Source organism: Algibacter ulvanivorans (assembly GCF_048381495.1).
In the GTDB taxonomy this organism is placed as follows: domain Bacteria; phylum Bacteroidota; class Bacteroidia; order Flavobacteriales; family Flavobacteriaceae; genus Algibacter_B; species Algibacter_B ulvanivorans.
On record NZ_JBLWGD010000007.1, the window covers coordinates 57,672 to 115,342 of the forward strand.

Here is a 57,671-nt window from a genome sequence, read left to right on the forward strand (position 1 = left end):
ATTATTTGCGGTGTTATGGTTAACATAAATGTATTTATTGTGCTATTTTTACTTGCTTGAGCTATTGCTAAGTGAAATAACAAATCTTCTTGTACTGCATCCTCGCCAGACAAAACTTTTCTTTCGTAAGCATCTAAGGCCTCTTTAATACGTATTAAATCGTCTTCTGTTCTTCTTAATGATGCTAACCGAACTGTTTTTAACTCTAATAATATTCTTGTTTCTACTAAAGATTTAAAGTCTGGATCTTCTAATCTTAAAATGTCGTCAATCATACCATTTAAAGCTATAACTCCAATGTTAGCAACAAAAGTTCCGCTTTGGGGTATTGAATTTAGCAATCCATAAAACTCTAGTTTTTGAATGGCTTCTCTAACATTACCTCTACTTACCCCAAACTTTTCGGACAACATTCTTTCTGATGGTAACCTATCTCCGGGTTCAAGGTTTTTATAATTAATTAAATCTCTAATTTTGCTAATAATAGCTGTTTGCCCTTTTTGATTATCGTTTATGGAAAGTGTCTCTAATTTCATTATATTTTAATTTAAATGATTAGTATTTATGTTCTTCTTAAATTTAATAAAAACAAAAATAACATCTAATTAATTAATATTGTATTTCACTAATAATTAATGACTAACCTCTAGTTCGTAATACATTATTTTAGAATAAGAACCTTCGTCTCTAGACTGAAAATAATTACCAGCTTTAAAATAGTTTTCAAAAACACCCCATCTTTTCATGTGTATATTTTCGTAAACCTTATATTCGTTCCCATTTAAAATTATTACCATTTTACCTTCTGAAACTTTTACCTCTAAAGTAAATTTTCTGAATCCTACTTCTTGTTTGAAATTAAACCCCTCATCATCATCCCAAGCATGTTCATGTAATAATTCCTTATCTGAAGCGTTTAAGTTTTTTAAAACTTTTGTTTTAACTCTAACCTTACCATTATCCCAATAAATTTTTAATATTGGAGGTGCATTATTATCATCTTCTCCTATTAAATCGCGCTGTTGGTTAGTTAACCTGCCATGAATTTGCATGATTATAGTTCTGTGATATTTACCATTTGCATCCTTGGTTGTTTCTCCCATTTGCAGCTTTCCTTTCATATATGCGCCGTCTGTAAAAGTCCAGTTTTTGTTATTATTACCTGGCTCCATTTGTTCTCTTAATTCAGACCTGGTATACTTAGTGTTTCTGGTTTTTGAGTTTGTTGGCATGGCATGAAAAACAATAGCACCTTTAGTAGAGTCGATATACATATAAGGTTTTGCGACTTCATTTTTAGCAAAATCGAATATTTCTGGCGGACTTATCTCTATTGGTTTTCCTTTACTATTTGCTACTGGCAACGTTACTTTCCAATGGCTTAAATCTATATTTGGTAGTTTTACTTTTTTACGTTTTTTTCTCTTCTTACTTTTCTTTTCAATTTTAACACCCGATTCTGAAACACTACTTTTTTGAGCATTGCTAACAGCGTTTACAAATAGAAATGTTAATAACAAGATGCCTAATATTTCTTTTCGGTAGTGTTTCATTTATTTAATTTATTATTCTAATCTTAATTTTATTATTAAAACCCTGGAGTAATAATATCTATATTATCTATGAATACCTCATTGCTACTATCTACAGCATTTAAAGCTCTAACATAAATTACTGCTATATTTGTTGTTGCTTTAAACGTAAATGAGCTTGTTGTAAATGTATCATTTGTGCTTGATGATTTAGAGCTATTAAAATCGTCTTCAATATTGTAGTAAGCATCAGCATTATCTAGTATTCCTTCTTCTGTTGTTATTTCTTTATTTAATATATAAACTTCAGAATTTACGCCTTCAGATTCTGAACGTGTATCAATAGTAAAGGTATATTCTACTCCTGGCTCTACAGCAACGACTTGATATAATCTACGACAACTATTGCTTAATTTTACTCCTCTGCCTCCGCCTGCTTTTGGGCCAAATTTGTTTCCGTCGCTTGTCGATCCTGGTTGTTCATTTGTACAATAAGTAGCGTCGATATAACTATTTAAATCTGAATTATACCAAATAGCTCTGTACGGGCTATCTATTGTGCCTAAATCGTCATCATCAACCGTACTATTTGGTGTCATATCCCAAGCATCGGCATTATCGCCTGTTGTTGATGTATGAGCATTACAATCGCTATTTTGCACAATAACTTTAAATGTAGCTTCTACACCACCAACTGGTACTGGTTTTGTTACACTTCTAGACACACCTGCATCATTTGTTGTTGTTAAGGTTACATTATAAGTGCCATTTGCGGCATAGGTATGAGATGGGTTTATTTCTGTTGATGTATTACCATCGCCAAAATCCCAACTATGCGAAACTGCTAAGATTGATGCATCTGTAAAATTTGCTGTTAAAGATGATGTTGTAAATGTAAAATCTGGAACTGTAGATAATACTAAACCTTCTATGCTTTTGGTAACAGAAACACTTGCTCCTAAAAAATTTGTTGCTGTAAGAGTTACTTTAAAAGTATCGGCTGTTTTATAGGTATGTATTGGGTTAAAGTCTGGATCTTCTTCGGTATCTTCAGTTTTCCAATCTAGGGTTTCATCATCGCCAAAATCCCAAACTAGTGCTTTAGCTCCAGATGTATGGTTATTAAAAGTTACCTCAGAATCTAATGTCGTAAAATCAAAATCTACAAAAATGGGAGCTACTTCTGATGATGCTTCTGCAATTAAACCATCTGAGCTTGTTGTTGTTAATGTTACTGTATATAAACCACCCGTAGAATACGTATAATTGGGGTTTGCTTCTGTAGATGTATTTCCATCTCCAAAATCCCATAAATAAGAAGTAGCATCGGTTGAGTAACTTCTAAACACAATTGCTAAATTATTACTAGCATTTACACTTGTTGTAAATAATGTATTAGGTTGTATATTGTTTACATTTCCTGTTGGTGGAATAAACTCGTCGTAACCATTATCATAACATGATATAAGACCTAAAAATATAAATAGTATTGCAAAAACACTTCTATTTAATTTTTTAATTATTTGATAATTCATAATAATAAATTTTTAAAATGTTTTTATTGTTTAACCACTATATCGAAAGCATCTAACCTACTCTCGACTCCAGAATTTGTAAGTAATATGATTACTTTTTCGTTATCGCCAGCCTCAAATGTAATAGCGTGCTTTTTAAAAACATTGTCTATTCTACCCACATTATTATCTGTTCTTGTAGCAATTATATTTGCTTCTAATCTTGCTTCTTCAAGCGTTGTGGCATTTGTACTTACTATAGATACTGTTAAATCTCCAAAAGTATTTTCTTCAAAAGCACTAAAGTAAGTTAACACATAGGTTGCACCTGGAGTTACCTCTATTTCTTGATAACCTACTCTTGTTCCATCTGCAGGGAATTTAGCTGCTTGCCTACCATCTGGCAAATTAGGAGCATCAACAGGGTTTGAGTCTGTATTAATTTGAAATACGCTTCCCCACTTACTACTACTTGGCGACCTCCAAGAGTCTCTTCCGTCTCCTGTACCATCAAATAAGCTATTATCTTCAAAACTTGGTTCTCCTATTTCTGGTTGTGGTATAGTTGGTACAGCTTGATTTATTGTAATTATTTTTTCTGTATAATTAGATTTCCCTAAATTATCGGTTACTGTTAAGCCAACAGTATAATTTCCTGGGCCTGGGAAAGAAAAAATGAGCTCCTTATCTTGAAATGTAGCAGCTTGTAAATTTGTTATTTGATTTTCTAAATCTAAAACGTTTTGCTTTGTTTGGTCGCTAAGATTTTCGTTTGCAATAACTAACAACGCTTCAAAATTTGAAACTTGTGTTTCAAGGACTTCTTTTTTTGCGGCATTTGTTTCGCATGGTATTTTAAATTCGCGCTTTGCAATTTCTTTTTCTATTGCTACTATCTCTGCTAATTGGGCATTTATAGATTGTTCTAAAATTGGTAAGTCTTTATTAATTAAAGTTACTCCTTCTGAAGGTGTAACAGACCACTCATACATAGTACCATTAACAGCCAAATTAGATCCTGCTTGAAAGTTAAATTCATAATTTGCCCATAACTCATTTTCATTACAATCAAACTCTGAAGTTGTAATATCTGTTAGGTTATAAAAAGGTGTTGGTCCTGTAATATCTTCTAAATCTCCTACATTAGCCAAATCGTCACTAACACAAGCTGTTAAAACAGCACATGCTACTAAGGCTATATATTTTAAATTAAACAAATGTTTTTTCATAATTACAAGGTATTAGTATCCGTTATTTTGTTTGTAAAAATTAGGTAGATTGTCTATTTCTCTTTGTGGAAATGGAAGGTATTTTTTTTCGTTTGTATAAAACAAACTGTTTTGGACCGAAAAGTTTGTTAAAACATTATCTGCTTGGCCAAATCTTATTAAATCATATAATCGTTGGTTTTCGTAAACAAACTCTACACGTCGTTCTGCTAATAATTCTTCTTTAGATAAATTTGCTACTTCTTCAAGGCCAGCTCTTAGTCGCACTTTATTAAATGCATCAATAGCCCTAGAATCAGTTGTACTATCGTCGGTTCCTAAAATAGCTTCTGCATATAACAATAATACATCTGCATATCTTAAAACTATCCAATCGTTATCTCCTATTTCTCCATCTGTTGGAAATTTAGCATTAAATGTATCGTTTGTTTCTTCTGATGGATTGTATGATAATGCTTTTATAGTAGCTGGAAATCTTACTGGTTGCAACTCTGGTTTCATAACCTCTAAAAAATCAAGCGAAGCTATGTTTACACCGTTTGATGGCCCTTGTAATGTCATGGCAAAACTATGCGATTCTGAGTCGGTTTCAACCTGATCACCTAGACCACTATCGCTAGTAGTATAATTATCACTACTAACTAAATCGTAAGCTATTGAAAAGATAATTTCATCATTAATCTCGAAACCTGAGTTGTTAGACCAATCTCCATCTAATACTATTTCGTTTTCAGAATAATCACCAGAAAACTGGTTACCAAATACATACCCGTAATCTATAGCTAAATTGGCATAATATTCACTATCTGTTAATAAATCGACTGATGGATCTAATGGATCTGCATTAAATACAAATTGCTCGGCATTATTTCTTTCTGTAAAGATTAAATCGTAATTGTAAGCTCCATTATTTTCTACAACCGATGCTAGTAAAAGTTCAGCTTCATCGTAATTAGGGTTTGGTTGGCTTAAATAGGCTTTAGCAGCTAAACAAATTGCTGCGCCTTTTGATGGCCTATATCTATTTTGTGCTACACCATCTAGATAAGCTATTGATGTTTTAAAATCGTCAATAATTTTTGCATACACTTCGGCTTCTGGTAATTGAGGGTAATTTAAAGCTTCTCCTTTTGTAATGTCTAAAACCTTGTCTATAAATGGAATATTTTGGTAGGCCCTTACTAAATTAAAATGACACAAAGCTCTCATAAAGTAAGCTTCACCCACGGTATATTGCTGATTTTCTGGCGCCAAAAAACGGTTATCTATAATTGTGTTAGCATGTTTAATGGTAGACATGTTATTTGAATAATATGTTGCTACGTCTCCATTATTTGGATCTACATTATAGGCATTTATAGCAGGAAAGTTTCCGTTTTCTGAGTTAGCTCTTACATTATCTGATCTTAATTCTATTAATAAGAACTCGTTTGCAGGCACTTTCTGGTAAGCATCTAAAACCCCATTTGCCAATAATTGAAATCCATTATCTGTTTGTAATAACTCTTCTATTGAGAGTGCTGTAGGGTTACTAAGATCTAATTCTTTCTCGCAGCTTAAAAATAAAGTTACTAGAGAAAAACAAACGATTATATTTTTATATAAATTTTTCATAATTAATTAAAATTGAAAGTTAATCCCTGCTGAAATAGTTCTAACTACAGGTCCGTCTCCTCTTTGATATCCTGAGGTTAAAGGGGTATTTGCATTATTGGATGTTTGGCCGGCAGCGTCTGGGTTAAACCCTTCGTAACCTTTAGCTGTAAAGAACAATAAATTTTCGCCTGTTATATAAAACCTTAACCTATCTATACCGTTTTTTGAAGTAAATGATTCTGGTAATGTATAGCCTAATGTTATGTTTCTTAAAGTTACAAAAGAGGCGTCTTGTATGTGATCGTCTGTAAATCTTCTATGAACTGTTAAATCTCTATCGGGGAAACTAGCAAGTTCGTTTACAGCAGATTCACTAGCATAATACAACTGATCTAAATCGGCCACCCTTACTTCGGCACCATGCGAGCCTTGCCATTGGAATGAAAAATCGAAATCTTTATATATAAAGTCTGAATTAAACCCCCAAGTAAAATCTGGATACGGGCTTCCTAACTCGGTTCTATCTTCATCGTCTATAATTCCATCGTTATTTAAATCTTTTACGTACACATCGGCAAAATCATTATTAAATCTATTAAATGGGTTGTCTACCCACTCTAATGGAATTTCTTTTTCGTATACCCAACCATAAAAAGAGGTTATTGGCTGCCCTACTCTTGCAATAAACTGTGTGGCTCTAGTATCTTGAGAAATTTCTGAAATAATTTGTTCGCTTTGTCCTAAACTTTCAACTTTATTTCTGTTTAACGAAAACTGTCCAGATGCTGCCCAACTAAAGTTTTCGGTAGTTATAAGCCTAGAGTTTAATTCTATTTCTACACCTTCATTTTTAACTTCTCCTATATTTTGCAACCAATTATCTGCGCCATAAGTACTAGGAACAGGTGCAAAAAGAATTAAATCTTCGCTTGTTCTTGTATAATAATCTAATGTTAAGTTTAAAAGGCTTCTTCCAAATGTTACATCTATACCTGGGTTAAATTCTATTAATTTTTCCCATCCTAAATCTTGATTGGCTAAAGTGAGTCCTTTTACACCTGTTTCTCCATTGTAGCCAACCGTACCAAATGTTTCTTCAAATCTATAAAGCGACTCAAAGATATTATTTGATATTTCGTTAGAACCAGAAATACCATAACTTGCTCTTAACTTTAAAAAGGTAACAAAATCGCTTGATACTAAGAAGTTTTCGTTAGACATAACCCAACCTACAGATGCGGCAGGAAAAAAACCAAATCTGGTGTTGGGTCCAAATCTTGTACTTCCATCTGTACGTGCAGATATTTGCAATAAATATTTTTCGTTATAATTGTAATCTAGTCTTCCAAAATAAGATACCAACTTATCTGTTCCGTTATCAGTATAGGTTGTTCCACCATCGGCAAGTGCAATATTGTTATTAAAATCGTTAGTGTAACCAACAGCTTCAGATTCTTGTCTATAAAAATCTCTTTGCGTATACTCGAAACCAAATACCGAATTAAAATCATGTTTCCCGAAGCTTTTCTTATACTTTAAAAGAGATTCAAAAGCAAACTGATTTAACTCATCTCTTCGCTCTAATCTAAACGATTCTTGATCTCTATTTTCCTGTCCGTATAAATAATCGAAATCATTATTCTTACTGTGTCTAAAAACACCCGATACTGTTTGTCTGAAATTTAAACCTTTAGCTAATTGAAAATCAATATAAGACGACGCATTTAAACTTAATTTTTTCTTCGTTCTAGAGCGTTCTAGAAAATGTACTAATGGATGAACATTTTTGGTTGTTGATAAAGTTAAACCGCCAGATGTTAAATCGCTAGCTACAGGAAGTCCCGTAGTTGGGTCTCTAAGTATTTGTCTAGGATTATCTGGGTCTTGTGTAAAAACGTGATCGAAAGCTCTTGAAAACCCGTAACTACCAACACCAAGGTTTTCAAATAGTTTTCCAGCATCTGTAGAAACACCTACATCTGTAGAAAAATTTGTAACATACTTTAAATGCTCTTCATTTAAATAAAGTGGTACATGCCCTAGTTGCCTTAACGGATCGGTAAATCTAGCTGGTAATTTATTTTGATCGTTATAATTAACATTTAAACTTGCACCAAACTTAATTTTTTTGTTTTTTGATTTACTATCTACTTTTATTCTTGCATTGTACTTTTTAAAATTATCTGTTAGTGCAATGCCCTCATCTTCAAGATATCCTAAAGAACCGGTGTAGCTTGTTAACTCTGTACCTCCTCTTACAGCTAATGAATGACTAGTTATTATGCCTCCATTAAAAACCTCGTCTTGCCAGTTTTTTTCACCGTCGCCTAAAGAGGCTATAAAATCCATAGCTTCAAGCTCTGCATAGGCAGAGTTATAATCGCCAATTATTCTATCGTAATTTGGGCTATCAACAGAAATTCCATCTACAACACTTTGCAAACCATCTAGCCTTAATCTTTCGTCTGCTATTGAAGTATTAAAGTTTTCATTTTTATTAGCGTACTTATAACCAATAAACGTATTGTAAGAAAATTTTGTTTTTCCTGAAACTCTTTTTTTAAGTGTTACCAATATTACACCATTTGCTCCACGAGAACCATAAATAGCTACAGATGAAGCATCTTTTAAAACACTTATAGAATCGATATCATTATTATCTATAGATGCTAAAATATCTGCATCTGTACCCAAAACTATTCCATCAACAACAATTAATGGTGCAGACGACCCTGTTATTGAACCTGGCCCTCTGAGTGTGATTTTAGGATCTCCACCAGCCTCTGATGCTACGGTTTGAATTCTTAAACCTGCTACTTTTCCTTGTAATGCATCTTCTACACGCGCAACAGATATATTTTCAAGATCCTTACCATCAACTTTTGTAAGCGCACTTGTAATGGTTTTCTCTTTTTGATCGCCATAACCTATAACTACCACTTCGTTTAGTTGAGCAATATCCTCAACTAAAGCTACATTTATTGTTTTTTGATTTGAAAAAATTACATTTTGAGTCACGTAGCCTACATAAGAAAACTGCAACACATCACCATCTTTTACTTCTATTTGATATACACCATCAAAATCGGTAGAAGCTCCTTTTGTTGTATTTAACACTATAACATTAACACCCGGAATTGGAATATTATCTGTTGCAGAGACTACAGCACCTTTAACAACAGTAGCTGTCTGTGCAAATACGGTTATATTAAAAATTAATAATACCGTAAAAAATAGCTTAGTTTTTAAATTCATAGTGAATTAGTTTGAGTTAAATTTAGCTTAGAGTTAAAATATTTTCTTTGTATTAGAAATGACTTTTAAGAAAAACTAATAACAAATGCGTATAGTTACTTTTTCATATTAGTCTCCAATCAATCAATTGGTTAACCAATTTGGTTTTCCAAATATATGTTTTTTTTTAGTCTTAACAAAAAAATAACATATATTAAATGCTTTTACTCCATAAAATCTTCTCTAATTGGACTAAACACATCAATTAAAATACCTGATTTGGTACATTTTGCTCCATGCAGTACGTGTGGTGGGATATATACAGAGTCTCCATCTTTTACAGTTTTAGTTACGCCTCCAATTGTAAATTCCCATTCGCCATCTATACAATAGGTTACTTGCGAATGATGGTGTTTATGCTCATAACCTATACCTCCAGCTTCAAAATGAACTTTTACTAGCATAATTTTATCATCGTAGCCCATTATTTTTCTTTTAACACCTTCGCCAACAACTTCCCAATCTTGAGCTTTATCTAATAAAAACTCTTTACTTGCTCCAAAACTTTTCATATTTACTATTTTTTAATTTATGTTTATATAAGAATATGGTCCTTCCCATTTATATGCTTTATCGCTTATTTTTAAACTATGCTTCTGTGTTTTACTTCCTTTTTTATTTGATACAATAAAAAGCGATGTTTTATTACTAATTGTTTGAATTTTAACAGCTGTATACTCATTAGAATTAAAAACTACCGATACATCTTTTATGTTACTATATGCATTTACAGCTAATTCTGAAACTGGACTATAAGTGCCGTGCGATTCTATTGTCGATACAAAAAGCGCATCGCTTGTATTTTTTTTGCGTAATATTAATCCAGGGTCTGTACGCAAATTATATTCTGGATCGTTAGCTCCTATTCTTGCAAAAATAATTTCATCGTTATTTGTAGTAACTGCTGTATAACTATAAAATTTATTATTAAGCAACCAGTTTAGTTTTATATTACCTCCTTTTGATATGGCATTTGCCTCTTTATATAAGTGCTGATATCCATGAGACTTTCCTAAAACTTGAGGTATTTTTAACTTACTATATTTAAAATTTGTTTGCATAATATGACCTAAATAATAAAATGGTAGATCATACTGATTTGATTTTTCTGAATTAACCCTCATAATATCTAACACATAGGGTTTTACAAAATTAGAATCGTTAATAACCGCCATTGTACGGTGTAACTTTGTGCCTGGATAAGCGTTATCTGTTTTTGCACTTGCCACTTGAATACTATCGTTATCTACACTAAAAATGTATTTATCTGCATGGTATTGGCTTCCAATATCATACTTACCTTTAAACTGAGATTGTTGGTTTTGCGTAATGGTATTATGTGCTATAGTTTGCTTTGCCCAAGTTTTATTTTCTTTCAAATAATTCCCTCCGCCTTTTTGTTCTATATTTACAAAGCGCCCCATACCGTAATCCTGTACAACTTCTTCGCCATTTTCAAATAAAGCATAAGAGAGTTTATCGTAATGCCCATGACTTAAACCATGAGCTGTATATTTGTAAACCAACTCTAATTCTTTACTACGCAAAATCCCAACCGCTCCTTCATCGCCTTTTGCTCCGTCTGATAATTCAATTGATTTTTTTACAAAAGGTTTTTCTTTACCTGCTTTTATCCCTAAAGCGACTGCTAATCCTGCATCATCTAATGTTACTCTATCTTGTTTTTTTGCAATACTTAGTAATTCTGGATTATTCCCTCCAAAATGATACCCAATATTTACGGTTGCTATTAACGATGAATTATAATACGACATGCCTTTTTGCGCATCGTTTAACAAAAAGAAATCGCCATTAATATTAGATAGGTTTAACAAAGCATTTACGCTTTTTATAAGCACTCCATTTTTAAATTGAAATACTTTATAATCGGGCTTCTTGTTTTCGAGAGCTTGTGCAAATATTAAAAACGGATAAGACGCGTAGCGCTGATAATAGGGACCTTCTGTAAAATATCCATCGGGAGAGAATGGCTCGTCTACATTGGCAAAAAAACCAATTTCTTGTCCTTTTTTTCTAATATAACCACCATCATTATCTTTTTCATTAGGATTAAAATTATCAACTTCAACACCATTTAAAGCCCTTTTAAGTAACTCGTCATCATCCATAGCTAATGCTATCATTCCTACTGCTGCATTTCCCCAAGTAGCATGATTATGAACTCTATTAAAAAATTGCGGGTTTTCTTTAGAAATATAATCTGCAAAAGGTCTAAATAAATTTGTTTCTAACGTGTATCGTTCTTTTTCTGTTAAAAAATTATAAATACAATCGTAAGCTTGACTTGTATAAACCAACCAATTAGAATCGTTTAAGCATTGCCAAAACACTTTCCCTCTAGCATATGATCGGGTTTTAGGATGTACAGGCCATGTTGGATATTTCTTAGCATATTCAAACAACATAGCTTTAACAAATTTGGCATACTTATCGTTATTTAAAATTTGATATAATGCACCAGCTTTTTGCATTAATATGTAATTCTTTTTATGAGTTTCGTGTGTGTAGCCTCCCGAATAATCTTTTGGGGTTGGAACATCAAACCCTTTCTCAATTTCAACATCTAACTCTTTTTGTATTATTGCTAGGGTTTTATCAAATATAGGTATGGTGCCTAAGTTTGCTCTTATAGCTTTAACACCTTGCGCTGTTAACACAAGACTTGGGTGTCCTTTTTTGGTAGATGCTACTGCAGTATTAACATCTACTAATTTTTCTTTACATGATAATACAGCTACAAATAACAGACTGAAAAGCACTCTACTTATCCTTATTTTTTTCGAACCCATAATTTATTTTAATAATGTTTTACAAGTCTTAATTTTTAATTAACGAATTAAAAGCAGCATTAAACCCACTATTCTGTCCCGCTTTAATATGAATAGTTTTTATAATGTTTAACGCCACTAATGATTCTTATTAATAACTTAAATTTATATCTGTACAGCTTGTTAAAAACCTTGTGTCTATTTATTTAGAGACAGAAATAAAGGCTACCTGATTTTGCGTGACTAACTCTAATTAAAAAATACACAATGCCTTTAAAATTTCTGTCTCTATTTTTTAATAGACTATCTATCTTGTTTATTTTTTGGTTTACCAAATTGGTTTACCAAATATATTGATATTTTTAACCTTATCAAAGAAAATTACAATAAATATTAGTTTTAGCACAAAAAAGGGTTCAAAATCAATTTAAAATTCACTTTTTTGAAAGCGTTAAAGGTTTATTTATTATGCATAAAATTAATACATTAACTTCATTTCTAAGTCTTCTTCAACGTTAATTTTTCCTGAATTAATAATTGTATTATTTGATTGTTTATTATTTTTTGATCCCCATAATACTGATACAAATTTTACAGGGTTATTTTTAAAAGTATTTTCTGCTATATCTACATTAACTATACCTCTGTGATTTAGCAAAATACTATTTTGCTCATTAGCTCCACAATTAATGAAAGTTGAATTATTAACGAATAAGTTTCCTCCTATTGTAGACTCATCGTAACCACCTCTGTAATAATCTATAACATTAGCCTTTACGTTATTAAAAACACATTTAGATATAGTTAAGTATTCTGTATTATAATCGCCTTTATCGTTTACCTCTTCAGACAACTCAATACCATTAAAACAGTTTAAAATAGTTGACTTTATAAAAGAAATACGCTCTGCAAAAGATTCTTTATACACTTTTAAAACATAATTAAAATCGCTAATTTGAGTGTTTATAACTGTTAAACCAAAATGATTACTCATATTATCTTTTAAACTTGCAAAAGCATTGTTTTCATTATTGCCTTTTAAAACTAAATTATTAACTGTTAGCTTACCTTTAGGGTGTAATGAAAATAAAGATTCGCCTATTTTAGCTTCAAAAATAAGCTGAGCTTTTTGTATACTATCTTGAGATTGAATAGTTATTGTTTTTGTTATATTTAATGGTTTATTAAGTTTGTATACACCTGCTTTTAATACTATTACATCTCCATTATTTACTGTATTAATTTTTGTTTGCAGCTCTTTAGCATTTGCTATTACATGCACTATAGTTTTTTTAGCTTCAGTTTCGGTTGAATACCAATCTGCTCCGTATTTAGATTTATCTAGAATATTAGGATTCTTAACATTTACGCCCAAAATAGCTCCTATAGAGTTATTGTTTGCTCTAGGTGTACCGAATAAATCTTTTTTAATGGTATTAAATCCAAAACTATTATAAGGTTTAATATTAGTTGGAATACCAACAGGAATAGCAATATACTCTGAAACTTTTTTTAAGTTTAGTGTTGCTTCTGTAATACCGTTATTAAAACTTTTAAAAGCTACTCTTTTATTGTCTACAATATTGTTCTTAAAAGTTACACCATCTGCCTTATCGTTTTCTACAACAATAGCTTTAATTCCTTTTTCGTTATATATTACGTTATTTGCAACAGTAGTTCTGATGGCTCTTGCCGAACGTATTTCAGATTTTGGTAAAACATTGGATTGCGCCATATTTGTACCCACTCCAAATTGCCATGGCGAGCTACAATTTACATAAGTATTATAAGCAATAACAACATCGGTTACTTGATTATATCTGTTTTGAGGCGATTTCGGGATACCATTCATTACAGCCAAAGGGCTTCTAAAACTTTCGCCTTTTAGGTTAATAAAATAATTATTTGTTACCCAATGCCCCGTGTTTATAATTCGAATACCCCCATAGTTTTTATTAACACCATCTCCAATAAAATAATTACCATCAATAGTACAATAGTTACCGTGCCTGGTTACTAATGAGCCTTCACTTTTATAAAACACATTGTTTCTAAATTCGTTAAAATTAGTTTTACTAGATATAACTTCTACTTCGCCATTACAGGCTTCAAATAAATTATTAGCTACCATAGTATAGCTAGGCGCCATGGATGTAAAACTATTACCTAATTGAATGGTTTCTCCGCTAGGACCCCCTTTTATAGGTCTGGGACCAAAATGATTATTAACTATTTTATGATAATTATTTATACTCTCAATACCTTCTAAATTTACTCTAACAGTTGGACCGCGGTTTGTTTTTCCTGCTATATAACAGTTACTTAGTTCGTTATGCCTGCCCCAAAGGTTTACCCATAAATCTGAATTATCTCGTTTTAACTTATTAAAATCCTGAATAACACAATGAGTTAATTTACAATTATTAGCTATCTCGTTATCGTTTATTTTAAAATCGATTACTGCCGCTGATGGCGAATATCCATTTTTAAAATATAAGTCTTTAACAATTAAAAAATTGCCTCCAAATTTTAAACAAGATTTACCTTCAATTAAAACTTTACCTGCTGTTTCTGCTTTTAAAACAATTGGGTTTTCTTGAGTACCTTGCCCTCTAAACTTAATTTCAATATCTTTCCATATTCCATTTTTTAAAATAATATTATCTCCCGGCTTTGCATTTTTTATTGCCAAATTAAGCTCTTGTTTGTTAGACACATATACAGCATTTACAACATACTCTTTACTACAACCAAAGCATAAAAATAAAACGCATAGACACACTATAATACTATTTTTAGATATAAAATTAATGGTATAACTCATTTTGGCCGTTGCTTATTTATTATTTAGGATTAATATTTTATTATATGATTCTGTTTACGATATATCTATTTAAAGATACTAAATATGGTTTGATAGTAATTTATCGCTTTAAAAAAAGCCTTTTATTAAAAAAAATAGAAGGCTTTTTAAAACAATTAAACACTAATTACTCAACTATAATTTTTTTAGTTAAACTTGTATTACCCGCATTTACTTTTAGTAGGTATATTCCTTTAGATAGATTTGAAATATTTAATTTATTGTTAATTAATTTATCTTCTGAAATTACTTTTTTACCTATAAGACTATACATTTCTACTGAAGAGATTTGAATATTGTTAACATCAATTTGTATAAAGTTACTTGCGGGGTTTGGATAAATATTTATATCACTAGCTAAAATATTTTTTGTCGCTGTTGTTACATCTTCTTTTAATGATATATTATCAAAAAACACTTCTGTATCTCTATCGATAGCATTTAACGATCTAACATAAATTATAACCTCTGTAGTTGTTGCCGTAAAACTTAAAGTATTTGTTACCCATGCGCCCTCATCATTAGTGATATCCATACCGGTAATTACAGAAGAATCACTATATCCATTGGCATTAATACCCAACTCATCTGAGATTTGAGTATTTAATATATATACTTCTGAAAGTGTTCCTGCTGCTTCCGAACGAGAATCTATTGAAAAATTATAATCGTGACCAATTGTAAGCCCCACAACTCTTTGATATAAACGACGTGTAGATTGGCTAACTGCAGGATCTCCGTCGGCATCATCATACAATTTAACACCTCTAGTACTTCCATTACCGCTACTTGTAGACCCAGGTTGTTCATCTACTTTATTTCCATTAACAAGATCATAAGTTACTTCAAGATATGTTTCTAAATCATCATTTCTCCATCCATCTGGATTATCATCTGCATGATATCTATAAGGACTGGGAGATTCTACCCCTCCATCTGCATCATATTTCACAGTACTATTAGGTGTCATGTCCCAAGCATCTGCATTATCGCCTGTTTCTACTTGAAAATCATCACAAGTTCCATTTTTAACAAGTTCTGTTTGGCTCCAACTATAGCTCACACACAAACAAAATAGTAAAAGCACATAAAGCTTGCTAGACTCTAATCTAGTAAATAGTAATTTTAATTTCATAATCTTAGTTTTAAAAATTAATAGTTTAGTTTAACCTAAAGTAAGATTAACAATGCAGATTTGGTTTTCCAAATTGGTAAACCAATTTGAATTTATCAAATATATAACTATTTTATTTAAAAACAATAATTTTAACACAATATACTCTCTAATATTACTTTATTTTTATTTCAAGCTAAAAAGCATAGTAGATATCGTTAAAAGCAAAAAAGCTTTCCAGAAAACTGAAAAGCTTTTTTTTAAAATTAGAATGGCGGGCTCTAACCCTTATTTTGTTTGCCATTAATTAAAACAGTAATATTAATAGTGCCATCTTACAAAGGCCTCCATAGCTGCATAGTGAGACAAACCTAACTGATCGTATAAACCAGCTGTTTCTTGGTTTCTATCTTCAGCTCGTTGCCAAAACTCTCTACTATCTGTGCCTTGAAATACAACACCGTCTTTTTGTGATTGATGTTTAAAAATACCATGACGCTTCTCTAAAACTTGATCTGGCCCCATTGGCACAGCCATTTCAATTTCATCTATACCCCATTCTTGCCATGCACCTCTATATAGCCAAACCCAGCAATCTTTCATAAACTTTTTAGGTTTTAACTCTTTTACAGCAGCAAAAATAGCATCTAAACATACTTTATGTGTACCATGCGGATCGGCTAAATCGCCTGCGGCATAAATTTGGTGTGGTTTTATTTTTTCTATCAAATCCGAAGTTATTTTTACATCGGCTACTCCAATTGGATTCTTTTTAATAGCGCCAGTTTCGTAAAACGGTAATTCCATATAATGTATTTGTTCGTCTGGAACACCTACAAAATGGCATGTTGCTCTGGCTTCGCCTTTTCTTATTAACCCTTTTATATATCTAACCTCTGGAGTATCAATTTCGCTAGATTTTTTGTTTTTCAAAAAGCTTACTGCTCGTTTATAAATAGCGTTGGCTTCTGTACTTTCTATTCCAAACTTTTCATTATAATCGCAAACAAAACTTGCAAAACGCAATGCTTCATCATCTGCTACAGCTATATTTCCTGAGGTTTGGTATCCTATATGAACCTCGTGCCCTTGCTCTACCAATCTTTTAAAAGTACCTCCCATACTAATAATATCATCATCAGGATGTGGACTAAAAATAAGCACTCGTTTTTTTGTTGGTTCGGCTCTTTCTGGTCGTTTAGTATCGTCTGCATTAGGTTTTCCTCCTGGCCAACCTGTAATGGTATTTTGTAATTCGTTAAATATTTTAATGTTAATATCGTAAGCTGGGCCTGCATCTGCTAATAAATCGCTCATACCGTTTTCTATGTAATCGGCATCGGTTAACATTAAAACAGGTTTCTTTAAATGAAGTGCTAAACTTAGTACCGCCTTTTTTATTAATTTATCGGTCCAAACTACTTTTTCTACAAGCCATGGTGTATTAATTCTTGTTAATTTTGATGATGCGGCTTGATCTAATATAAAAGTAGCATTATTATGTTCTTGCAAATATGATGCTGGCACACGGCTTGTTACTTCGCCTTCTACCGAGGCTTTTATAATATTTGATTTACCTTCGCCCCAAGCCAATAGAATAACCCTTTTAGCTTCCATTATTTTTTTAACCCCTAAGGTTATAGCGGTTCTTGGTGTATTATTTAGCCCTGAAAAATCACCACTTGCTGCTACTCTTGTAATATGATCGAGTGCTACTAAGCGGGTTTTTGAGTTTTGAAGCGATCCCGATTCGTTAAATCCTATGTGGCCATTACCTCCTATACCTAAAATTTGTAAATCTATACCACCTAAGGCTTCTATTTTAGCTTCGTAAGCATTACAATAATCTGAAATCTCTGCTTTAGCTAATAAACCATCTGGAATATGATAGTTTTCTGGTAAAATGTCTACATGATCAAACAATTGTTCTTTCATAAATCTTACATAACTATTTACAGAGTCGGGCTCCATAGGATAGTATTCATCTAAATTAAAAGATATTACATTTTTAAAGCTAAGTGCTTCTTCTTTATGTAAACGCACTAACTCTGCATATAAGCCTTTTGGCGATGAACCTGTTGCTAACCCTAATATACAAGGTTGTTTTTGAGCTTGCTTAACACGAATTAGGTCTGCTATTTCTTTTGCTACAGCTTTTGATGCTTCGGTTGAGTTTTCATAAACTAAGGTTCCTATATTTTCAAACCGTTTTTCAAACCCTGTTGCTTTATCAATATTGCTTTTTAACATGACTATATAGTTTTGTTTTTATTTTTTTAATTGATTTTTGTCCAGCCTTTTAATTTATGCCCCCAAATGGCAAAAAATAGAATAATGCCATAACATGGTATTAAAATCCAATAACTACTTGTAGATGCTGTAGACATGGCTTCTACTTGTTGCATTCCACCAGATATTAATTCTTCTTTATTAGCATCAACCAATCTTCCGTATAAAGGTGGAATTATAGCCCCGCCAGATATTGCCATAATTAATAATGCTGATGCCGTTTTGGTAAATTTACCTAAGCCCTCTAAGGTTAATGGCCATATTGCTGGCCATACTAAAGCGTTTGCTATACCTAATGCAGCTACAAAAAGAACTGAAGTAAAGCCTGTTGTTAACAAAATGCAAACACTAAAAATAACGCCCAGTATTGCACTCGCTATTAATGCTGTTTTTTGTTTTACATATTTGGGAATTAAAAATACACCTAACGCATAAGTAGCAACCATAGCCATTAAGGTATATGTAGTGAAAAATTTGGCCTCTTCACCTGTAAATCCTAATGATATTCCGTAAGCAATTATGGTATCGCCAGCTATAACCTCGGCGCCTACATAAACAAATAAAGCCAAAACACCTAACCATAAGTGAGGGAATTGAAAAATGCTAGTTTTGGCACTTTTACCTTCGGCTTGATTCTCGTTTACTTCGGCTTCTACATGTGGCAATGGTGCTTTTCTTATTAAAATACCTAACAAAAATAAAACGATAGCCATTACTATGTAAGGCATAAAAACACTATCTGCCATAGTGTTTAAAAGCTCTTCTTTTTCTTCTAAACTTACTGTTGATAGTTTTTCTTTAACCTCATCTATTCCAGACAACAATAAAGCTCCAAATATTAAAGACCCTAAAGCGCCCGCTGTTTTATTAGCTATTCCCATTATTGCAATTCGTTTTGCACCGCTTTCTATTGGCCCTAAAATGGTAATATATGGGTTGGATGCGGTTTGTAACAAGGTCATTCCTACTCCTTGTATAAATATCCCTGTTAAAAACACCCAATATGTTCTTGCCTCGGCTGCTGGTATAAAAACCAAAGCTCCTATAGCCATAATTATTAAACCTAAAGACATGCCTTTTCTATACCCTATTTTATTTAATATGTATGATGCGGGCAAGGCCATAACTACAAAAGATATATATGAAGCCGATGCAACTAAATAGGATTGCGCATCGGTTAGCTCGTTAATGGTTTTCATAAACGGAATTAAGGCACCGTTTATCCACGTTACAAATCCGAATATAAAAAATAGCCCTGCTATTATTGCAATGGGTACTAAATTAGAGTTTTTTGATGTTTGCATATTTTATAAATGATGTTATTAATGATTTTTAGCGAATATTAAAATTCTCTAATTTTCTAGTTTTAATAGTTGTTCGTTTAAACTCTGTAAAAGTTTAAATTGATTTTTTGCTCTATCTAAATTATGCTCTGGATACTTTGTTTTATAGTATATGTCGCCATTTAAATAGTCGGTTAAAAACCTTAATGCCATAATAAATATCATGGTTTTGGCTCCTAATGGGAGGTATTTTTCTTCTAATGGAGTTATAGCGTTTTTCATGTGCTTTAAAAAACCCTTTTTATAAGCTTTATAATACTCTACATTAAATGTTACCAAATCTAAATTGGTTTCATCTTCGGCTGCGGTATTACATATGGTTCGAATAGCATCACCAAAATCGTAATGTATAATTCCAGGCATTACAGTATCTGTATCTATAACACAAATTCCTTTATTTTTCCTATTAAAAAGAACATTTGATATTTTTGTATCGTTATGAGTAACTCGTGTTTTTATTGCCCCAGAATCCTTTAATGCTAAAAGAATATGCATTTCTTCTCTTGCATTGTTTATTATTTCAATATAATCTTTTGAGTCTTCTAGTCGCGCTTTTGTAGCTACTTTAATCGCATCTTCAAATTGAGAGTAACGAAAAGACATGTCATGAAAATTTGGGATAACTTCTATAAGATTTTTAGCGTCAAAATCGTTAGTTAGTGTTAAAAACTTACCCATAAGTTTTCCGCCTTCATAAGCTATTTCGCTGCTATTTACAGTATCGTGAGTTACACTTTTATCTATAAAATACATTAAATTCCAGTAGTTTCCATCTTCATCTTTATAGTAAGCTAAATCGTCTTTAGTTTTTACAAAAGAAAGCACACCGCGCTCTTGTTTTTTTACTGATTTATTTTCTAATTTTTTTTGAATATGACGACTTACGGCTACTTTATTTTCAATTAAACCTGGTACATCTTTAAAAACGCCATGGTTAATACGTTGCAAAACAAAATAGGGTTTTTGCGTAGTTTCTATTAAATACGTATCGTTAATATGCCCCGAAGCCAGTTCTTTATATAATGCATATTCTCCGTTGTGTTTAAACTGATTAAACACGTGCTTTAATTGTTCGTTTAACATATTACCAAAGATTTTTAGGATATTCGCCCTTTGCTTTTAGTTGCTCGATTGCTGTTTGCACAATGGCTTTATCTTCTTTATAAGTAACTCCAAACCATTGAGCTTCAGATTTTAAAACCTCAACACTTGCGTTACTTGATTTTAATATTTCATTAACTATAGATGGCAGATAAAACTCTGCTTTTAAATTGTTTTTATTAGCTTCTAAAAAGGTTTCGAATAGTTGTCCGCCAAACTCAAAACATTTTGGTGTAAAGCCCCAAAAATTCATGGACACAATTGTATTTTCATCAATAGCAATAAATTTACCTTCATCATCTTTACGCATAAGGTTTCCGTTAATCTTTTCGATATGGGTTCGTTCTGTAACGTCTACCAAATACCCTTCGTTGTTAACTTGACATTCGCCTCTAGACACATACCCATAATCTGAAACCGTATTTTTAAGTAAATATGCCATGGTATTAAAACCATACGAGTTTTTATCCTTTTGAGATAAAGATTTTGCCATAACTACAAAGGCTTCTTTTCCGTAAAAATCATCGCCATTTATTATCGCAAAATTTTCTTTTACAACATCTTTAGCCATTAACAGGGCATGACCTGTACCCCATGGTTTTGTACGCTCTGGGTTTATATATTTTTCTGGCACATTTTCTAACTCTTGGTATACATAAGCTACTTCTGCTTTTCCTTCTAGCTTTTTATTAAAAATGGCTTTAAACTCTTTTTCAAAACTTTTTCTTATAATAAAAACAAACTTTCCAAAGCCTGCTTGAAGTGCATCATACAAAGAAAAATCTATAATAGTATCTCCTTCTGGAGTAAAAGTATCTATTTGCTTTAGTCCACCATATCTACTACCCATTCCTGCAGCTAATATGACTAATGTTGGTTTATTCATTACAATATATTTAACTTAAAATGTTTATAAAAAACTTAATAAACACAATTAATTTTTTCAAAAATAGGAATTATTATTCAATTATGTGCTCGAACACACCATTTTTTTGTGTTCGAGCACATAATTACAGGTAAATCTTTTATTTATATATTTGCCTAGATGACAAAAAAATACACAATTCGTGATATTGCTAAAATGGCAGGAGTTTCAAAAGGAACTGTTGACAGAGTTATACATAAACGCGGTAAAGTTTCAGAAAAAGCGCTACAAAAAGTTACAGAAGTACTAGAAAAAATTGACTACCAACCTAATGTAATTGCCAAAAATTTAAAAAACAATAAGATTTATAATATTTATGTGCTTTTACCAGACCCTGTTAAAGACCCATACTGGATTCCTTGTACTAAAGGTATTAACAATGTAATATTAGAATTAGGCCATTTTGGAGTTAACATTACCACTACTTTTTTTGATCCCATAAACCCGAAATCTTTTTTAAAAGCTAACATAACGATACAAAATGAAATGCCAGATGCCGTTTTATTAGCACCTCTATTTTTTAAAGAAGCTAATATTGTATTAGCAGAATATGAAAGGCTAGGCATTATTGTTTCAACCTTTAATAATGATATTGAATCTATAGGCGTAAAAAGTTTTATAGGGCAAGACTTATTTCAAAGTGGGCGTGTTGCTGCAAAGTTGTTACATAGCATAGGTAGTAATGGCGATCTTGCCGTTATTAATATTGAAGAACAATATGAAAATGCTATTTTTATGCAAGAAAAAGAAAAAGGATTTAAAAGCTATTTTAGTACAAAACAAAATTTTAACTCGAATATATTACTATGTAATATAAAATATTCTGATTTTGAAAATGTACTAACTAACTTTATTAAAGAAAACCCTAAATTATCTGGAATTTTTGTAACAACCTCGAAAGCATATCTTGTTGCAGAAATTATTAAAAATATAAATCATAAAAAAATTAATTTAGTAGGCTACGATTTAATAAATGAAAACATTAAATATTTAAAAGAAGAAGTTATTGATTTTTTAATACACCAAAACCCTATGCAACAAGCATACTTTGGTCTTAAATTTTTAGTTGAACACTTTATTTTTGAAAAAGAAATACCAAACCAACTACTATTACCTTTAGATATAATAAATTCTGAGAATTTTAAACTTTACAAAACCAATTAAAGCAATTCTAACACACCAAAAGATGATGGGGTATGAAAGTTTGGTGTATCTGTTTTAGGATTTACCCAAGTTATCCATGTGGGTTTAAAAGTTTCATTCTTTTGTTTGTTATACTTAGCACGATAAATTCCTGTTTCTATCCTGTTACTCCTTAACACTCCTAGTTTAGTAAGCGAACTTTTATTAATTGCAATTTCTACTGTAAAAAAACGAGATTGTACTGATGATTTAACAACAATATCATTAATGGGCCATTTCCAATTAAAATTAAATTGTTTATTCGGTTTAGCTAAAAAATCCATAATTCTGGAAGTAGAATCTATCTCTAAACAGTAATAAGGATTTAATGAAGCATTGGTTCTAAAAAATAGTTCTACCCTATCCGAATTATTAATACTGTTATTAATATTAGCCGTTTGATGAATATATGTTTGCGAATCGTGAACGGTAAATAGAAAAAATACTTTTTCTAAGTTATGAAGCGCCTTAAATTCCACTTTATGTATGGGTTTATTATCCCAAGGCGAAGAAAAATCGGTTAAACTACTGGCTTTATTCCAGTTATGATGATTTCCGTTTCCTGAAATAGCAAACTCTTTATCATCAATAAAATTTACATTATAAGTTTTCATTATAAATAATGTATTAATTTAAATTTACCTCATGTTTATTATCAAAACCATCTTTTTTTAATCGAATTAACTTGTTGCTTAATGTTTTTACTTTTTCTGGCATAGCCATAGCAAGGTTATTCAATTCTAAAGGATCCTTTTTTAAGTTATAAAGTTGTTGTGTTTACTAAATCTCTCCATTATTTTATTTACCGTCTAATCTAAATTCATAAAAAACCTACTCCTTTAAATTTCTGGCACCAAAACCAAATCTCATATTTTTTTACTTCTAAACAGACTACACCTGTACATAGTTAAAATGTTCTTTTTATAATTTGAATCCAAATTTAATTGATATATTGAAAAAATAATACTTTTGTAATAAACTAATCACTTTTTTCTATGTAATTTTCAAAAAACAACAAAGCTAAACATGACCACCACCACTCTTAAAGAAGGCTTTTTAGGGCAAAAGATGATAGCTTTACCTAAAGCTGTTATTAAAACCATTAAAAAAAACTCAATAACGAAATCGTTTTACATAAGTGATTTAGGGTATTATCCAACCGCCCATCATCACCATCGTATTCGAAAAAGAGGAGCCAAACAATATATTTTTATTTATTGCACCAAAGGAAAAGGAGAAATTAGGCTGAATGATATTACAACGAAAATAAGTCCAAACCAATTTTTTATTCTTCCTAAAAACGTTAAACATGAATATTCTGCAGATAAAAAAGATCCTTGGAGTATTTATTGGTTTCATTTTAATGGCAGCCTGACCTCTAAACTTTATAACAGATACGTCTCAAATCCTACTAACTTAAGAAACATTCCATTCTCTGCCGATAACATTGAATCTTTCGATAAAATATTCAACTTATTTGGCAATAACAACCTAGAACACAGTTTAGAATATGCAAATATCTTGGCTCTAAATTTTATAAGTTCATTTATATATTATCATACTGAGGAGCAAACAGAATTAAATCAAAGCGATAATGTCATTGATGCTATAAGGGAATATTTATTAAGCGACTTACAAAAAAACCATACTCTAGACCACATTTCCGAGAGATTCAACTATTCAAAATCTTACCTGCATACCAAGTTTAAAAAAAGAACAGGGTACTCCATTATCGTTTTCCATAACTTAAAAAAGGTACAAAAAGCCTGCGAGTATTTAATTTATACAGACTTAAGCATAAAGGAAATAAGCTTTAAAGTAGGCTTTGACGACCCTTTATATTTTTCAAGAATATTTAAAAAATATATGGGCAAATCCCCTAGGAAATATAAAAATGGTTGGCAAAAATAAAAATTATTTTGAAAACCCAGCTTTGTCCTATTTTAAAATATAACAAGACCCAATATTTAGAATAACACAGATTAACCTACCTCCTAGTTACACCTACTAGTTGTTTTTCGATTTCTTCTTCACCTATTACCCTCTAAACCGAGTGAGGCATTTATATTGATAAAAACACCCTCTATTTAGACAAGCCTTTTTATACAATAACATTTAAAAGTGACACACAAGTCCTGCTTAATTTCAAAATGAACATTCTAATTCCCCTATTACACTCAAAATAAACACAAAAATCTATCCATTTAATAAAATCATCCATGTTTGAAGAACATGAAGTAATTAAATTTGGGAGATTACTATTACCGTTTATTCCAACAAATTCAATACCCCAACGTAACTAAAATTAGATAAAAACTAAAACTATGAGGAAATTTTTACCAATCTTATTTTTATTTACATCAATAAACACCTGTTTTTCACAATACATAGATGAAAATACACCTAAGAATGTTCAACCATCCAACTCTCATATTGATAGCAATTGGGTTCTTGACTTTAGTGACGAATTCAACTTAAATACTGTCGATAAAAACAAGTGGAATATTGACCACAGTACCAAATCAAGAGCTGCTCGACCTAAGATAGGGGTCTCAGACTGGAGATGGAAACCAGAGAACGTATCCGTAGAAAATGGAAATTTAATACTTAAAGTATACAAAACGGGAAACTCCTCGATGACCAACGGATCCATAAACAGTCACAATAAGTACTTAACCAAGTACGGCTATTTTGAAGCCCGTATAAAAGTAGGAGATGCTAGCAAGGGTACTCACACCGCTTTTTGGTTACAAAGCCCTAACATGGGTAATGTTGATGGCACCGCCAACGACGGTGCTGAAATCGACATTTTTGAAACGGCATGGACAGAAGACTACACAAAATCTGTGGTACATATTGACGGTTACGGAGCAGACCATCAAGCCAACACAAAGCAGTACAATACCCCTGGTATTCATTCCGGCTTTCACACATGGGGTTTTCATTGGACTGAAAGTTTCATGGATATTTACTATGACGGTGTTTTTAAAGTGCGATATTCAAACCCTAAATGGGTAGTAAAAAGTCTTGAGTTTCTTTGGTTATCCAACGGAGCAAGTTTTGGAGTTAGCGGAGACCAATACTTTAAAGACTATCCGATTGGTTATCTTACAGAAACACATGTAGACTATATTAGAGTTTGGAAAACACCCACAGCAACCGATCTTGACGAGTCGCTTTTAAAACAAGACAAATGGCGATTAATTATGGCCGATAGCGAAGACACAGAAGGCACAGGAAACCCTGCTATTAATGCCTTTGACGACAACCCAAATACCTTTTGGCATACAGAATGGAAAAACAATCAGCCACAGCATCCTCACGAAATCCAAATTGACCTTGGAGAAAAAGCAAAAATAGATGCATTTAAATACTTACCAAGACAAGACAACAATACCAACGGGAACATTACCCAATATGAATTTTACGTAACAAACAACACATCAAATTGGGGCACCCCAATTGCTAGCGGGAGTTTTATTGGAGACCACACCCTTAAAACGGTAAACTTTAATGAAACTGTAGAATGTAGGTATATTAAAATGGTTTCTTTAGCGGCTAACAATAGTGCCCCTTTTGCCAATATTGCAGAATTATACCTTAAGGGCACATACCCCGACCAACTAAGCCAAGCTTCCTGGCAATTAATTATGGCCGATAGTGAGGATACAGAAGGCACAGGAAACCCTGCCGTTAATGCTTTTGATGATAATCCAAATACCTTTTGGTTTACAGATTGGGCAAACAAACAACCCACACACCCGCATGAAATTCAAATTAACCTTGGAAAACAAGCAACCATCGAAGCCTTTAAGTATTTACCCAGACAAGATGGAAAAACCAATGGGAATATTACACAATATGAGTTTTATGCAACTAAAACCCTATCAAACTGGGGTAGCCCGATATCTGCTGGCTCTTTTCTTGGTGACGATACTTTGCAAATAACCTATTTTAACGAGGCTGTAGAATGTCAATATATTAAAGTAGTTGCCTTATCTGATGTAAATAACTCGCCATTTACCAACATTGCCGAAATTTATTTAAACGGTTCTTACAACTCCCAATTAAATACTCAGCTTAAAACCAAAACAGATTTTAACGTTTACCCTTCCCCTTTTAAAGACGAACTTTTTATTAAACAGAATTATCGTGGTAAATATAAAACTTGGCAAATATTCTCTATTAACGGAATACTTATAAAGGAAGGGCATTTCCCAATTTCAAAAGACAATATCAATATAAAACTAGATAATCTAGCACCTGGAATATATATATTAAATGTTCAGGGCAACTCTATCTATAAAAACAAACTAGTTATAAAAGAATAACACGCTTAACATAAAAAAACATGAAAACTTCAAAAAAAATAATCATAACCGTTTCGTTTTTATTATTGCTGCTATTAGTGGAATTCGTACTATTTTTTAAAAACGCCAACACACCTATTACTTCCCAACAAACTGAGGAGCACCAAGAAGAATACGAAGAAGAACCAGAAGAAAACATACTCCCTGAAGAATTTTTTGACCCAAAAACCCTAAACAACGAAGAGCTTGCTGAATATAAAAAATGGAGAAACACCCTTGAAAAAACAGGGTATAAGTTTACAAATTACAACGTTTTGACATCTTCCGAAACGCAATTTTTAAAATTCGACAACATAGAAGAAACTCCAAATCTATACGCTTATGCCAACAACACCATTACAGGTTCTTGGCATCAAAAAAACCTTACTTTATTTGATGATAGTGGGTTCCGAGCAGATGGTTCTACCTACGACCCCGTAAACGAAGAGCTTTATGTAGTTTCATTTGCAGGCCACCTATATAAAATTGACGAAAATGCTCCAATTAAATGGTCGCTTAGAAACCACAAAAAAAACTTATTAGGAGACGATTTTAACGGTATTAACCTACCTGATAACAGTTTTCGATTATTACACCAAAAAGCAAATGGACCCATGGAGTTTTCTGATGATGAAGGCCGAAATTGGATTGATGCAAATGGCGCCTTTTTCCAAAGTTCTTGGAATCACAAAACATTGGTTAGTAAAACCCCATCCGGCAGAAAGATTACCGCCCATGGCGGAAGTTACATTAACGACACCGCCTACGATCGGCTATTTATTTCAACCGATTACGGCTTAAACTATACCGAATCGAGCATTAGGTTCAAAAAATCAGATTTTGAAGTAATCATAAGCAAACCACACAGCAGCAATACGATTTATTGTTTTGCCAGAAGAAAAAGTGATTCTAAAATTTTAATTTATAAAATGAGCGAGAGCGACAATGACTTTTCACTACTTCGCACCACAACGCAATCCTTTTCAGCAATAAATAGTATTTTTGGTTCTCATATAAATAGTGCAACACACTTTTACATTAGTAGTGGCAACAAGCTTTTCTATTCAAACAACGAAGGTCTAACATGGTTACAAACTAATAGCAATAACGACCGCCCAGTTACCGAGGTTCACCCAACACAACCTAATATTTGTTATAAAGGGTTTGTAGAACTGTTCATGTCTACAGACTACGGCGCAACATGGAGCAAAAACAACCATTATTTAAGCAGTTATTACGTATGGGATTTACAACACATGAAAACCTACGATAAAGAAAATGGAGACCACTTTACTTTTGCTGGATTTGATTTTGGAAGTTTCTATACCAGCAACCCTATGATGTGGAACTCCTGGACATCCATTAATTCGGGTTCGCCAAATATTATGGCCTATGATGCTACAACAAGCGAAACAAACGATAAAATTTATACAGCAAACCAAGACCGAGGTTCCCAAGGCTTTATTGATATTCCTAATACAGACAATATTTATAATGCAGCCCGTGAAGCTAATACTGATGTTTTACGTGTTCAAGTTTCAAATGACGAATCGTCTGTATGGTTTTGGTATTATTACGGAACCATTGGACATGCTTCGGTGGCAAACGGAGGAGATTATAGAACTGTAGTACGAAAAGATTTCTATTCAAGCTGGTGGGCCACAAGTATGGTTCCTTCTCCTAATATAAACGAAGATGCCATTTACATCCCTGCTGGAGGCAATAAACTAAATAAATATATATATCAAAACGGTAGCATTACGCAATCATTCCATCCATTCGTGTTTCCTGGCCCGCCCATTAGCTTTGCTTATTCCAAAATAAATACCAACAGATGGTATGTAGGCTTAAAAAATGGAGGGCTCATGTTTTCTGCTAACGGAGGCCAAAACTTCAGTACTTCTAATTATTCTGGCCCTTGGCCCGGACAAGACGACTCTCATAGAAAACGACGCACCGTTATAGCTACGAGTCCAATTGACGAGTCTACTGTTTATTTTGCTGGCAAAGGAAATTTGTTCCTTGAATCGAAAGACGGAGGACTAAATTTCACCAATAAAAACACAGGATTAAACGTAGCACGGATAACAGATTTAGCGGTTTCGCCCAATGGAAAATACATTTTTGCTTCATGCGAATCTGATGGAGCTTGGGTTTATTCAACTGAAAATAACAGATGGTATAAAATGGATGGTTTCCACTTACCCAATGTCCAGTTTACCGATGTACAATTTATAAAATCTAAAAACCTGGTAAGGTTTGCTACTTATGGATCTGGAATTCTAGACTTTAAAATTAATGAAAACCTATTATCAATTTCAAAAAACAAAAGTAAATCCCCTTCAATAAATGTCGTTCCCAACCCTACTTCTGGTGTTTTTGAGATAAAAACCAACTCTTTAGCACCCAAGGTAAATATAGATTTGTATTCTGAAAATGGTACGCTTTTATCAAAACAAACCTACAAACAACAAAATGGAAAAATAAGCCTCGACATAACTAACCATAGTAGCGGAGTTTATATTTTAAAAATGCATTTAGAAAAAAGCCACACAATTAAAGTAGTTAAAAATTAATGCTCTAAGTTTATTTAGTTTATATATAATGATTTCAAGTAGTTATAGTTTCGTAAGCTATTTTATGTTCTATTATTAGTATTTATTTTGCCATCACTAATAATAAAACTTCATTTACAAAACCAACTTAAAGCATCTCCCATTTTTAAAAATAGAAAAATCCATATTGTTCCAGAATTTTTAGATGTGATAAAAAGGATTAAAGAAAACATTGATGTATTATTTTACTTTATACACATCATTATAATGAAACTAAAAGAGCTCATAAAATAATTCAACAACCAAGCACCGATCTACCCCTATAGCTAAAAGTAACATCACTAAAATTTCCTATTATTAATGGTCTATATGCCATAAAAAATCAATAACTTTTTAATGTCCAAAAGAGCCAAGCAAGCTAAAGTAATCCGCTTTTTTAGAAAAGCCCATAGAATCACTGGTATTTATCTATTCGTTCTTTTCTTCATACTCTCTATTTCTGGACTGTTACTAGGCTGGAAAAAGCACAGTAAGGGCCTAATACTTCCTCGAACCGAAATCGGGGTTTCAAACAATCCTAGTCAATGGCTACCCCTTTCCAACTTACAACATAAAGCTCTTGAATCTATAAAATCAAAAAATAAGAGTATTACAGAAATAAGTAGAATTGATATACGTCCAGAAAAGGGTATTGCTAAATTTACTTTCAAAAATGAATATTGGGAATTACAAATGGATTGTACAACAGCCGAAGTATTGGCGATAAAAAAAAGACATTCAGATTGGCTAGAAGATATCCACGATGGCTCAATACTTGACAATTTATTCAAAACAAAAGTAGAGATTACAAAAATAATTTACACTACCTTAATGGGTTGCGCATTAATGCTTTTCACCATAACAGGTTTTTGGTTATGGATAGGTCCAAAAAAAATGAAAAAAACCAAGTAATTCTGAACTTAATATACTTTAACAAAAAATTAATATTATTATCCATATATCCCATTTTTTTATCCATTTTTTAACATATTCTTAACCTTAATTTAGTTGCATTAATAGTAACAAACACTCAAAACCTCTTACAAAAATGTAATCTTATTAGATTGTTCAATAGAGGATTAACTAACCGACCTAATTGAAAATATGAAAAAAAAACATTTAATCATTCTACTAATTCTGTTCAGCCAGACTGTTTTTTCCCAAATTATAGTCAAGGGCTCTGTTAAAGATAAAAACGGCACCCCTTTGCTCGGTGTTAACGTTCTCGAAAAAGGCACTACTAATGGGGTAGCTGCAGATTTTGATGGTATTTACGAAATTAAAGTAACAGACAATGAAGCCATTTTAGTATTTTCATTTTTAGGCTATCAAACAAAAGAAATTACTGTAAAAAACGAAACTACTATTAACATCGTCCTTATAGAAGATCTTTCAGAATTAGATGAAGTCGTTCTAGTAGGCTTTGGTAAACAAAAGAAAGAAAGCTTAGTAAGTTCAATAACCAGTATATCACCTGGCGAGCTTAAAGCACCAACAAGTAACCTTACCTCTATGATGGCTGGCCGTGTGGCAGGTATGATTGCATTCCAAAGAAGTGGCGAACCTGGTGCAAACAATTCAGATTTCTTTATTCGTGGATTAGGCTCTTTCGGTGCTGGCAAACGCAATCCATTAATCCTAATAGACGGCATAGAATCCTCATCCACTGATATGGCTAGACTACAACCCGACGATATAGAATCATTTTCTGTATTAAAGGATGCTGCGGCAGCTTCAATTTATGGTGCTCGTGGTGCTAATGGAGTAGTACTTATTTCTACTAAAAGCGGTAAATCAGGTAAAGTTAAGTTTGATTTCAGAGTTGAAAACAGATTTTCTTCCAACACCGATAATTTTAAGATTGCAGATAACATCACCTACATGAAGCTTGCCAATGAAGCTACTTTAACACGAGACCCATTAGCGCCGTTACCCTATTCGCAAAACAAAATAGAAAGAACTGCTGCTGGCGCTAACCCACTACTCTATCCTAACAACAATTGGATAGACCAATTAATAAAGGATTACACTTGGAATCAAGCTTTTAATCTAAGTGCTAGTGGTGGGTCTGAAAAAGCTCAATACTATGTCGCAGGAACATTTAATGTAGACAATGGTCTATTAAACGTAAACGGGCTAAACGATTTTAATAATAATATCAAACTGTATAATTACTCATTAAGAAGCAATATAAACTTACAATTAACACCAACCACAGAAGGAATTATAAGACTATACGGCCAATTTGACGATTATACAGGCCCTATAGGCGGAGGGCAAAGAATATTTAACTCAGCGCTATACTCCAATCCGGTATTATTTCCTAATGTATACCCAGAAAGTCTATCTCCATTTACTACCCACCCCATGTTTGGAGGTGCAGAAACTCGTCCGGGGAGTGGTGTTTTAGCCCAAAACCCTTATGCCGAAATGGTAAGGGGATATCAAGTCTATAAAAACTCTACTTTACAAGTACAGTTAGAGTTAAAACAAGATCTAGGCTTTTGGACTGAAGGCCTGAGCGCTAGGGCCATGGGATATATTAGAAGGTTTTCCTATTTTGATGTCACAAGAAGCTATAACCCCTTCTATTATTCATCTCGTAGAAATCCAGAGAATGGCGAAATAATCCTCAACGTTTTAAACGATGGTAGCGAGGGCTCAATTGGAACTACAGGGACTGAATTTTTAGATTACAATCCTGGTAACAAAAACTTAGATTCTAGAATTTATCTTGAAACTGCTATTAATTATAACCGTACTTTTAATGATGTGCACTCTGTATCTGGTATGTTGATAAATTTAATATCAAGTTACCAAACCGGCAACGCAGGGTCGTTACAAGCATCTTTACCTAGCCGAAACCACGGTTTATCAGGCAGGTTTACCTACGGTTATGACAATCGATATCTATTTGAGTTTAATTTTGGTTACAATGGTTCAGAGCGTTTTTCTGCTGGTAAAAGATACGGATACTTTCCCTCAATAGGTCTTGCTTACAGGATTTCTAACGAAGACTATTTTCAATCTTTAAAAAATGTGGTTAACGATTTAAAACTAAGATTTACCTTTGGAGAGATTGGAAATGATGAAATAGGTAGACAGGAAGATAGGTTCTTTTATCTATCAAACGTTAACCTGAACGATGGCACCTATGGAGCTTCTTTTGGTGAGGAATTTGGCTTTAGTAGGCCTGGGGTTTCAACAAGTCGGTACTCAAACCCTAACATAACATGGGAAAAATCCAAACAAACCAATATTGGTTTGGATGTAGGATTGTTTAAATCCCTAACCATTTCGGCCGATTATTTTAAACAACATAGATTTAATATTCTTCAGCAAAGAAGTGATGTTGGATCAACCTTAGGACTACAGGTAACGCCTTCAACAAACTTTGGCGAAGTAGAAAGCAAAGGTTTTGAACTCTCTATGGATTACAATAAACAGCTTTCTAGTAGCTGGTGGACTAGCCTTAGAGCCAACATGACCTATTCTACAAGCGAAATTTTAGAATTTGCAGAAATAGACTATCCTAACGAACTTTCGTACCTAAAAAGAAAAGGCAACTCCATCGCTCAGGGCTATGGGCTAATTGCTGAAAGATTATTTGTAGATGACGAAGAAGTAGCAAACTCACCAACACAGTTTGGCGATGTAAGAGGAGGCGACATAAAATATAGAGATGTTAATGGCGATGGTGCTATTACTGATGCAGACCGTGTACCAATAGGACTACCTACAACCCCAGAACTAATCTACGGTTTTGGTGGAACAATTGGCTATAAAGATTTTGATTTTAGTTTGTTTTTTCAAGGCTCGGCTAGATCTAGCTTTTTTATAAGACCCAACTTAATACAACCATTTTTTATAAATGGTAGTTCTGAAAGTGGATTACTTAAAGCAATTGCCGATGACCATTGGTCTGAGAACAACCGGAACGTTTATGCTTTTTGGCCCCGACTAAGCACCCAACAAGAGGTAAACAACAACCAACCTTCAACATGGTGGATGCGCAATGGTGCTTTTCTAAGGCTGAAAAACATTGAGTTTGGTTACAATGCGCCAAAATCCATCGCAAACAAAATAGGTCTTGAAAACCTTAGAGTTTATGCTAGTGCTATAAATGTTGCCGTATGGAGCTCTTTTGACTTATGGGATCCTGAACAAGGAGCAAATGGACTGGGTTACCCTATACAATCAGTTTATAACATAGGCTTAACTGCAAGACTTTAATTAAATTTAATTTAAAAAAATCACATAATATGTTTTTAAATAAAATTAGAACACTAGCTATTCTGTTAACATCAATCATAAGCTTTCAATCATGTGAGAGCCACTTAGATGTTGTTCCAGATAGCGCACCTACAATAGACAATGCTTTCACCTTACGAAACGAAGCTGAAAAATATTTATTCACTTGCTATTCTTATTTACCAAAAAACGGCGATGTGCGGTTTAATATAGCCATGCTCGCTGGAGACGAAATTTGGAAGAATGACATCACTTTAGACGATGTTTCAAATTTTGAAATTGCAAAAGGCAACCAACGTGCCGGTAACCCATTAGTAAATGTTTGGGACGGTAACTCTTATGGTGCTGGCCCAGGCAACAACTTTGACATTTTTGATGGTATTCGACATTGTAACATTTTTATAGAAAAAATGACCGACAGGAACAATGCTAGAGATTTAGACGAATCAGAAAGAACAAGGTGGATTGGAGAGGTCGAATTTTTAAAGGCATATTACCACTATTATCTACTCAGGATGTATGGCCCTATTCCTATAATCGATAAAAATATACCAATTGAAGCATCAACCGAAGAGATAAACGTATATCGAGCGCCTTTTGATGACTGTGTTTCATATATCTCAGATTTATTAGATCAATCAGCCGAAAAGCTACCAGAATCTATAGAAGACATAACCAATGAGTTAGGGCGCATAACAAAACCCATCGCGTTGGCCATTAAGGCAAAGCTCCTTACTATGGCAGCAAGCCCATTATTTAATGGAAATCCAGACTATGTTGGTTTTGTTGATAGCCAAGGTACAGCATTAATGAATACTACTTACGACTCACAAAAATGGAGCAAAGCGGCCGATGCTGCCCTAGCAGCCATTCAATCAGCCGAGGCAAGTGGCAATAGCTTGTTCTATTTTGAACAAAACCAGTTTGACCTATCTGAAACCACCCTCACCAAACTCAGTATTAGGCAAGCCATAACAGAACGGTGGAACCCAGAAATTGTATGGTCTAATCCTAACAGCAGAACAACAAACCTGCAATATTACTGTATGGTTCCAGTAAGTGCAGAATATAACCATACACTTGCACAAAAGATTTTGTCGCCACCACTAAAAATAGCCAAACTATTTTATACTAAAAATGGTGTTCCTATTAATGAAGACAAAACATTGAACTTCACAAACGAAACAGAATTAAGGCTTGCCACAGCAGAGGAGAGTTATAACATAGAAGGAGGCTTCCAAACAGCACGAATAAATTTTGACAGAGAACCACGATTTTATGCTAATTTAGGATTTGACGGCAGTACTTTTTATAAACGAGACAGCCCATCAAAATCCGATGAAAACACCTGGGTGATACGAGCTAAATATAATGACTATGCTGGTAGTAACGCAGGGGTGCTTTACAATGTTTCTGGGTACTATATTAAAAAACTAGTAGATTGGCGCATGACAAATTCAACGGGAGAACCCTACAGGTCTTACGCATGGCCAGAAATAAGATTGGCAGACCTCTACTTATTGTACGCAGAAGCATTAAACGAAGCTGAAGGCCCAACAGCCAATGTTCTTGAGTATACCAACAGAGTTAGACAAAGAGCAGGTCTTGAAGATATTGCAGAATCCTGGACTAATTTTTCTGTAAACCCATCAAAATATACCACTAAAGAAGGCATGAGGGAAATACTTCATCAAGAACGTTTAATCGAACTAGCCTTTGAAGGCCAACGCTTTTGGGATTTAAGAAGATGGAAAAAAGCATCTGAAGAGTTAAACAAAGACATTACAGGTTGGAACTATTTAGGCGTTACACAAGAAGAATATTACCAAATAAGAACTTTAGAACTTCAAAAGTTTGTAGCACCCCGAGATTACCTATGGCCGCTTTCAGAAAACACACTTTTACAAAACCCCAATCTCGTTCAAAACCCTGGTTGGTAAAACCATAAAAAATAATGAATATGAAAAATATTATCTTAAAATACTGCTTAGCTATAGTTTGCCTTGCCATGCAAATGTCTTGTAGTGACGATCAAAACGAACACTCTCCTTTAAGTAATGACAACTCTGTACCTGGCCAGGTAACCAACATAACGGTTACAAATCTATCAGGAAAATCAGAAATCAATTACGCTTTACCAGATGATGATAACTTACTGTATGTTAAAGCCATTTACAAACTTGATAATGGAACCGATATGGAGGTAAAATCTTCATACTACAAAAAATCTTTGCTCATTGATGGATTTGCCGAAGCTGGTCCCAGAGACATATCTCTGTATTCAGTTAGCAGAAACGAAGTTGAGTCCGATCCAGTTGTGGTAACAATAAACCCAAAAGAATCTCCCTTATTTGATATTTTTAGAAGCCTCGAGGTAGGACCTGATTTTGGAGGGCTATTTGTAGAAGCAGACAACCCAGACCGTACAGACATAGCCATATTAGTGATGGAAAAAGACGATAACGGCGATTGGGTTACCAATGGCAATAGCATTTACACCTCTACAAATGAAATTTTTAGAACCATAAGAGGCTTAGATACTCTGGATTACGAATTTGCATTCACTATTCGCGATAGGTTTTTAAACACCTCAGACACCTTGTTCCAAACCATAAAACCCATCTACGAAACTGAAATACCAAGAACTCAATATAATGGTTATCCATTACCTGGAGATGCTCCTACAGACGATTTTGGGTTTGGTCTAGACAGGCTTTTTGATAATAACTTTAGAGGTTGGCCAAGAATTTATATTACTGATGCCGCCCCGCCACCACCCCACGCTTTTACTATTGACCTAGGGCAAGAAGTAAAAATAAGCCGTGTAAAAATTTGGGATTACCCCCAACAAACCTCAAGTGGTTTTTTCTACTATTGGCAATTTAACATGAGAAAATTTGAAATATGGGCCTCAAACTCTCCAAATACCGACGGTAGTTGGGCCAGTTGGGATTTGCTGGGAACCTTCGAAGTAATTAAACCATCAGGACTACCTCTTACCCAACAGAACAACGAGGATATAGAATTTGCTCAAGACGGATTCAATTGGCCAATCCCTATTACAGCGCCCAAATATAGGTACCTTAGAATTAATAACTTAGAAAACTGGGCTGGTTCTGGGCGTTTAGCCATTGCCGAAATGAGAGTATACGGAGATACCCGATAATATAAATTGAAAATTAAAATTTAATTAAAAAATGATTGATATTATAAAAACAATACAGCTACTTCGCATAACTTTTGTTATTGCGGGCATTTTAGCCCTTTCTTCATGCTCAAACCAAGAAGAAGATGACTACAAAAAATTTGTTACTAGTGGAGAAATAATATACACAGGCAAAATAGACTCTTTAAAAACATTTGCTGGTAAAAACCGTATTATGCTCAACGGAGAACTTAGCCCTGATCCTAAAGTAACTTCTATCAAAATTTATTGGGCTAATAAAAAGGGTAATACTGTTATACCCGTAAACAAAGAAGATATAGCTAAACCTGTTAGTTATATTATTGACGGGCTAGAAGAAAACCTTTACAACTTTGAAATACAAACCTTCGATGACGATAACAACAGCTCTATTCCCGTTTTTATTACAGGAAAAGTTTATGGTAATAGATACCAGAACTCATTAATTAACAGGCCTCTTCTAAAACAAGATTTAGAAGAAGATACCCAATCTGCCCTTGTTGAATTCGCACCAGTTGATATTACTTCTGGTATCCTATTCTCTGAATTGGAGTATTTAGATAGTGAGGGCGACCTAATAACCATTGAAGTTCCCACAGAAACAGAATCTATTACCTTAGATAATTTCACAAACGGCAGCACCTTTAAATACCGTACTGCCTTCTTGCCAGAAGAAACAGCTATTGACACCTTTTATACAGATTACAAAGTAATAACACCTTCAGTTCCCATCTCTAAACCTCCATACTTTAAAAATGGAGTAAAACCATTTGCTGTTGCAGAATTTAGCGGAATTAGATATGGTACTCCAAAAGATTGGATTCATAACGAAGGTGCTTTAAACCATAATGGCTACGGAGTTTATGACAACAATAGTGGTGGTGGTATATTCAATCTAGTTAGTGGCTATGGCGAACCCAAATTGGTCAATGCAAAGGTGTACCAAAAAATGCGATTAACACCAGGAACTTACACTTATAAAGTTGTTACAGAAGGCAACAATTACAACGGTGTAAACGATCAAGTATACGCAACAGTAGCCTTGGGCAACACCCTACCCGATGTTAAAGATGTTGAAACCGCATCATCTACACTTGGCTTTGCGCGCATATCGGGACCTGCCAATACCTATACAATAGAATTTACTCTCACAGAAGATTTTACAGATATAGCTATTGGCCTTGCAGCAACAAATGGTATTGACCCTAGCAACCCAGATGCCGAGCCAGTAAATATTAATAGATATATGACGTTTGCGTCTTTTACATTAAGCAAGTAGTAAGTTTATTGTTTTAATTTTTTATAATATAAAAAATCTCGAGAAATAGCCCTCGAGATTTTTTTATTCAATATTTTTTATAATTTAAGATTATCGAAATGCCAAATAAAATAACTCTTGCTGCCACTACTGAGCAAATCTAAATTTCAATAAACTCATTTTTAACTAGAATTTTGTAGGATTTTATTTTCTATTTTTTATATTTAATATCTGTGTATAAAAACTTTGCGACAATGAAAAATTTCTGCCTTTATTCCACAGTCATTTTAAGCTTAATGTTGTTTTCGAGTTGCTCGAATGGGACTATGGACAAGGTTAGCATTAATAAAGAACTCTCTAAGTCTAGTCTCCCTGACCTTTCAACACTTATTTCATATGAAGATTACCGTAACCAAACTGTAACAAAAAAAATAGATTCGGTTATTAAAACCCAAAAAGATTTTTTACAGATGATAATGGAAGATAAAAGCCTGGTAAAGATAAACCCTTATGGTTTGTTTTTGATGGGTTATGAAATAATAAGTAGTGATGAATCTACAATTGACAATATTTTAAATACACCTATTACAGAAAAGACATATTTACCCATTTACATTGGAAAAGATAAAAACACCCTAAATGAATTTGTAATAAAGCAACCTTTTACTATCAACAACATGAAAAAACCAGAAGTAGTAGATGAAATAAAAAGGCAAAAAGACATAATCAAATTTCGTCTTCTACAAATTACAGATTCACAATATCAATTGCTGCGATTAGAATGGGACTATCATGGTAAAAAATTTTTCACCAATGCTGTTTTTAGTGGTAAAGAATTGATATATGATGAGATTTTATCTAATCTTAGTGAAATAAATTATATACGAAATTGTAGTTCCGACGAACCCAATATGTCAAAAAAATCAAACATTAAAAATGTTACAGAAGACTGTTCAACAACGTTTAATATATTTTTTTATGACGAAATCATGTTAACTCGAGAAGGACTCTATGGGAGTGGTTCGTATGCATATGCCCGCATAACAGTTTCTGGCGAACAATGGGCACCAGACTGTACTAAATATATTCAAAGCAAAAGTACAGAGGCAAATGGCTATTACCAACCTGGATACTCTGGGGACTCCAAAGCTAAAATTATTAATTTTACACCAGCTGGGATGTATTATTATGGTTCTTGTGATTACGAACTTGCAGCTGTAATTTCCAATTATGCACCATTTTCCACTTCAATAACATTGTCCTGGAATGGATCTGAGTTTACTGTAACAGGAGGTTCTTGGGGCCATAGTTTTCAGAGTAAAGGAAACTATGTTACTCCTGATATGCTTAATTAGAAAATATTGCCAGTAATGGAACAACATGATTACAACTATCTAACAAAATAAAAAGCTGCTATTACCAACAACTACTTCTCCAAAATTTTCCTAAAAGCAGGACTCCAAATATCTTTGTATTCCGCTTCCTTATTTTGCATGAGTTGTTTATGGATATGGGAGGTAACCCCCATCCATTGTTCTCCTTCATCCCATAACGGAGGCATTAGTTCCAATTCCCAAGTTTTATAACTTGCCGAAATCGTCTCAAAAACATTGGGTTCATCTTGAATAACATTTTGACTTTCCCCCAAATCATTTTCTAGATTATACAAAACAGAACCATAATTTTTAAGCGAAATTAATTTATAGTCGCCAATCCTAGCTGCGGACTCATCTAATTTTCGCCAAAACAACTCACCGTGTGGGCTCCCTTCTGCTTCATTTCTTAAGTATGGTATTAAATTTACACCATCTAATTGAAGATTTTCGGGTTTACTAATGTGAGCTGCCGCCAAAGAGGTTGAAAAAATATCTAATGAAGACGACAACCCATCAAAGCGTTTGCCACCCTTAACCCCAGCTGGCCAACTCACTACAAAAGGTACTCTATGCCCTCCTTCAAACTTATTGCCTTTCCAACCTTTAAGCGGACCAGATTGCGATTGGTTATTATGGGCGCCTCCATTATCGCTTAAAAAATAAATTAAGGTATTTTCACGCTTACCGAGTTCTTCTAATTTATTCAATAATTTACCTACGTTTTGATCTAACGACCATGTCATTGCTGCTAATTCTCTACGCGGGTGATTTTCAAAGCGCTCTAAATCTTCTTTTTTAGCTTCCATAGGTGTATGCACGGCATTGTATGCCAAATACATAAAAAATGGTTTCCTTTTTGAATCCTCTATAAATTTTAAAGACTGGTTTCCCAAAACATCCGTCATATAACCATTAAAAACCACACGCTCTCCATTATGTTGAAGCATTTTTTCTTTGCTGGGATTCGCCAAAGGAAAATAAGAACGACTACCCGAAATAAACCCATAAAACTCGTCGAAACCTCGGTTATTTGGATGATCGGACATTTCTTCTCCCAGATGCCATTTCCCTAGGGCATAGGTATTGTAGCCATTGGATCGAAACACATCTGCCATGGTTAAAACATCGTCACTTAAACCAATACCTCCAGTACCGTTGGCTTCAAACCCAAATCTCTGTTGGTATTTCCCCGTTAATAAACCTGCCCTGGAAGGTGCACAAACCGTGGCACTTACATGAGCATCAGTAAAAATAATGCCACTACTTGCTAGGGCATCAATATTTGGGGTGTGCAAATCTTTACTGCCCATAAACCCAAAATCTACATAGCCAGCATCATCCACTAGAATAACTATAACGTTAGGTGGCTTTGTGGCTGCCTCTGTTTGTTCGTTTAATTTTGTTTTACACCCCAACGAACACAACGTTAAGAGTGCAAAACATATGGTTTTAAAAAGAATATTCATTTTTTGTTCGTTAATTCAATGCAAACTTTAATTTAAAGGAAAAATAGAATAGGAATAAACCATCGATTTAGGTTTTATCTGATATTGCTCTAAGGGTCTGGCCCACCAACTAGTATCGCCACCAACGCCCATTTGTTTATTGTCTATATTTATATTTACAAAATCGCGTTTTTTAATATCTGTTGTATGGCGTTGTTGCTTGGTGAAACCGGCATCAAAATCTGAATTATACTGATGATGTGCACTAAAACTAAATAGTTTTGTTCCTGTAACTTTTATCCCTTTTCCTTTTTCATTTGTAAAAGAGACCCATCGAACATCTGTTTTATATCCATTTTCTTGAGGCCGTATGTAAGGAACATATAAATCTTCCACTTTAGCGTTATAGATGCCTACAAAAGCTGAAGTATTTCGGTCTTGATAATTTTCTTGCGGTCCTCTACCGTACCAGTTCACATGGTTGTAATCCGCTTTTAATATAAAATTATTTCCGAAACGAGGTAGGTTAGGCAATTCACCACTCACCTCCTTTAGTGTATTTGTAACCGTAATTTGGCCAGACGCCTCTATTTTATAATCTAATTGAATTTGCGCCATATTGTCTGGTAATTGATAAACCAACTCTAATTTTGCCCATGCATCAACAAGGGACTCATGTTCAGACAGAGAGGCTAGGTCTACAATCGTATTACCAGCTTTTAGTGCGTATGACGTCAACACCTGTTGATCTGTTGCCCTTTTCCATTTTGCAAAATGTTTTGGCATATTAAAACCGAAATCGTTATCGGTTGTAGCTCTCCAGAAATTTGGTTGAATGCCTTGTTTGATTATATTTCCGTTACCATAATTCAATGTTACTAGTTTTCCAGTCTGCAGGTTAAAACCAGCTTCAAAGTTATTAGACTTAAAAAATAAGCTATCATTAACTTTCGTAATAGTAATATTTTCTGTTGTATTTTCTTTGAATATTGGCGTATAAGTTCCCGTTAAAAACTCTGCTTTAGCCAATGGGTAGCCTTTTGGTATTAACGGCCTTTTTTCTTTTGTTACAGCGAACAGTTGAAGTGCAAATTCGCCCGATTGAAAATCTATTTCTGGTAAATTAAGTGTTATCACTTTTGAAGTTCTGGGTTCTAAATCAATTGATTTTATGATCCCCTCATCAATTTTAGATCCGTTTTTAAAAAGTTGCCACGAAAAATCAAATTGATTTAGATTGGTAAAAAAATACTCATTGTAAACGGTTACTTGACCTGTTTTTAAATTGGCATCTTTAAAATGAATATCTTGATAAACTTTTTTAAGTTCTTCCAAACCTGGGTGCGGTGTACGATCTGGATTAACAATACCATTTAAACAAAAATTAGCATCATTATGGATGTTTTCTGCTCCAAAATCGCCTCCATACCCCCAATATTTCTCCCCTTCTGGGGAGGTGGCAACAAGCCCTTGGTCAACCCAATCCCAAATAAAACCACCTTGCATAATATCATATTTCCTAATAACATCCCAATAGTCTTTAAAGTTGCCTAAACTGTTCCCCATAGCATGAGCATACTCACATTGTATTAAAGGGCGGTTGGGGTTGTTCTCGGCATACTGAATCATCTTTGGTATTCGCCAATACATAGGTGCTTGAATATCTGTATTTTCATAACCGGTAGCACCTTCGTATTGTACAGGCCTTGTAGAGTCATTTTCTTTTAACCAATTATAGGTAGCTACGAAATTATTGCCATTTCCAGCTTCATTTCCTAAAGACCATGTGATGATAGACGGATGATTTTTATCTCGTTCAAACATTCTTATCGTTCTATCTAAGTGCGCTGCTTTCCATTTTGGTTGATATGCGGGATGCACCTTTTTTGCTTCTTCGTTATTATCTAATCCTTGGTTGGTGGTTCCCATACCATGAGTTTCAATGTTCGCTTCATTTATAACATAGAATCCGTACTGATCGCACAAAGAATAAAAAAACGGATTTTTAGGGTAATGGCTACAACGTATGGCATTTACGTTGTTTTTTTTCATTAGCTCCAAATCCTTCATTGTTAATTCTTCACTTACAACGTGTCCTGATTTTTCATCGTGGTCATGAAGATTTACTCCTTTTAACAATACTGGCTTCCCATTTACTAAAAATTGGTTATTTTCAATTTTTATATTTCTGAAACCTGTTTTTATGGAAGTAGCCTGCATAATGTTGCCATCAACATCTTTTAGCGTTACTAGCACCGTATATAGTTTTGGTATTTCTGCCGTCCATGGTACTACATTTGAAATTGTTCCCTCAAGAAAAACTTCAATAGATTGTTTAGAAGAAATTTCAAAATTCTTTGAATAAGCTTCGATCTCTTCATTGCTATCCATGAGCTTAATTTCTACAATCCCCTTTTCCGGCTGTTTTGAATATGAACTTAAATCTATCTTCGCACTAAATAAGCCCTGTTTATAATTGTTAGACAGGTCGTTTTTAAGCTCTATATCTTTTATGTAAACAGGGTTTTCAACTCGCAAATAAACATCTCGCTCAATACCACTTAATCTCCAAAAATCTTGGTCTTCCATATAGCTGCCATCAGACCAGCGTAGCACCTGCACAGATAATTGATTTTCGCCTGGTTTAAGATATTTTGTCACCTTAAATTCTGCAGGGGTTTTACTGCCTTGGTTATAACCTACCATTTGGCCGTTTATATACACATACATAGCACCACTTACCCCGGCAAAATGTAAGAACACATCTTTGTTTTTCCAATCTGTTGGGATTTGAAAAGTTCGTTTATAACTACCTACATTATTAAAATTATGAGCGATATAGGGAGGGTTTTTAGGAAAAACATAACCCGCATTAACATAAATAGGAAGTCCAAAACCTTTTAACTCCCAGTTTGAAGGTACAGAAATAGTATCCCAACCTTTTAAACTAAAATCCTCTTTGTAAAAACGTTTGGGTCTGGCTTGCACACTATCTGCATAGTAAAACTTCCAAGTGCCATTTAGTGATTTGTAAAATGAAGACGACTTCCATCCCTTGTTTGTTATTGCTTCCGCTACTGTTCTGTGGTTATAAAATGTCGCTCTCGGGGTCTCCCGGTTTATCTGGAATATTTCAGGGTTTTCCCATTCGGGGTTTTCCCAAGTTTCAGCTACATAAATAGGTTTTGAAAGCTGGACTTTATTGCACGAAACTGTTAGTACTAATATTAAAATTAAGTTACTGTAAAATTTCATCTGGTATTTATTTATTAAAATTTAAAAAGTATTACAGAATGCAAATGAACTAACGGAGTTAAAATGATTAAAAAAAACAGACATAATATAGTTATGCCTGTTCTTTTTTAATTATATACCAACTTGATGTAATATCTTTTTATTTGGTGGGTATTTTATACCCTCAAATTAAGATTTATTTTTTAGTTCTTAACGATTCTTTTAAAGGCTGTGCTCCCTTGAGAATTGGCTATTTCAACAACATAAACTCCAGATTGCAAACCACTTATATCATACTCATTATCGTTAAAACTAATTAGGTTTTCGGCCACTTTATTACCCAAAACATTATAAACCGACACATTTTCAACAATGATATTATTTTGTGTTTTTAATTTAAAAGTAGATTGTACTGGATTAGGGTATAGTGAAATACTGTTGTCGAAATTTAAATCGGAAACAGATAAAGGATTGCCATCTAAAATTTGAATATTATCAATGTAACCAAAAGCATTGGTATTGTTTAATACTTGACCTGCTGGTACATTTTCATAACCTATATCTGGATGGATTGATAACCTAAATAGAGTACCCAATGTAAATGCTGTTGCCGTTGGACTATCTTTAATCTCAAAGACAATTTCCTGCCATTGGTTAAAATCTGTATAGGAATTTACAGCTCTTACTACTTCGGTTCCATTTGATGCATCGTCTGGAGCATCAAAACGAACCCCCAAATCTGGTTGAGCAGGAAAATTAACCATCATACTTAAAAATTTGGTTTCAGAAGATGAAATAGCCATGTCAACAACATCAACACCTTGGAAAATCCACCATTGTGCACCCGTTCTTTTAATTTCCAAACAGTTGGCTGAAGTATTTAAGCCTGACATATTGGGATTTGCCACTACCGAAGTAGTTATGCCTCCCCCAGCATTAAGTAACCCCGTAGTTCCCGATTCAAAATCGTTAACCAATGTTTGCCCAAAAGCTAAAACAGAGCAAAACAGAAATGCTGTAAGCGAAAAAGTAATTTTTTTTGTCATAATAAATAATTTAAATTTAGTTAATTGGTTTTGTATAAAATTAATTTTAAAAACCACTATATAAATGGACTAACATTTTATATTTATAGACAATACTATTTTTTTTGATATTATTTTAGCTCTTATTATTATTTCAACAGATCAATCAAAAAAACAACATCTTTTCTTACATGCTCCTCTTATAGGACTAGTATTCAATCTCCTCTCTATTAATTGTTTAATCTATAAATTTACAAGTAATTTACTTTGGGTAGTTTAAATAAAATTAAACACAATAGAAATACTAGTTAAAACACATTTAAATAGCGAATATAGGCATGATTATTATCATTAATTGTATCCGCTACTATAGACGTCTTCTGCTGAAAACGTACTACTTTTATCTTCAATTTTCACTTGTTCTAGGTGCTTCATTAGGATTGTTTTAGACGGATTAAAGCTATCGCTTTTCATGTACTCCAGTAAGCTATATCTCAATTGTCTCGCTACTGGCCTGTTGTTCAAATCTGTAGTTAAATCTATGGCAGAAAACACCAGTTTTCCTTGTCCTACATTAGCTTCGAAAACATTAGCTAGATGATGGTTGGTAACAAAATTATCTATCACTTGAACTATCGGTGTCACTTTCAAGGAATCTATAACAATAGATTTTGATTTTATACATAAATCCCACCATTGCCAATCTGTATGCGAACTTGTTGGGAAATGATTAAAAGCTGGATGCGCTTCATTTACCATAAATCCCATTGTTGCTGGCTGGTCGGGAAAGTGTACAGGACTCCAAAAAACAGGCACAAATCGTCCAGTTGTACCTTTTAGTCCTTTATAATCTGGATTTAGCAACACGGTTTTTCCTTTATGCAATGCTTTTGAAGCCTCTTGAAAAGAAGATGTTATTAAGATATCTGTTGATGTTGTAGAAACAGTTTTTGGATACACCCATATATTCCAACTGTTTTTATATTTTGTTTCTGCTACACTTACACTAATATTTAGTTTTCTGGCTTCTTTTGCCTCAACAGTATAATCAATAACTCCTAAATCTGTGTTGTTTCCTATAGATAGATTAATATCAGTTAGACTACCAGATTTCACTTCTTTTCCTGCCTCATCTGTTATGCTCCAATTGATGGTTTTGTTTTTCAAATCTTTGAAAAAATTGGCCACTTCAATAGTAGCTTTGAAAGACTCTCCGTTTTCGTAAACTGCTTTTTCAAATCTAATTAACGGAACCAATTCGCTATTAAATTGGCTAAATTCTTCGGCAGAGATAACTCCTTTCGATTCCCAAAAGGCATTTAACAAACCTACCAAAGCGGTTCCTTGCCCAGGAAAATCTTGAAGTTGCAACAACTGAAAGCCATCAAAACTTGGTGTCTTTAAAGCCCTCTCGATTTCCTCCTTATATAACAAAGCGGCCAACTTTCCTGAATTATATGTAAAATCCGGAGCTAAATCCAAAAGTCCCTTCTTCTCTAAATCTTGTTTTACCGCTATAAAGTTTAGCGGCTCCAAAACCCCTGTATACTTTTCTATTTCACTCATATCGGGATATACGGAATACTGACCAATTTCATGGGAAATTAAAGGTATTTCAATATGTTCCGCTCCAGAAGTATAATCTGCATTAAAATGCGGTGGTTTGTCATTAAAAACACCTTGTCCTCGAATCCATCCTCTGTTGGTCCATTGAGCAATAAAATACTCATCTTCTGGTTCGGGTCTTGTCCCCATTGGCCTTTGGAACGAAAATGCTGTTGTTGCATATAAATGCCTATCGTCTTTCTGTTTCAAATCTTTAACAAGGCTATTTAGAAAGGCAGCGTCACCTTCCAATTCATTCCCCATCGCCATGAAAATAAAAGATGGGTGGTTACCATAATCCTTTATAATTTTATTGGCTTCAGCTTTTAAAAACGCGTTAGTGGCTTGATCTTCCCCTACTTTTAAACTCCAATGTGGCAGTTCTACCTGAACGTAAAAACCAGCCTCGTCTGCAGCCTCAAAAGCTGCTTTTGGAGGGCACCATGAATGGAAACGCAAGTGATTTAAACCATAATCTTTTGCTTGTTTTATAAGCGTTGCCCAATCCTCTTTCTGCATTGGTGGATATCCTGTTAACGGAAATATAACACACTCCAAATTTCCCCTTAAAAAAATACGTTTATCATTTAAGGTTAAATCGCCATCATTGTTACCCACAACTTTGTATCCAAAAGTAGTGCTAACCGTTCCGGTATTCGTTTTTACTGAAACCTCATACAAATTGGGGTTGAACTCATCCCATAACGCAAGAGCTTCCGGTTTATCCACTTCAATAGAAAATTCGTTGTTTGAAACTTTTACAGCCTCTAATTGTTTGCTGTAAATTTCTTCCCCATTTAAAGTTTTAATATTTAAGACTACTGCCCCATCAAGTGCAATAGACTGTTCGAATGTTACCTTCAATCGATTTAAATCTGTTTTTGGGTAAACCTGAATATTATTGGGCTTATTCTGGCCTGAAGCATTTAGCGAAATATCGCCAATTATACCATTCCACTTTATTTGTGTGTGATTGGTGTAGGCATGAGCCATGTCTTGGTTTACTTTATCTGGATAACGTGTTCCTGCAACATTTATGTTTGGGTATTTGTTGGCGTTATCTACACAAATAGTAAGCATATGTTTTCCCGCAGAAATATTATCTGGAATTTCAAAACTATGTGCACCAATTAAGCTATTTGCTGTACCAATTATTATATCATCAATATATACCGTAGATTCCCATAGCACCCGTTCAAGATTTAATGTCACCGATTTCTCTTTCCAATCTTTGGGTATTTCAATTTCTTTTTGATACCACGCTTTCCCTATATACTGATGTTTTCGGGTTAAATTGGACATTACATAATTATTTATTACTGGCTCAAGTTTGTTTGGCGTTCCTATTTCGGCATCATCTAAAGTTCCTGGTAAACTAATTTCTCTTCCTTCTAGTTTTGACCCCGCCCAGTTTTCTTGCTTTCCAACATTTGTGGAATCTAGTTTTACTTGCCATTTACCCGACAAATCTATTCGATCTACCTTTGGCGCACAAGCACCCAATATGAGCATCAAAACTAGAACTACGGTTTGATATAATTTCATGGTATCTTTGGTTTTTAATTTAAATTTCTTTCCTCAATCTTTGACTTTCCTTAAAATCAAGGCATGCACTTTTTACATGCCAATTAAGGTCTTGGTTTTGAAGTAATGCTTCAATTGTAGGTTCAAACGGTGTTCTGTCTTGACAATAAAGCATATAATTAATAGACATTAAAGCCAGAGTCCAATCCTCATTTTTAGCAAAGTTATTTAAAACTTCCGAAGCTTTTTTATTTTGAAATTTCTTGTATAAAATTGCAGAAACAGTTATAGCTACGGGAGAATAATCATCCTGAAGTGATTCATTTAATTCCTTCTGAAATGATTCTAAAATCTTTTGGTCCTGAGACATCAAACCTACACTAGCCCAATATCTAACTAATCTATCATCGTGCTTTAGAGATTCTATTTGAGCTTGCGCTACCTTTCTGCCCTTCTTACCAGATAATGAAGCGATTTTATAAATTTCATTAAAATTGTAGTCGTCCGTTAAACGGTATTCGTAAGGAGTTTGATTTTCAGATATTTTAGCCATATCGTACTCGGGCATAAACAATATGTCTTTATCCTCTAAAAGAGTACTGTCTAAAAACTGTCTAATCTTCTCTAAAACAGTATTATACTTTGCATTGTCCGCTAAGTTGTGCTCTTCCCAAATATCATTTTCAATATCATATAACACTTCAAAGGGGCGCTCCTCAAAAACCCGAGATTGGAATGCGTTAAGTTTACCTTGTTTTAAATCTTTACGCATATGTTTTGTGATATCAGCAATCTCTAAATAATTGATATACCTTACTTCAGGAATAAATGGCATAAAGTTTCTGGAATACACAAACTTACCATCGGTTACGGTTCTTACTAAGTCTAATCCATTATCCACCCTATCTGTAGACAGTAACAACAAATCTTTTTTATTATTTGAATCTGAGTCGAAAAGGCGTTTTCCTTTCATGTATTCTGGCACTTTACCTCCTAACAAATCAATCATTGTAGGCCCTAAATCTTCAAAACTAATAAGTTCATTTGTTGGCTTTCCTGTTTCCCATGGTGATAGATGTTTAAATTTTTCAGGAAACCACGCCACAAATGGCACACGGTACCCTAAATTTATGCCGTTAGTTTTTGCCCTAGGTATACCCTCGCCATGATCAGCATAAAAGAAAATAATGGTATCGTCTTTTAGTCCATCTTCTTCTAATTTTTGAAATAATTCCCCTATTCGATTATCGGTAAGTTTAATAGAATTATACACTCTTGCGAATTGCTTACGCGTTTCGGGGGTATCGTTATAAAAAGGAGGCATATCAAAAGCATCGTCAGCAATTTTATCTTCCTCAGGCAAATGATTCCAAACATGCTTTTGATACTCTTCAAAAGCCCACGACATGGTTCGTGACTGATGCGATTCCGCAAAATTGAATACAGCAAAGAAAGGTTGGCCTTCGGCCCTATTTTTCCAAGTGGCCTTGTTGGAACTTTCGTCCCAAGCCTCTTTTACAAAATCTTTTTCGTTTTCAATATTATAATCTGTTTTAGAATTATTGGTTGTGTAATACCCCAATTGCTTCAAGTAAAAAGGGAAGCCTTTAATAAAACCCGGAATAGGATATTGACTTCTTTGGTGGCCTGTACCCATTTTATAAGTTCGAACACCCGTTATTATTGTTGACCGACTGGCCGCACATACCGTACCTGTAGAAAATGCGTTTGTAAACTTCACACCCTCTTCTGCTAATTTATCAATTACTGGTGTACTTGCTTGTTCATTGCCGTAACAACCTATAAAGTGAGGAGAAGTATCCTCTATGGTTACCCAAAGAATATTAGGTTTGTCTTGTGCTTGGCACGACATTATTGCTAATAAACACAACGTCAATAAAATTATTCTCATAATACTTTATCTTTCTAGAATTTCTTTTAATTCAGCCTCCATTTTGGCGACTATCTTGGGATATTGGCTGGCAATGTTTTTAGATTCTGATGGGTCTTCCGCTAAATTGAACAATTGTGGTTCTGGTCTAAATCCGGGGTCAACAAACTTTTGAACAATCCAATTAGGAACAGGTTTGTCCTTAGGTTTGATGTATTTCCAATTATCCATTCTAAAACCGAAAGTATAAGATTCTTCCAATAAAAATTTACGAGCTTTCTTAGATTTCCCTAACCAAGACTCCATAAAGTTTTGACTATCAACAGCATCTCCCTTTTCTATATTTTGGTTTAACAAAGAAGCCAAAGAAGCGTATAAATCCACTTGTGACAATAAGGCATTACTAACACCTGGTTTCACTTCTTTTGGCCAATGCACCACAGTAGGCATACGCGTTCCAGCCTCGTAAGCCGAGTATTTACTACCCCGATAACCTCCACCCGGTTTATGATCGCCAACTAATTCTCTGGCATAATCTAAATAGCCATCGTCTAGAATAGGACCGTTATCACTTGTAAAAATAATTAAGGTATTATCTAATAACCCTTGCTTTTCAAGTGCTTCGGTAATTTGGCCAACACACCAATCCATTTGAGCAATTACATCGCCACGGGGGCCCATGGTACTGCTTTCAACAAATTTGATATTGGCAATTCTCGGTTGATGAATATCGTGCAAGGCAAAATATAGAAAGAATGGATTGTTCGTATTATTATTAATGAAAGCATTGGCTTTATCGGTTAGGACATAAGGAATGTTCTCGTCCACCCAAAGGGCATCTTTACCACCTTTCATGTAACCAATTCTACTTATGCCATTAATGATAGCTCCCTGATGGTAAGGGTCTGTATGTTGTTTTAACAATTCAGGATGCTGAAAACCCCATGGGTAGCCTTCAATTCTTGTTCCATAGCTTACTGCTATAGGGTCGTTAGGGTCCAAACCAACCACTTTTTGATTTTCTAAAAACACACAAGGCACTCTATCGCCTGTGGCTGGGATTAAAAAGCTATAATCGAATCCTACTTCTTCGGGACCTAACGGAATTTTTTCATTCCAATTGATTTTCCCTTTACCAAGACCTAAATGCCATTTGCCAACCACACCGGTTTTATAACCGGCTTTTTGTAACATTTTAGGTAATGTACCCATATTAGGGTTTATAATAAGTGGCGCATCGCCTTCTAAAATTTCAGCATTATTGCGAAAGGCATAGCTTCCCGTTAATAAGGAATATCTTGATGGTGTACAGGTTGATGCCGAACAATGTGCATCTGTAAAGTTCAATCCGTTTTTAGCAAGTGTATCAATATGTGGTGTTTCTACTCCAATGGCTCCATTGACACCAATATCACCGTACCCTAAATCGTCAACATAAATGATGACGATATTAGGGTTGGTGCTTTGTGTATATGCCTTAAAATGCATACAGCAGAAAATTCCAAAAAAAATAATTTTAAAACAAGCTAAAACCTTCATATACAAATAATTAATTTTAGTTAAGATTTAACCCCAACAAGCGCTTGATGAATCTGCGCTGGAATATGAGATAAATTAGTATCAATAACTTTAGTGAACGCTTCAGTTGCCTCAGTATCGTTACCTTTGCCCAATTGCCCTAAGCCAATCATATAGTTACAATGAATTTTATTGATAACATTCAAATCTTCCTCCCAAATCAATAAATCTGGTAAGGATATTGCAAAATAATCCAACTTCACATTATCGTTTATATGGTCTTGCCCGTATTTTAACAAATTATCAAATCTCTTGTTAGCTTCATCTTTACGTCCTAATTTTTGTAAGGCCAACCCTTGATAGAAAATTTTATCAGGCTGTTGGTCGTTGTAAAAAATTGCTGGACTCGGGTTGCTCAATCCTTCCGAAGCTAATTCAAAATAGGCTTTGGCTTTTACTGCATAATCTAAACCTTCGTAAGCACATCCTAACCAATAGTCGATATCGTTTTCAACTGTTCCGTGCAGCTTACCTTCACCTAAATTGTGTGGATAATCTTTTGACTGTATTAAAAGCTCAATAGCGCCTTCGTAATTCTTAACAGAAATATACTTCTTAGCAAGCTCAATGTTACTTGTTAAATATTGGAATGGCACTTTGCCTTCGCCACCTTCCCACGGGTGGAATTGACGTTTATCTATTAATGCTTTTGCTTTCTCGAAATCACCTTTCAAATTATAAAGCGCAATGCGCTCTAGATATAAATCATCTCTAGAATTGGTTAAATCGATATACTCTTCAAGCAATGCCAAGCGCTTATTAACCGGTACATTAATCTTTTTATATAATTGGTCGAGCTCCATTAACAATCTGGCATCGGTATTATCCAACTCAAATGCTTTTTCTAAATGTGCTACCGCCAATTCTTTTTGATTGGTCTTGTTGTAGTAAAGTAACGCCAAGTTACGATGGCTAATGGCAAAACTATCATCTAATTTTACGGAAGTTTCCCAGCACTCTTGCGCTTCCTTGTACTGCCTGTTGGCATACCAGAAATTACCAAGATAGTAGAATGCCTTAGCATCGGTTGGGTTCGCTTTACAAGCAGATTCCAATGCCTTGACTTCCTCTATTTTGTTCGGAAAACAATAGGTGTCCGGCATTTGCGATGCTTTTTTGTATGCCTCTAATGCACCATTGCTATCGCCTTTTTGGTCTAAATACCATCCTGTAAAATAGTATACCATCGGGTACACTTCAGCATTAGCATCGGTATGAACTTTTAAAAGAGCCACAGCCTCATCAAATTGACCTGCCATAGCATAGTCTAAAGAAAACTCAATATAATTGTGTGCATAATTTCGAAGAATCGTCTTGAATGCCTCTAAATCTTCTTTGGCATTAGACAAAATATACTTTTCATAAAGCACTCCAAAATTGAATTTATCAATAGCTAATGAATCTTCTATTAATTGTTTAGCTTGTTCAATTTTACCAGTTTTTCTTAGTAAAATCACTTTAAGATGTCTAGCCTTATGGTTGTGCCAGTTTTTAATTAATGCTCTATCCACCAAATCCATAGCCTTTTCCAAATCGCCTCTAGAGCAATCAATTTGTGCTAAATTGAAATAACCAGCATCTTGCCATTGTGCATTCCAACAAGCTTTAAAGAAACTAGCATATGCCTCCTCTTTTTTCCCCAAGTAGTTTAAAGCCATTCCTTTGTTAAAATAAGGTTCGCCATCATACGGATTAGGGTTATGACTTGTTAGTGTTTCAATTGCAGTATCGAAATATGAAATAGATTTTTCTAACTGCCCCTTACGCATGTACCAGAGCCCCATTGCGTTGTTGTTACGGACATCTTTTGAATCTCTTCTTAAGGCCTCTTCGTAATAATCTGTAGGCACAAAAGTAGCATGTCTGTATTGCTCTAAATGAAGTCCTCTTAAATATAAACCTTCAATGGTATCTATATCTTTAGGGTCCTTGGCCGCTTTGGCTGGTTCAGGAATTTCATCAGATAAATCCTTATCGGGTTCCCAAGCCACCAAAACTTTCCCTTGACTATCATTTACTGAAATTTGTAAATCATCAAAAGTGTTGGAACCAATGTCTATCAATTCTTCAAAACCAACTTCAGGAGACAGATTTAACACTTCTTCGTGCAACACCTTTCCGTTGGCACTTAAAGTGATAACGCAATTGTTATAAGTAGAAGTTACATACACTTTTACTTGAGCCTTCCCATCTACCATTTCAAGGTTTACCAAAGCCTCTTTGGTCGCATTTTTAACCACACCTACATTATAATAAGGCATAAAATATTGCTTAAAGCTTTTTTCTTCATAAGGATGCATCCATGAGAAATCGGGTTGATTATCGGTATAAACCCCACACATGAGTTCTATATATGGACCGTCTTCATCTGTTAAATTTCTATCCCAAGCTTTACCAAATTCTCCGTTACCCCAAGTCCATTGTTTTTTCCCTGGAGAAACGTTATGGTCTGCAACGTGTAGCAATCCACCTTTAGAATCATTTTCATAACCTCCCACAAAATCATATTTGGAAGTGATGGCCATATAACTTGTTGGTACAGGAATATTCTTATATCGAGAAATATCCGTTCCTGGTGAATAATCTACTTTATAGTATTCACCTTTGGCAATTGGAAATTCCGATACATCACGCTTACCATGGTCAAATACAGCATTTACATCTGGCGGAAACACAGATTGGTAATGGTCATTAACCGCTACCGCAGGATTTGCCCACCACAAGAAAGTTTGTGGATGCGGTGTTCTGTTGTATAAATGGGCTTTAATTTCAATATAAGCTTTATCTGGATGCAAAGTAAAACCAGCCATACCTTTTGTACGGAACATACGCTCTAACTCGCTTACCCAAACGGTCTTACTACCATCTTCATTGTCTTCGATATAAAAATCTGTTGGGTCGTACGTACTTGGACGATGGTGCTGTGGCCAGTTAAACTCAATACCACCAGAAATCCAAGGGCCTGTTAAGCCAACCAACGCTGGTTTAATGACATGGTTATAATAGACAAAATCTCGTTTACGAATTTTATCATACGCTCTTTGGATTCTACCACCCAAAGCAGGTAAAATCATTAATTTGATATAATCATTTTCAATAAAAATAGCATCCCATTCTTTATCTACCTTCTCATCACTAATTTTTTCAATAACGGGATGTGGATAAACAGAACCACTACTTGCCTGATATACTCGTTTTTCTAAAAAAACCGGGTATTTCTCTGGTGTTCCTACTTCATAGGTAGGAATGGTTACTTTCTCGTGCCAAGCGTTTACTGTCTTCATAATCTTATAATTTAGCTTAGTTTATTTTTAATATTTTAACTTTTCCTTTAGTTGATTAATTTTTATTGAGATTTTAGGATTAAAATCCTTGCTGGTCATATATGTTTTTAAACTGTATAAAAGCTGTTGTGCTTCTAGTCTATTTTCTAAATCTGTATGCAGGTCAATTCCAGAAAAAATTAGCTTTCCTTTCCCTACTTGAGCTTCAAAAATCAAAGCAAGTTTTCTATTTTTAAACCAGTCGTCAACAACCCTAACAATAGGATTCAATTCTGGTATATCATCAAAAATGATTGCGTTGGAATGGCTCATAGCATCCCACCATTGCCAATTGGAATGATACTCCGTTGGGAAATGAGCTAATGCAGGATGTTCTGGATTACATAGTATTCCTAATGTATGCGGTTTCTGTTCATTCGTCCATGAGGTATTCCAAAAAATACTTGAAAAACCAATACCTATATTTCCTCCTTTTTCTGGAGCTATATCTCCTTTGTTGATATTTAAAAGTACATTACCACCATTCTCTAAATAACTGATAGTTTTTGCATCCAATTTAGTTACAACTTTAATAGATGGCTCATTTTCAATATTCTCCTTTTTAGAAGGATACACCCAAACATCCCAACTATTTTTGGCGTCACCCACCATAATGCTCAAGGTAAGTTGTTGAGCCTTGGTAATGGTATTTAAGGGTTGATTAACCTTTCCTAATTGAATACCATTTCCTATGGGAATATCTATTTTTTCGAATTCTCCTTTAGAGAACACACTACCATCTGTTTTAGTTAATTCCCATTTAGGAATCACTTCATTCATAGGATACTCTCCAAAATGGGCAATTTCAATTTCAGCGGTTAGTGTATCTATATTTTTAAATGTTCGCTTTAATAAACGTGCCAACGGAACCGTACTTCCGCTAAAGGCTTTAAATTCTTCAGGAGTTACGTATCCTTTTTCATCCCAAAATACATCTAAAACGCCCACTAGTGCAGTTCCTTGACCAGGAAAATCATGTAAATCCAATAACTGATAGCCTGCCATTCCTTTGGTTCGCAGAGCTGCTTCAATATCTGCTTTGTAACAAAGTGTTTGTAATTTGCCCGATGCCAATAAAAAGCTGTCTGCTAATTTTAACATACCGTTCTCCTCCAAGGATTCCTTAAAAATTTCAAAGTTTTTAGGTTTTAAAACCCCTGTATATTTCGACATTTCCTTAAAGTTGGGGTACACACACCATTGCCCCATTTCATGGCTTACGTAAGGCATAGGTGTTTTGTCAATGAACTTACTCCAATCAAATTCTGTTTGTGGCGCTTTTGCATTGATAATACTTTTTAAGTTCTCATTCCAACCCTGAATTCTTGGCCCTCTGTGATTATAATAATCCATATTTTCTAGGTACGGATACCCAGCACCACTCGTATATAATCTTCGATTATCTAATGCTTTAAAATGATTGACATACTTTGTTAAATACTGCTTATGATTTTTTCCACTCGGCTCGTTACCATAGGTCATTAATACAAATGATGGATGATTTCCATAAGCATTGATAATGTCTTCACCTTCTTTGTACAACCATGTATCCACAGGCTCTCCATCTCCTAAACCAGCTTTCCAAGCTGATGCTTCCGCTTGAATATATATACCCATTTCATCTGCAGCCTGAAATGCAGCTTCGGGCGGACACCAAGAATGAAAACGAATATGGTTTAGACCGTGATTTTTAACAATACTGATTATCCGTTTCCAAGAATCAACATCTGTAGGCGGATATCCCGTTAATGGGAAAATGGCACATTCTAGAGTTCCTCTAAGGTATAGGAGCCGGTCATTAATAGTAAAAACTGTTCCAGTTGCCTTAAAATCACGCATACCGAAAATTTCAACCCTTTTGTCTACACTTTTTTCGGAATTTAAGGACAGGTGCATCTCATATAAATCAGGATTAAATTCATCCCATAGTTTAGGGGCATCACCCATTGGGTACTCCAACTCTATTATTTTGGAATCACCTATTTCTATTGATTCTTTCAAAATCTCAAGAGCTTCCCCATTTTCCGATTTTTCTTTGGCTTGAAGTACTAATTCTGCGGTTTGGTTCTTACCTGTTCCGTTTTCAATCCTAGCTACAACTCTAACGGTTTTATCAGAGACGTTAGGATATAATTTCACATTTCCGATAGATAGTTTTGGAACCGCAGAGAGTGATATTTCACCAACGATGCCATTCCAATTGGTTTGGGTGTTGTCTGAAATACTATGGGCGTCTAAACCAACATTGATATCTTTAATTCGG

Annotated in this window: 33 protein-coding genes (2 of these 33 cut by a window edge); 10 read left to right on the plus strand and 23 right to left on the minus strand. The window is 34.0% G+C overall.

The window, feature by feature from the left end:
• The 14 genes from ACNG5D_RS14950 to ACNG5D_RS15015 all read right to left on the minus strand — a co-directional run.
• On the minus strand, positions 1 to 536 hold the 5' portion of the coding sequence (locus tag ACNG5D_RS14950; protein WP_418184338.1) for a FadR/GntR family transcriptional regulator. The gene continues 175 nt to the left of window position 1, outside the view; 536 of the gene's 711 nt are visible here — the first part of the coding sequence; the start codon lies at positions 534 to 536; its stop codon lies beyond the left edge, outside the window.
• Between the two features lie 96 nt (positions 537 to 632).
• On the minus strand, positions 633 to 1,553 hold the full coding sequence (locus ACNG5D_RS14955; protein WP_418184339.1) for a polysaccharide lyase family 7 protein: 921 nt from the start codon (positions 1,551 to 1,553) through the stop codon (positions 633 to 635).
• 35 nt (positions 1,554 to 1,588) lie between these two features.
• Positions 1,589 to 3,067 carry a PKD domain-containing protein gene (locus tag ACNG5D_RS14960; RefSeq protein ID WP_418184340.1) on the minus strand — a complete coding sequence of 493 codons (1,479 nt, stop codon included), beginning with the start codon at positions 3,065 to 3,067 and terminating at the stop codon, positions 1,589 to 1,591.
• 23 nt (positions 3,068 to 3,090) lie between these two features.
• Positions 3,091 to 4,275 carry a PKD domain-containing protein gene (locus ACNG5D_RS14965; protein ID WP_418184341.1) on the minus strand — a complete coding sequence of 395 codons (1,185 nt, stop codon included), beginning with the start codon at positions 4,273 to 4,275 and terminating at the stop codon, positions 3,091 to 3,093.
• A 12-nt stretch (positions 4,276 to 4,287) separates the two neighbouring features.
• Positions 4,288 to 5,889, minus strand: a complete 1,602-nt coding sequence (locus tag ACNG5D_RS14970; protein WP_418184342.1) for a RagB/SusD family nutrient uptake outer membrane protein — start codon at positions 5,887 to 5,889, stop codon at positions 4,288 to 4,290.
• Positions 5,890 to 5,895: 6 nt separating this feature from the next.
• Complete coding sequence (locus ACNG5D_RS14975) at positions 5,896 to 9,126, minus strand: SusC/RagA family TonB-linked outer membrane protein (protein WP_418184343.1); 3,231 nt, start codon at positions 9,124 to 9,126, stop codon at positions 5,896 to 5,898.
• Between the two features lie 203 nt (positions 9,127 to 9,329).
• The gene (locus ACNG5D_RS14980; protein WP_418184344.1) at positions 9,330 to 9,677 is read right to left on the minus strand and encodes a cupin domain-containing protein; all 348 of its coding nucleotides are present in this window, start codon (positions 9,675 to 9,677) and stop codon (positions 9,330 to 9,332) included.
• 12 nt (positions 9,678 to 9,689) lie between these two features.
• On the minus strand, positions 9,690 to 11,975 hold the full coding sequence (locus ACNG5D_RS14985; RefSeq protein WP_418184345.1) for a heparinase II/III domain-containing protein: 2,286 nt from the start codon (positions 11,973 to 11,975) through the stop codon (positions 9,690 to 9,692).
• A gap of 457 nt (positions 11,976 to 12,432) precedes the next feature.
• The gene (locus ACNG5D_RS14990; RefSeq protein WP_418184346.1) at positions 12,433 to 14,778 is read right to left on the minus strand and encodes a chondroitinase-B domain-containing protein; all 2,346 of its coding nucleotides are present in this window, start codon (positions 14,776 to 14,778) and stop codon (positions 12,433 to 12,435) included.
• 166 nt (positions 14,779 to 14,944) lie between these two features.
• Positions 14,945 to 15,952, minus strand: a complete 1,008-nt coding sequence (locus ACNG5D_RS14995; RefSeq protein ID WP_418184347.1) for a T9SS type A sorting domain-containing protein — start codon at positions 15,950 to 15,952, stop codon at positions 14,945 to 14,947.
• 300 nt (positions 15,953 to 16,252) lie between these two features.
• Positions 16,253 to 18,181, minus strand: a complete 1,929-nt coding sequence (gene nagB / locus ACNG5D_RS15000; RefSeq protein ID WP_418184348.1) for a glucosamine-6-phosphate deaminase — start codon at positions 18,179 to 18,181, stop codon at positions 16,253 to 16,255.
• Positions 18,182 to 18,207: 26 nt separating this feature from the next.
• Entirely contained in the window at positions 18,208 to 19,524 is a 1,317-nt protein-coding gene (locus ACNG5D_RS15005) for a sugar MFS transporter (RefSeq protein ID WP_418184349.1), read from the minus strand.
• Positions 19,525 to 19,572: 48 nt separating this feature from the next.
• Positions 19,573 to 20,646 carry a phosphotransferase enzyme family protein gene (locus ACNG5D_RS15010; RefSeq protein WP_418184350.1) on the minus strand — a complete coding sequence of 358 codons (1,074 nt, stop codon included), beginning with the start codon at positions 20,644 to 20,646 and terminating at the stop codon, positions 19,573 to 19,575.
• A gap of 1 nt (position 20,647) precedes the next feature.
• Positions 20,648 to 21,550: a nucleotidyltransferase family protein gene (locus ACNG5D_RS15015; protein WP_418184351.1), complete on the minus strand. Its 903-nt coding sequence runs from the start codon at positions 21,548 to 21,550 to the stop codon at positions 20,648 to 20,650.
• Between the two features lie 159 nt (positions 21,551 to 21,709).
• Between ACNG5D_RS15015 and ACNG5D_RS15020 the strand changes: the two genes are divergently transcribed.
• Positions 21,710 to 22,753, plus strand: coding sequence for a LacI family DNA-binding transcriptional regulator (locus ACNG5D_RS15020; protein ID WP_418184352.1), 1,044 nt, complete (start codon positions 21,710 to 21,712; stop codon positions 22,751 to 22,753).
• Here ACNG5D_RS15020 and ACNG5D_RS15025 read toward each other — a convergent pair.
• Positions 22,750 to 23,385 carry a carbohydrate-binding family 9-like protein gene (locus ACNG5D_RS15025; RefSeq protein ID WP_418184353.1) on the minus strand — a complete coding sequence of 212 codons (636 nt, stop codon included), beginning with the start codon at positions 23,383 to 23,385 and terminating at the stop codon, positions 22,750 to 22,752. The genes ACNG5D_RS15020 and ACNG5D_RS15025 overlap by 4 nt on opposite strands.
• 412 nt (positions 23,386 to 23,797) lie before the next feature.
• Between ACNG5D_RS15025 and ACNG5D_RS15030 the strand changes: the two genes are divergently transcribed.
• The 9 genes from ACNG5D_RS15030 (at position 23,798) to ACNG5D_RS15070 (ending at position 39,762) form a co-directional block, all read left to right on the plus strand.
• A complete protein-coding gene (locus tag ACNG5D_RS15030) occupies positions 23,798 to 24,682 on the plus strand; it encodes an AraC family transcriptional regulator (protein WP_418184354.1) in 885 nt (294 codons plus the stop codon).
• Positions 24,683 to 25,095: 413 nt separating this feature from the next.
• Positions 25,096 to 27,102 carry a discoidin domain-containing protein gene (locus ACNG5D_RS15035; RefSeq protein WP_418184355.1) on the plus strand — a complete coding sequence of 669 codons (2,007 nt, stop codon included), beginning with the start codon at positions 25,096 to 25,098 and terminating at the stop codon, positions 27,100 to 27,102.
• A 20-nt stretch (positions 27,103 to 27,122) separates the two neighbouring features.
• Positions 27,123 to 29,696, plus strand: a complete 2,574-nt coding sequence (locus ACNG5D_RS15040) for a T9SS type A sorting domain-containing protein (protein ID WP_418184356.1) — start codon at positions 27,123 to 27,125, stop codon at positions 29,694 to 29,696.
• A gap of 375 nt (positions 29,697 to 30,071) precedes the next feature.
• The gene (locus ACNG5D_RS15045) at positions 30,072 to 30,626 is read left to right on the plus strand and encodes a PepSY domain-containing protein (RefSeq protein ID WP_418184357.1); all 555 of its coding nucleotides are present in this window, start codon (positions 30,072 to 30,074) and stop codon (positions 30,624 to 30,626) included.
• 192 nt (positions 30,627 to 30,818) lie between these two features.
• Complete coding sequence (locus tag ACNG5D_RS15050; protein ID WP_418184358.1) at positions 30,819 to 33,947, plus strand: SusC/RagA family TonB-linked outer membrane protein; 3,129 nt, start codon at positions 30,819 to 30,821, stop codon at positions 33,945 to 33,947.
• A gap of 29 nt (positions 33,948 to 33,976) precedes the next feature.
• Positions 33,977 to 35,905 (plus strand): RagB/SusD family nutrient uptake outer membrane protein, encoded by a 1,929-nt coding sequence (locus ACNG5D_RS15055; protein ID WP_418184359.1) that lies wholly within the window; start codon positions 33,977 to 33,979, stop codon positions 35,903 to 35,905.
• 20 nt (positions 35,906 to 35,925) lie between these two features.
• Positions 35,926 to 37,131 (plus strand): DUF5000 domain-containing lipoprotein, encoded by a 1,206-nt coding sequence (locus ACNG5D_RS15060; RefSeq protein ID WP_418184360.1) that lies wholly within the window; start codon positions 35,926 to 35,928, stop codon positions 37,129 to 37,131.
• A 31-nt stretch (positions 37,132 to 37,162) separates the two neighbouring features.
• On the plus strand, positions 37,163 to 38,428 hold the full coding sequence (locus tag ACNG5D_RS15065) for a DUF4998 domain-containing protein (RefSeq protein ID WP_418184361.1): 1,266 nt from the start codon (positions 37,163 to 37,165) through the stop codon (positions 38,426 to 38,428).
• A gap of 233 nt (positions 38,429 to 38,661) precedes the next feature.
• Entirely contained in the window at positions 38,662 to 39,762 is a 1,101-nt protein-coding gene (locus tag ACNG5D_RS15070; RefSeq protein WP_418184362.1) for a hypothetical protein, read from the plus strand.
• A 71-nt stretch (positions 39,763 to 39,833) separates the two neighbouring features.
• Here the strand turns inward: ACNG5D_RS15070 and ACNG5D_RS15075 are convergent, their stop codons facing one another.
• The 8 genes from ACNG5D_RS15075 to ACNG5D_RS15110 form a co-directional block, all read right to left on the minus strand.
• The gene (locus ACNG5D_RS15075) at positions 39,834 to 41,249 is read right to left on the minus strand and encodes a sulfatase-like hydrolase/transferase (RefSeq protein ID WP_418184363.1); all 1,416 of its coding nucleotides are present in this window, start codon (positions 41,247 to 41,249) and stop codon (positions 39,834 to 39,836) included.
• Between the two features lie 27 nt (positions 41,250 to 41,276).
• On the minus strand, positions 41,277 to 44,483 hold the full coding sequence (lacZ, locus tag ACNG5D_RS15080; RefSeq protein WP_418184364.1) for a beta-galactosidase, LacZ type: 3,207 nt from the start codon (positions 44,481 to 44,483) through the stop codon (positions 41,277 to 41,279).
• Positions 44,484 to 44,665: 182 nt separating this feature from the next.
• Positions 44,666 to 45,508 (minus strand): T9SS type A sorting domain-containing protein, encoded by an 843-nt coding sequence (locus tag ACNG5D_RS15085; protein ID WP_418184365.1) that lies wholly within the window; start codon positions 45,506 to 45,508, stop codon positions 44,666 to 44,668.
• Positions 45,509 to 45,838: 330 nt separating this feature from the next.
• Entirely contained in the window at positions 45,839 to 48,637 is a 2,799-nt protein-coding gene (locus tag ACNG5D_RS15090; protein ID WP_418184366.1) for a sugar-binding domain-containing protein, read from the minus strand.
• Positions 48,638 to 48,656: 19 nt separating this feature from the next.
• Entirely contained in the window at positions 48,657 to 50,528 is a 1,872-nt protein-coding gene (locus ACNG5D_RS15095) for a sulfatase family protein (RefSeq protein ID WP_418184367.1), read from the minus strand.
• A 6-nt stretch (positions 50,529 to 50,534) separates the two neighbouring features.
• Positions 50,535 to 52,046, minus strand: coding sequence for a sulfatase family protein (locus tag ACNG5D_RS15100; protein ID WP_418184368.1), 1,512 nt, complete (start codon positions 52,044 to 52,046; stop codon positions 50,535 to 50,537).
• Between the two features lie 20 nt (positions 52,047 to 52,066).
• A complete protein-coding gene (locus ACNG5D_RS15105; RefSeq protein ID WP_418184369.1) occupies positions 52,067 to 55,369 on the minus strand; it encodes a DUF5107 domain-containing protein in 3,303 nt (1,100 codons plus the stop codon).
• 27 nt (positions 55,370 to 55,396) lie between these two features.
• Positions 55,397 to 57,671 carry the 3' portion of a glycoside hydrolase family 2 TIM barrel-domain containing protein gene (locus ACNG5D_RS15110; RefSeq protein ID WP_418184370.1) on the minus strand. It continues 587 nt past the right edge of the window, so the window shows 2,275 of its 2,862 coding nt (coding positions 588-2,862); the start codon falls outside the window, past its right edge; the stop codon is at positions 55,397 to 55,399.

Coding starts and splice junctions, on each gene's coding strand:
- ACNG5D_RS14955 (WP_418184339.1), bottom strand. CDS start 1,553: ATGAAACACTACCGAAAAGAAATATTAGGCATCTTGTTATTAACATTT.
- ACNG5D_RS14960 (WP_418184340.1), bottom strand. CDS start 3,067: ATGAATTATCAAATAATTAAAAAATTAAATAGAAGTGTTTTTGCAATA.
- ACNG5D_RS14965 (WP_418184341.1), bottom strand. CDS start 4,275: ATGAAAAAACATTTGTTTAATTTAAAATATATAGCCTTAGTAGCATGT.
- ACNG5D_RS14970 (WP_418184342.1), bottom strand. CDS start 5,889: ATGAAAAATTTATATAAAAATATAATCGTTTGTTTTTCTCTAGTAACT.
- ACNG5D_RS14975 (WP_418184343.1), bottom strand. CDS start 9,126: ATGAATTTAAAAACTAAGCTATTTTTTACGGTATTATTAATTTTTAAT.
- ACNG5D_RS14980 (WP_418184344.1), bottom strand. CDS start 9,677: ATGAAAAGTTTTGGAGCAAGTAAAGAGTTTTTATTAGATAAAGCTCAA.
- ACNG5D_RS14985 (WP_418184345.1), bottom strand. CDS start 11,975: ATGGGTTCGAAAAAAATAAGGATAAGTAGAGTGCTTTTCAGTCTGTTA.
- ACNG5D_RS14990 (WP_418184346.1), bottom strand. CDS start 14,778: ATGAGTTATACCATTAATTTTATATCTAAAAATAGTATTATAGTGTGT.
- ACNG5D_RS14995 (WP_418184347.1), bottom strand. CDS start 15,952: ATGAAATTAAAATTACTATTTACTAGATTAGAGTCTAGCAAGCTTTAT.
- nagB (WP_418184348.1), bottom strand. CDS start 18,181: ATGTTAAAAAGCAATATTGATAAAGCAACAGGGTTTGAAAAACGGTTT.
- ACNG5D_RS15005 (WP_418184349.1), bottom strand. CDS start 19,524: ATGCAAACATCAAAAAACTCTAATTTAGTACCCATTGCAATAATAGCA.
- ACNG5D_RS15010 (WP_418184350.1), bottom strand. CDS start 20,646: ATGTTAAACGAACAATTAAAGCACGTGTTTAATCAGTTTAAACACAAC.
- ACNG5D_RS15015 (WP_418184351.1), bottom strand. CDS start 21,550: ATGAATAAACCAACATTAGTCATATTAGCTGCAGGAATGGGTAGTAGA.
- ACNG5D_RS15020 (WP_418184352.1), top strand. CDS start 21,710: ATGACAAAAAAATACACAATTCGTGATATTGCTAAAATGGCAGGAGTT.
- ACNG5D_RS15025 (WP_418184353.1), bottom strand. CDS start 23,385: ATGAAAACTTATAATGTAAATTTTATTGATGATAAAGAGTTTGCTATT.
- ACNG5D_RS15030 (WP_418184354.1), top strand. CDS start 23,798: ATGACCACCACCACTCTTAAAGAAGGCTTTTTAGGGCAAAAGATGATA.
- ACNG5D_RS15035 (WP_418184355.1), top strand. CDS start 25,096: ATGAGGAAATTTTTACCAATCTTATTTTTATTTACATCAATAAACACC.
- ACNG5D_RS15040 (WP_418184356.1), top strand. CDS start 27,123: ATGAAAACTTCAAAAAAAATAATCATAACCGTTTCGTTTTTATTATTG.
- ACNG5D_RS15045 (WP_418184357.1), top strand. CDS start 30,072: ATGTCCAAAAGAGCCAAGCAAGCTAAAGTAATCCGCTTTTTTAGAAAA.
- ACNG5D_RS15050 (WP_418184358.1), top strand. CDS start 30,819: ATGAAAAAAAAACATTTAATCATTCTACTAATTCTGTTCAGCCAGACT.
- ACNG5D_RS15055 (WP_418184359.1), top strand. CDS start 33,977: ATGTTTTTAAATAAAATTAGAACACTAGCTATTCTGTTAACATCAATC.
- ACNG5D_RS15060 (WP_418184360.1), top strand. CDS start 35,926: ATGAAAAATATTATCTTAAAATACTGCTTAGCTATAGTTTGCCTTGCC.
- ACNG5D_RS15065 (WP_418184361.1), top strand. CDS start 37,163: ATGATTGATATTATAAAAACAATACAGCTACTTCGCATAACTTTTGTT.
- ACNG5D_RS15070 (WP_418184362.1), top strand. CDS start 38,662: ATGAAAAATTTCTGCCTTTATTCCACAGTCATTTTAAGCTTAATGTTG.
- ACNG5D_RS15075 (WP_418184363.1), bottom strand. CDS start 41,249: ATGAATATTCTTTTTAAAACCATATGTTTTGCACTCTTAACGTTGTGT.
- lacZ (WP_418184364.1), bottom strand. CDS start 44,483: ATGAAATTTTACAGTAACTTAATTTTAATATTAGTACTAACAGTTTCG.
- ACNG5D_RS15085 (WP_418184365.1), bottom strand. CDS start 45,508: ATGACAAAAAAAATTACTTTTTCGCTTACAGCATTTCTGTTTTGCTCT.
- ACNG5D_RS15090 (WP_418184366.1), bottom strand. CDS start 48,637: ATGAAATTATATCAAACCGTAGTTCTAGTTTTGATGCTCATATTGGGT.
- ACNG5D_RS15095 (WP_418184367.1), bottom strand. CDS start 50,528: ATGAGAATAATTTTATTGACGTTGTGTTTATTAGCAATAATGTCGTGC.
- ACNG5D_RS15100 (WP_418184368.1), bottom strand. CDS start 52,046: ATGAAGGTTTTAGCTTGTTTTAAAATTATTTTTTTTGGAATTTTCTGC.
- ACNG5D_RS15105 (WP_418184369.1), bottom strand. CDS start 55,369: ATGAAGACAGTAAACGCTTGGCACGAGAAAGTAACCATTCCTACCTAT.